This is a genomic window from Pantoea agglomerans NBRC 102470 (assembly GCF_001598475.1).
Taxonomy (GTDB): domain Bacteria; phylum Pseudomonadota; class Gammaproteobacteria; order Enterobacterales; family Enterobacteriaceae; genus Pantoea; species Pantoea agglomerans.
The window spans coordinates 344,451-401,728 of sequence record NZ_BCZA01000001.1 but is presented as its reverse complement, the minus strand read 5'-3'; the positions used below and the strand labels follow the sequence as shown (position 1 = coordinate 401,728).

General features: G+C 55.3%; 56 protein-coding genes (1 of these 56 only partly in view). 21 read left to right on the top strand and 35 right to left on the bottom strand.

Translation table 11 applies throughout. The annotated features are described in order from the left end of the window. The first annotated feature begins 234 nt into the window (after positions 1-234). Positions 235-729 (top strand): MarR family winged helix-turn-helix transcriptional regulator, encoded by a 495-nt coding sequence (locus tag PAG01S_RS01900; RefSeq protein WP_062757513.1) that lies wholly within the window; start codon positions 235-237, stop codon positions 727-729. A 102-nt stretch (positions 730-831) separates the two neighbouring features. Further along, entirely contained in the window at positions 832-1,032 is a 201-nt protein-coding gene (locus PAG01S_RS01895) for a hypothetical protein (RefSeq protein ID WP_194709459.1), read from the top strand. Positions 1,033-1,301: 269 nt separating this feature from the next. Here the strand turns inward: PAG01S_RS01895 and PAG01S_RS01890 are convergent, their stop codons facing one another. The 7 genes from PAG01S_RS01890 to PAG01S_RS01860 all read right to left on the bottom strand — a co-directional run bounded on the left by PAG01S_RS01890 (position 1,302) and on the right by PAG01S_RS01860 (position 9,001). Next, positions 1,302-2,735: a YchO/YchP family invasin gene (locus tag PAG01S_RS01890; protein WP_170933468.1), complete on the bottom strand. Its 1,434-nt coding sequence runs from the start codon at positions 2,733-2,735 to the stop codon at positions 1,302-1,304. 173 nt (positions 2,736-2,908) lie between these two features. Further along, positions 2,909-3,706, bottom strand: coding sequence for an SDR family oxidoreductase (locus tag PAG01S_RS01885; RefSeq protein ID WP_061901496.1), 798 nt, complete (start codon positions 3,704-3,706; stop codon positions 2,909-2,911). Positions 3,707-3,717: 11 nt separating this feature from the next. Continuing rightward, positions 3,718-4,785 carry an ABC transporter permease gene (locus tag PAG01S_RS01880; protein WP_010245772.1) on the bottom strand — a complete coding sequence of 356 codons (1,068 nt, stop codon included), beginning with the start codon at positions 4,783-4,785 and terminating at the stop codon, positions 3,718-3,720. Between the two features lie 227 nt (positions 4,786-5,012). Beyond that, entirely contained in the window at positions 5,013-6,545 is a 1,533-nt protein-coding gene (locus PAG01S_RS01875; protein WP_033757441.1) for a sugar ABC transporter ATP-binding protein, read from the bottom strand. A 10-nt stretch (positions 6,546-6,555) separates the two neighbouring features. Then, positions 6,556-7,167: a DUF2291 family protein gene (locus PAG01S_RS01870; RefSeq protein ID WP_010245779.1), complete on the bottom strand. Its 612-nt coding sequence runs from the start codon at positions 7,165-7,167 to the stop codon at positions 6,556-6,558. A gap of 45 nt (positions 7,168-7,212) precedes the next feature. Continuing rightward, complete coding sequence (locus PAG01S_RS01865) at positions 7,213-8,148, bottom strand: D-ribose ABC transporter substrate-binding protein (RefSeq protein ID WP_010670004.1); 936 nt, start codon at positions 8,146-8,148, stop codon at positions 7,213-7,215. A 55-nt stretch (positions 8,149-8,203) separates the two neighbouring features. Further along, positions 8,204-9,001, bottom strand: coding sequence for a GolD/DthD family dehydrogenase (locus PAG01S_RS01860; protein WP_062757511.1), 798 nt, complete (start codon positions 8,999-9,001; stop codon positions 8,204-8,206). Positions 9,002-9,353: 352 nt separating this feature from the next. Between PAG01S_RS01860 and PAG01S_RS01855 the strand changes: the two genes are divergently transcribed. From PAG01S_RS01855 to PAG01S_RS01800, 12 genes are all read left to right on the top strand, one after another. Beyond that, the gene (locus tag PAG01S_RS01855; RefSeq protein WP_010245789.1) at positions 9,354-10,166 is read left to right on the top strand and encodes a DeoR/GlpR family DNA-binding transcription regulator; all 813 of its coding nucleotides are present in this window, start codon (positions 9,354-9,356) and stop codon (positions 10,164-10,166) included. A gap of 156 nt (positions 10,167-10,322) precedes the next feature. After that, positions 10,323-10,571, top strand: a complete 249-nt coding sequence (mazE, locus tag PAG01S_RS01850; RefSeq protein ID WP_062757509.1) for a type II toxin-antitoxin system antitoxin MazE — start codon at positions 10,323-10,325, stop codon at positions 10,569-10,571. Next, positions 10,572-10,907 carry an endoribonuclease MazF gene (gene mazF, locus PAG01S_RS01845; RefSeq protein WP_062757507.1) on the top strand — a complete coding sequence of 112 codons (336 nt, stop codon included), beginning with the start codon at positions 10,572-10,574 and terminating at the stop codon, positions 10,905-10,907. It begins immediately after the preceding gene. Between the two features lie 334 nt (positions 10,908-11,241). Beyond that, positions 11,242-11,595 (top strand): DUF6404 family protein, encoded by a 354-nt coding sequence (locus PAG01S_RS01840; RefSeq protein ID WP_073970644.1) that lies wholly within the window; start codon positions 11,242-11,244, stop codon positions 11,593-11,595. A 1,114-nt stretch (positions 11,596-12,709) separates the two neighbouring features. Then, complete coding sequence (locus PAG01S_RS01835; protein WP_010245819.1) at positions 12,710-13,201, top strand: hypothetical protein; 492 nt, start codon at positions 12,710-12,712, stop codon at positions 13,199-13,201. 85 nt (positions 13,202-13,286) lie between these two features. Continuing rightward, the gene (gene icmH, locus PAG01S_RS01830; RefSeq protein ID WP_010669997.1) at positions 13,287-14,504 is read left to right on the top strand and encodes a type IVB secretion system protein IcmH/DotU; all 1,218 of its coding nucleotides are present in this window, start codon (positions 13,287-13,289) and stop codon (positions 14,502-14,504) included. Beyond that, positions 14,504-16,618, top strand: coding sequence for a type VI secretion system membrane subunit TssM (gene tssM, locus PAG01S_RS01825; RefSeq protein WP_062757504.1), 2,115 nt, complete (start codon positions 14,504-14,506; stop codon positions 16,616-16,618). The genes icmH and tssM overlap by 1 nt, the downstream gene beginning before the upstream one ends. Positions 16,619-16,631: 13 nt before the next feature. Then, positions 16,632-17,330 (top strand): type VI secretion system-associated protein TagF, encoded by a 699-nt coding sequence (gene tagF / locus PAG01S_RS01820; protein ID WP_010245828.1) that lies wholly within the window; start codon positions 16,632-16,634, stop codon positions 17,328-17,330. 36 nt (positions 17,331-17,366) lie between these two features. Further along, positions 17,367-18,503, top strand: a complete 1,137-nt coding sequence (gene tagH, locus PAG01S_RS01815; protein WP_010245831.1) for a type VI secretion system-associated FHA domain protein TagH — start codon at positions 17,367-17,369, stop codon at positions 18,501-18,503. Beyond that, a complete protein-coding gene (locus tag PAG01S_RS01810; RefSeq protein WP_010669994.1) occupies positions 18,500-19,276 on the top strand; it encodes a PP2C family protein-serine/threonine phosphatase in 777 nt (258 codons plus the stop codon). Before tagH ends, PAG01S_RS01810 begins: the two co-directional genes overlap by 4 nt. Positions 19,277-19,290: 14 nt before the next feature. Beyond that, positions 19,291-20,244 (top strand): hypothetical protein, encoded by a 954-nt coding sequence (locus PAG01S_RS01805; protein WP_010245838.1) that lies wholly within the window; start codon positions 19,291-19,293, stop codon positions 20,242-20,244. Positions 20,245-20,288: 44 nt separating this feature from the next. Continuing rightward, positions 20,289-21,716 carry a serine/threonine protein kinase gene (locus PAG01S_RS01800; RefSeq protein WP_062757503.1) on the top strand — a complete coding sequence of 476 codons (1,428 nt, stop codon included), beginning with the start codon at positions 20,289-20,291 and terminating at the stop codon, positions 21,714-21,716. A gap of 73 nt (positions 21,717-21,789) precedes the next feature. Here the strand turns inward: PAG01S_RS01800 and PAG01S_RS01795 are convergent, their stop codons facing one another. Beyond that, complete coding sequence (locus PAG01S_RS01795) at positions 21,790-22,464, bottom strand: gamma-glutamylcyclotransferase (RefSeq protein WP_164480396.1); 675 nt, start codon at positions 22,462-22,464, stop codon at positions 21,790-21,792. Between the two features lie 226 nt (positions 22,465-22,690). Next, positions 22,691-22,921, bottom strand: a complete 231-nt coding sequence (chaB, locus tag PAG01S_RS01790; protein WP_010245846.1) for a putative cation transport regulator ChaB — start codon at positions 22,919-22,921, stop codon at positions 22,691-22,693. A 373-nt stretch (positions 22,922-23,294) separates the two neighbouring features. Between chaB and chaA the strand changes: the two genes are divergently transcribed. Beyond that, positions 23,295-24,386, top strand: a complete 1,092-nt coding sequence (chaA, locus tag PAG01S_RS01785) for a sodium-potassium/proton antiporter ChaA (protein ID WP_062757502.1) — start codon at positions 23,295-23,297, stop codon at positions 24,384-24,386. A gap of 290 nt (positions 24,387-24,676) precedes the next feature. Here the strand turns inward: chaA and kdsA are convergent, their stop codons facing one another. From kdsA to hemA, 6 genes are read right to left on the bottom strand one after another with little or no spacing between them, the layout of a single operon-like run. Further along, positions 24,677-25,531 (bottom strand): 3-deoxy-8-phosphooctulonate synthase, encoded by an 855-nt coding sequence (gene kdsA / locus PAG01S_RS01780; RefSeq protein WP_010669989.1) that lies wholly within the window; start codon positions 25,529-25,531, stop codon positions 24,677-24,679. A gap of 25 nt (positions 25,532-25,556) precedes the next feature. Further along, on the bottom strand, positions 25,557-26,366 hold the full coding sequence (gene sirB1, locus PAG01S_RS01775) for an invasion regulator SirB1 (RefSeq protein ID WP_010669988.1): 810 nt from the start codon (positions 26,364-26,366) through the stop codon (positions 25,557-25,559). Position 26,367: 1 nt separating this feature from the next. Beyond that, positions 26,368-26,760, bottom strand: coding sequence for a SirB2 family protein (locus PAG01S_RS01770; RefSeq protein ID WP_022625782.1), 393 nt, complete (start codon positions 26,758-26,760; stop codon positions 26,368-26,370). A gap of 23 nt (positions 26,761-26,783) precedes the next feature. After that, positions 26,784-27,617, bottom strand: a complete 834-nt coding sequence (gene prmC, locus PAG01S_RS01765; protein WP_062757501.1) for a peptide chain release factor N(5)-glutamine methyltransferase — start codon at positions 27,615-27,617, stop codon at positions 26,784-26,786. Next, complete coding sequence (gene prfA / locus PAG01S_RS01760) at positions 27,617-28,699, bottom strand: peptide chain release factor 1 (protein ID WP_010245863.1); 1,083 nt, start codon at positions 28,697-28,699, stop codon at positions 27,617-27,619. The genes prmC and prfA overlap by 1 nt, the downstream gene beginning before the upstream one ends. Positions 28,700-28,741: 42 nt before the next feature. Beyond that, positions 28,742-29,998 carry a glutamyl-tRNA reductase gene (gene hemA / locus PAG01S_RS01755; RefSeq protein ID WP_010669985.1) on the bottom strand — a complete coding sequence of 419 codons (1,257 nt, stop codon included), beginning with the start codon at positions 29,996-29,998 and terminating at the stop codon, positions 28,742-28,744. 216 nt (positions 29,999-30,214) lie between these two features. Here hemA and lolB point away from each other — a divergent pair, with 216 nt between their 5' ends. The 4 genes from lolB to PAG01S_RS01735 all read left to right on the top strand — a co-directional run bounded on the left by lolB (position 30,215) and on the right by PAG01S_RS01735 (position 34,142). Continuing rightward, the gene (gene lolB, locus PAG01S_RS01750; RefSeq protein ID WP_010669984.1) at positions 30,215-30,838 is read left to right on the top strand and encodes a lipoprotein insertase outer membrane protein LolB; all 624 of its coding nucleotides are present in this window, start codon (positions 30,215-30,217) and stop codon (positions 30,836-30,838) included. After that, positions 30,835-31,692 carry a 4-(cytidine 5'-diphospho)-2-C-methyl-D-erythritol kinase gene (gene ispE / locus PAG01S_RS01745; RefSeq protein ID WP_045140432.1) on the top strand — a complete coding sequence of 286 codons (858 nt, stop codon included), beginning with the start codon at positions 30,835-30,837 and terminating at the stop codon, positions 31,690-31,692. The genes lolB and ispE overlap by 4 nt, the downstream gene beginning before the upstream one ends. Positions 31,693-31,828: 136 nt before the next feature. Continuing rightward, positions 31,829-32,776, top strand: a complete 948-nt coding sequence (gene prs, locus PAG01S_RS01740; RefSeq protein WP_010245874.1) for a ribose-phosphate diphosphokinase — start codon at positions 31,829-31,831, stop codon at positions 32,774-32,776. Positions 32,777-32,990: 214 nt separating this feature from the next. Continuing rightward, on the top strand, positions 32,991-34,142 hold the full coding sequence (locus tag PAG01S_RS01735; protein WP_062757499.1) for a GGDEF domain-containing protein: 1,152 nt from the start codon (positions 32,991-32,993) through the stop codon (positions 34,140-34,142). Here the strand turns inward: PAG01S_RS01735 and ychH are convergent. Next, positions 34,139-34,414 carry a stress-induced protein YchH gene (gene ychH, locus PAG01S_RS01730; RefSeq protein WP_010245880.1) on the bottom strand — a complete coding sequence of 92 codons (276 nt, stop codon included), beginning with the start codon at positions 34,412-34,414 and terminating at the stop codon, positions 34,139-34,141. The genes PAG01S_RS01735 and ychH overlap by 4 nt on opposite strands. Positions 34,415-34,669: 255 nt before the next feature. On the opposite strand from ychH, the gene pth reads away from it, so the two are divergent. Next, entirely contained in the window at positions 34,670-35,257 is a 588-nt protein-coding gene (gene pth, locus PAG01S_RS01725; protein ID WP_062757497.1) for an aminoacyl-tRNA hydrolase, read from the top strand. 108 nt (positions 35,258-35,365) lie between these two features. Beyond that, on the top strand, positions 35,366-36,457 hold the full coding sequence (gene ychF, locus PAG01S_RS01720) for a redox-regulated ATPase YchF (protein WP_010245885.1): 1,092 nt from the start codon (positions 35,366-35,368) through the stop codon (positions 36,455-36,457). Positions 36,458-36,716: 259 nt separating this feature from the next. Here ychF and PAG01S_RS01715 read toward each other — a convergent pair whose 3' ends face one another. The 19 genes from PAG01S_RS01715 to tssI form a co-directional block, all read right to left on the bottom strand. Further along, positions 36,717-37,625 carry a LysR family transcriptional regulator gene (locus PAG01S_RS01715; protein ID WP_022625787.1) on the bottom strand — a complete coding sequence of 303 codons (909 nt, stop codon included), beginning with the start codon at positions 37,623-37,625 and terminating at the stop codon, positions 36,717-36,719. Positions 37,626-38,025: 400 nt separating this feature from the next. Next, on the bottom strand, positions 38,026-38,847 hold the full coding sequence (locus PAG01S_RS01705; protein WP_062757493.1) for a M55 family metallopeptidase: 822 nt from the start codon (positions 38,845-38,847) through the stop codon (positions 38,026-38,028). Then, positions 38,844-39,887 (bottom strand): DmpA family aminopeptidase, encoded by a 1,044-nt coding sequence (locus tag PAG01S_RS01700; RefSeq protein WP_062757491.1) that lies wholly within the window; start codon positions 39,885-39,887, stop codon positions 38,844-38,846. Before PAG01S_RS01700 ends, PAG01S_RS01705 begins: the two co-directional genes overlap by 4 nt. A 2-nt stretch (positions 39,888-39,889) precedes the next feature. Then, positions 39,890-40,774, bottom strand: coding sequence for an ABC transporter permease subunit (locus tag PAG01S_RS01695; RefSeq protein ID WP_033786129.1), 885 nt, complete (start codon positions 40,772-40,774; stop codon positions 39,890-39,892). Next, positions 40,771-41,703 carry an ABC transporter permease gene (locus PAG01S_RS01690; RefSeq protein ID WP_010245963.1) on the bottom strand — a complete coding sequence of 311 codons (933 nt, stop codon included), beginning with the start codon at positions 41,701-41,703 and terminating at the stop codon, positions 40,771-40,773. The genes PAG01S_RS01695 and PAG01S_RS01690 overlap by 4 nt, the downstream gene beginning before the upstream one ends. Before the next feature lie 82 nt (positions 41,704-41,785). Next, a complete protein-coding gene (locus PAG01S_RS01685; protein WP_062757490.1) occupies positions 41,786-43,327 on the bottom strand; it encodes a glutathione ABC transporter substrate-binding protein in 1,542 nt (513 codons plus the stop codon). Positions 43,328-43,349: 22 nt separating this feature from the next. Further along, positions 43,350-45,215: an ABC transporter ATP-binding protein gene (locus PAG01S_RS01680; protein WP_062757488.1), complete on the bottom strand. Its 1,866-nt coding sequence runs from the start codon at positions 45,213-45,215 to the stop codon at positions 43,350-43,352. Between the two features lie 15 nt (positions 45,216-45,230). Further along, entirely contained in the window at positions 45,231-46,196 is a 966-nt protein-coding gene (dgcA, locus tag PAG01S_RS01675; protein ID WP_062757486.1) for an N-acetyl-D-Glu racemase DgcA, read from the bottom strand. Position 46,197: 1 nt separating this feature from the next. After that, the gene (gene dgcN, locus PAG01S_RS01670) at positions 46,198-47,205 is read right to left on the bottom strand and encodes an N-acetyltransferase DgcN (RefSeq protein ID WP_052271734.1); all 1,008 of its coding nucleotides are present in this window, start codon (positions 47,203-47,205) and stop codon (positions 46,198-46,200) included. A 269-nt stretch (positions 47,206-47,474) separates the two neighbouring features. Further along, positions 47,475-48,056: an immunity protein Sip4 gene (ssi4, locus tag PAG01S_RS01665; protein WP_062757484.1), complete on the bottom strand. Its 582-nt coding sequence runs from the start codon at positions 48,054-48,056 to the stop codon at positions 47,475-47,477. Then, positions 48,056-49,018 (bottom strand): Ssp4 family T6SS effector, encoded by a 963-nt coding sequence (gene ssp4 / locus PAG01S_RS01660; RefSeq protein WP_062757482.1) that lies wholly within the window; start codon positions 49,016-49,018, stop codon positions 48,056-48,058. Before ssp4 ends, ssi4 begins: the two co-directional genes overlap by 1 nt. Before the next feature lie 291 nt (positions 49,019-49,309). Beyond that, complete coding sequence (locus PAG01S_RS01655; protein WP_062757480.1) at positions 49,310-49,630, bottom strand: hypothetical protein; 321 nt, start codon at positions 49,628-49,630, stop codon at positions 49,310-49,312. Between the two features lie 141 nt (positions 49,631-49,771). Next, a complete protein-coding gene (locus PAG01S_RS01650) occupies positions 49,772-50,263 on the bottom strand; it encodes a hypothetical protein (protein ID WP_062757479.1) in 492 nt (163 codons plus the stop codon). Between the two features lies 1 nt (position 50,264). After that, a complete protein-coding gene (locus PAG01S_RS01645) occupies positions 50,265-54,683 on the bottom strand; it encodes an RHS repeat-associated core domain-containing protein (RefSeq protein WP_062757477.1) in 4,419 nt (1,472 codons plus the stop codon). A gap of 3 nt (positions 54,684-54,686) precedes the next feature. After that, positions 54,687-55,127 carry a DcrB-related protein gene (locus PAG01S_RS01640; protein ID WP_010246011.1) on the bottom strand — a complete coding sequence of 147 codons (441 nt, stop codon included), beginning with the start codon at positions 55,125-55,127 and terminating at the stop codon, positions 54,687-54,689. Positions 55,128-55,185: 58 nt separating this feature from the next. Further along, positions 55,186-55,548 carry a hypothetical protein gene (locus PAG01S_RS01635; protein ID WP_062757476.1) on the bottom strand — a complete coding sequence of 121 codons (363 nt, stop codon included), beginning with the start codon at positions 55,546-55,548 and terminating at the stop codon, positions 55,186-55,188. A 77-nt stretch (positions 55,549-55,625) separates the two neighbouring features. After that, the gene (locus PAG01S_RS01630) at positions 55,626-56,102 is read right to left on the bottom strand and encodes an Ivy family c-type lysozyme inhibitor (RefSeq protein WP_174532008.1); all 477 of its coding nucleotides are present in this window, start codon (positions 56,100-56,102) and stop codon (positions 55,626-55,628) included. 219 nt (positions 56,103-56,321) lie between these two features. Next, positions 56,322-56,882: a hypothetical protein gene (locus tag PAG01S_RS01625; protein WP_062757472.1), complete on the bottom strand. Its 561-nt coding sequence runs from the start codon at positions 56,880-56,882 to the stop codon at positions 56,322-56,324. 13 nt (positions 56,883-56,895) lie between these two features. Then, positions 56,896-57,278 carry the final stretch of a type VI secretion system tip protein TssI/VgrG gene (gene tssI, locus PAG01S_RS01620; protein WP_062757470.1) on the bottom strand. Its footprint extends 2,335 nt past the window's final position, so 383 of the gene's 2,718 nt are visible here — the last part of the coding sequence; its start codon lies beyond the right edge, outside the window; the stop codon is at positions 56,896-56,898.

Here is a 57,278-nt window from a genome sequence, read left to right as displayed (position 1 = left end):
GCAAGGGTTGCGACCGGTTATGTTGACTTCAATTTAATTTGACTCAATACTGTGCCGACTTTCAATCGGCGACGCAGCTAAAGGCTTTTTCTCCCGCTGCGATAGCGCTTAAAAGTCTGGTGTCTTACACCAGAAAGAGATGCTGCCGAAATCAACATCTCCCCGAGATACTATTCGCGAGACTTCACGGCTGACCAACAGCCTGGGGTCTGGCTGTCCCACCCCGGACTCAGAATGAGTAAAGATATGAATGACGAACCCGCGGGGATCTCCGATACGCCTCCCGCCAGTGCAGCGCCTGAAACTATCGACCAGTTTCTCTGCTTTGCGCTCTATTCCGCCTCACTTGCCATGACAAAGCTCTATCAGTCGCGGTTAAAACCGCTGGGACTCACCTATCCGCAATATCTGGTGCTGCTGGTGCTGTGGGAGAAAGATCGCCTGACCGTCTCTGATATTGGTGCACGCGTCCGGCTTGATTCCGGCACGCTCAGCCAGCTTCTGAAGCGGCTTGAAAGCGCGGGCATTATCTGCCGCCAGCGTGACACGGGAAATGATGAGCGCCGGGTACTGATCTCCCTGACAGAACAGGGCCACCAGCTTAAAGTCGCGGCGGCTGACGTCCCGGCTGATATGATCTCGGTGATGGATACCGCCTGTAGTGAACTTGGTGAGCTGACAACCCAGGTGGCAACGCTGCGTGAAAAGCTGCTTAAGGCCCTGCCATGATGCGGGCTTATAAAAAACCTGTGACCAGGCTGATAAAGCTGAATCGCCTGAGTGTTGCCTCTTCAGGTGCTATTCAACAGAACGGTTGCGCTGGAGTTTCTATTGAGTACCGATAAACCGGCAGATATGGCTGACGTCCATGCCGTTGTAGGGCAGGCCGTGTCGAGCCTGCTGAAGTCAGGCAAGACGGCAGGCTTACAGGACATAATTGCATTCCTGCAGCATCAGCAGGCACGGTCGGTAAACGGTCAGCGAGAGGTCTACGCCAGAGCGGTGCGTATTGTGATGAGCATGGTTAACTGATAACCGGGCCGCTGTGCTAAACGGCGGCGCTGCCCGCGCCTTCTTAATATCAATACCCTGCCCGCTGCGCAGCGTCGTTCCTGCTTTCACCCAGTGGTTCCCGCTCTCATTTCAGGATCAATAGTGATGTCACTCTGCCGCGCCTTCGTCATCCCGACAACTTATCTCTGCCAGTAACCGCTGTCGGGCCTGCAGACGTTAACAACAGCGTCTGCACATCACCGCCGCTATTAACTCTCCTATCCTTTCTGTGCAGCACAGCATTCCTGCTACAGTGTGGTGCCCCCAGGTGCCATCAAATCATAGCGATCGTTCTGCGGGGCCTCGTCTATGGTCATCGGTGGCTGAATTTTCAGGGTGATCCAGTTAGAGGTCACACGCTGCTGCTTGCTATCCTCCAGTGTTACCGACAGGCGATATTCGTTGCTGGCGTCTGGCGACGGATCCCACTGCGGTAAGATCACACTCCAGCCCTGCGGATCGGCGTTATTGGCCGGAGGTGTCAGGCTCAGCGCCTGCGTATCGCCCTGCCAGCTTACCGCCTTGATAGCATTGCTGGCGCGCACCTGCAGCTTCAGCGGCAGACTCTCGCCACTGCTTAACTGCCAGGGCGGGGTTGCCAGAAACACGGACAGCGTTTTGCGCTGACGGAAAGCGAGCACCGGCGTATCGCTGCGGGTGACGGTATCGTAACGGCTGCCGCGCAGGGAGTGCGCCTCAGCGACGTTTCCGGCATCGAGCTGACGTCGCAGCGCCACGCCAAAGCGATAGTTGAGTTTCAGCCCCAGCTGATCCTGACTCTCACCGGCACTGCTGGTTTTATGGGTAGCGGACAGCGTCACCAGCGGCACGGGAGTGTAAGAGAGGCCAAACGACATGGCGGAGGGATTGTGATAGCGGTTGCCGCTGTTAAACAGATCGACATTCTCACCCAGATATTGCTGATAGCTCACCGAAACGCCCAGCTGACGATAAAAGGGCAGATAGCTCTGGCTCGTAATATCGTAGCCGCGCGCCATGCGCTGCTGCTGCGAATCGCCCAGATTTTTCCAGCCGGAAAGCGGCTGATAGTAGTTGGCCGAGAAGCGCATTGAATCGCTCCACGCTTCCGTGCCCACAGAGGCGCGTTGCAGGCCGCTGCTGAACACGCGGTCAACAAAGCCGTTGTAACCCAGCAGCCAGTCACCGGCATCCCAGCGTTGTCCCAGTCCCGCGTTGCCAACCAGGCCATCGCCGGTATCGTGCAGCCCAAGCTGGCTGAAGGTGAGCCGGCTGTTTTCGTCGGCCAGGGCGCTGAAGAGATCGCCGCCGGTGCCGGTGAAGTTTCCGTTCATGTCGACTTTCAGATCCAGCTGCGCGGTGCCGTAAGGGGAAAGCAGTGACTGCCCTTCGCTCTCAACCCGATCGGCCACTTCATCGCGCAGATGATTGAACGCCCAGACGCCCGCCTGCTGACCAAACGTGACATTGCTGTCGCTGTTGTTACTCGCTTCACCGATACTCTTGGCCACCGCCGCCAGCTTTTTGCTCCACTCTTCATCCTGATCGCTGGCACCGCCGAGCGTCGGCAGCGACTGGCTGTAGCGCGCAGGATTGTCGAATGGCGTTTCTGACACCGCTGTTTCAGTCTGAAAGGCGCGGGCGCTCTGCGTGGCAGTCAGCGACAGCGCAATCAAAGAGAGAACCCCTGTTTTCCGTATCATGTCACCCGGCACATTGATTAGTTCGTAGCTGCAATTAAACAAAAATCATCAGCTATTACCTTAACATATTGTGACGGCGATGCAGGACAGCAGCGGCGAATTGTGCATATAACAGAAAAGTCCGGGTCAGAAAAAGGCCTGCGTTTACAGCAGGCCTGCGATCTCTCACCGCATCAGGAGAAGATCAACCCGCCATCCACATTGATGGTCTGCCCGGTGATGTAGCGCGCATCCTCTGATGCCAGAAACGCCACCAGTCCGGCGACATCTTCCGGCTGACCGGCACGCTTCAGCGGAATGTTTTTCACCCACTCCGCCATCAGCTCCCCTTTACCGTAGGTTTTCTCCTCGCTGCTGAGGATCTCGCCCCAGACGCGATCGTTGTAATCCCACATCTCACTCTCAATGATGCCAGGGCAAAAAGCGTTGACCGTAATGTTCCACGGCGCCAGCTCCAGCGCCAGACTCTGGGTAATGCCTATCACCCCCATTTTGCTGGCGGCGTAGTGCGGCGTGTAGATAAAGCCCTGTCGTCCCTGCCCCGATGAGGTGTTGATCAGGCTGCCGCTGCGCTGCTGCACCATATATTTCGCCGCTTCACGGCAGCAAAGCCAGACGCCGGTGGTGTTAACCGCCAGAATCCGCTCAAAGTCGCTTTTCGGCATGGTGTCGAAGCGGTCGATGGTGATCACGCCCGCATTCTGTATCGATACGTCGATCTGACCAAAGCGTTCAAAGGCCTGCTGATAGAGCTGCTGCACCGCAGCTTCATTCGTGATATCGACCTGCAGCGCCAGAATCTCACTGCCATACTGCTGCTGAAGCTGGTCGGCTGTAGCGAACACCCGGTCAGCATTCGACACCATCACCAGCCTGGCCCCGTCGCGGGCGAAACGCGCCGCGATCCCGGCCCCGATGCCACGACAGGCACCGGTTATCACCACTGTTTTTCCACGTTGTTCGCGGCTCATAATCGCTCCTGTTAACTGTGACGAACATCAGTAAGGGGGGCTGCCTGCTGCTTTTTTTCATGGCGACGCAGCAGCACCACTTTGCTTTGCAGACGTTGCTGGAACTGGTCGATGACTACCGCAGTCACAATCACCAGACCTTTGATCACCATCTGCCAGAAATCGCTGACGCCCATCATCACCATGCCATCCGCCAGGAAGACGATAACGAAAGCGCCAATAATCGAGCCGGAAACCCGGCCACGTCCACCCGCCAGCGCCGTGCCGCCCAGCACGGTGGCACCAATGGCATCCATCTCAAACATGTTGCCGGTCATCGGGTGCGCGGTCTGCAACTGAGAGGCCACCACCAGCCCGACGAGTCCCGCGCAGAGGCCGGAAAAGGCGTAGACAAAGACTTTCACCTTGATAATCGGCACACCCGCCAGTCGCGCGGCGGACTCATTGCCGCCAATGGCGTAGATATAACGACCCAGCGGGGTTTTGCGCGTCAGGTAGAGGCCGAGCAGTAAAAAGCCGAGCATCAGCCAGATTGGCAGATAAACGCCCAGTACGGTGCCGGAGCCGAGCAGCGAAAAGCCGGTGTTGCCCAGCGCGGGCACTCCCACCAGGTTGGCGTAGGTGCCGCCGTCGTTGAACAGCAACGCCGCACCGCGCGCCACATACATCATGCCCAGGGTGCAGATAAAGGGTGCGACGCCCAGTCGGGTGATCACCGTGCCGTTAATCAGCCCCACCAGCACGCCAAAGATGGCCACCACCAGAATCACTTCAGGCACGTTGAGAAACAGCGTATTGCCGCCCCACAACGGGATGCCATTGGTGAGCAGTGCGCCCGCCACCATGCCGCAGATCCCGGCGACCGCACCCACCGAGAGATCGATACCGCCGGTCAGGATCACCAGCGTCATACCAATGGCCAGCAGGCCGGTAATCGCCACGTGCTGCGTCATGATCAGCAGGTTAGAGGGGGTAAGAAAGTTCGGCACCATCACGCTGAAAAAGCCGACCACAATCAGCAACGCAATAAAGGTGCGGGCCTTGAGCAGGTACATATAGAGCAGATATTTTTGGTTCATGAAATTCTCCGGCCAGCTTAGAGCCTGGCCCGCCAGGCGTAATAGTTTCAGGCAGTCTGGACACGGACAGCGCGGAACAACCGGCACGTACACGCAGTACGTCAGGATTACTCGCTGTGCTCGCCCCTTCAGGGCCGCCCTGACGGGCGTTCAGGTTGCTAAAGCAGCCTGTGTGACCACTGCCCAGGTTCAGACGGACAAATAAAATAGCCTGATGGGTCAGGCTCTTAATCCTGCGGGGTTGATGCCGCAATCAGATGTTCTCGCGTCGCCGCTGCGCGCGGCAGATCGGCAGTAATCCGGCCATCGGCCATCACTAAAATGCGGTCCGCCAGCGCCATCACCTCATCCAGTTCAGACGAGGAGAACATCACTGCCAGCCCCTGCTGTGCCAGACTGCCAATCAGGTGATAGACGTCGGTTTTGGCACCCACGTCGATACCGCGCGTTGGCTCATCCAGCAGCACCACCTGCGGCCCGGTCATCAGCGCTTTACCCAGCACCACCTTCTGCTGATTACCGCCGCTCAGCGCCGTAACCGGCAGGTCGGGATCGCTGACTTTAATCGCCAGATGGCCGATCATCTCACTGACCCGCTGCTGCTCCCTGGCAGGATTCAACAGCCCCAGCGCGCGTCGAAAACCGCGCAGGCTGAAGTCAGAGAGCGTCATGTTGGCGGTGACCGACATCAGTTCAATCACCCCTTCGCCTTTGCGATCTTCGGGCACCAGCGCTATGCCACTTTTCAGCCGCTGCTGGAAGCTGCGTTTCGCCAGATCCCTGCCCGCTAAACGTACCCGGCCCGACTGACAGGGCATCAGGCCAATCAGCCCCTTAAACAGCTCGGTACGTCCGGCACCCAGCAGACCATAAATGCCGATCACCTCGCCTTTGCGCAGCGTAAAACTGACGTCATTCAGCTTGTAACCGCCGTTCTGATGCAGCGCAGTCAGGCCCTCTACCTCCAGCACCGTTTCCCCCTGTGGCGCAGGCTGATAGTCGAACTGCTTTTTCTTGTCACCCACCATCTGGGCGATAATCCACGGCACGCTGGCGTCCCGTACCTCGCGCTCACTGATAAAACGGCCATCGCGGAAAATGGTGATGTGATCGCCAATCTCCATCAGCTCTTCCAGCCGGTGAGAGATGTAGATAATGGTGACACCGCGTCGCTTAAGCTGATCGATGACGTTAAACAGCACTTTCACTTCAGACTGGCTCAGGGCGCTGGTCGGTTCATCCATGATAAGTACCCGGGTATCCTTCGACAGCGCCCGGGCAATCTCCACCAGCTGCTGATGACCAATACCCAACTCACCCAGCGGCGCGTAAGGATCGACATCCAGCTGCAGCCGCTCCAGCAGCGACTTTGCCAGCGCGTACTGATACTTTTCATTGATCACCCCGCGCTGGAAATACTCATTGGCGATAAAGATGTTGTCCATCACGTTCATGTTGGGAAACAGATTCAGCTCCTGAAAAATGATGCTGATCCCCTGCTTCTCCGCCTGATGCGTGGAGTTCAGAGACACCACCTTGCCATCCAGCAGAATCTCGCCCGACGACGGCGTCTCTACACCCGCCAGCATCTTCATCATGGTGGACTTACCGGCGCCGTTCTCACCGATTAGCACGTTAACTTTATTGCGGTAGACCCGATAACTGACCTGATCGAGCGCGGTCACGCCGGGATAAAGACGCGACACGTTGCGCGTTTCGATAATCACGTCGCCGGACTGTTGCGGTTGAGGATTTTGCATCTGCCGCTCCTTATTGCCGGGTGATCGCAGCCGGAGTGATATCCGGCAGCTGCTGCGGAATGTCCCAGCTGCTGAACACGCCGGAAACCCTCACTTTATCGCCCACCTTCGGCGCAAACTGCTGCATCAGAGTGGAGGCGTGCTGGTTAATCGCCTTGCCGTAATCACCAAACAGCACCTGGTCATTGAAGTCCTGATAGCTCACGCCTTTGTAGACATCCCGCAAAGCGGTGCCACGAATGATTGGCCCCACCTGAATTGTGACACTGTCACCTGATTCATCTTTCACGGTCATCTTTCCGCTGCGTGACGTGGTATTCACGGCGGTCACCTCGCCGCTAACCGAGACGCTGAAGACACAGGGATTCTCAGCCTGACTGCGATAACCGTAGCTCTGACAGGCACTGTCAAAGTCTTTGGCAGACTGCAATGACTTCATCAGCGTCGCCAGCGGTTTAGCCTCTGCCTGAACCTGTGGCACCAGTTTCTGCTGCCAGAGCTGGTCGATGTTCGCCATTTTCGGATTGGGGGGATTTTTCAGGGCAGCCAGCTCCTGCTGCGACACAATTTTGCAGCCGCTTAACAGCAAGACCACCAGCGTCAGCCAGACTCTTCGGGACATCATCTTCTCCCTGGCGCCCGCTTTCGCAGGCGCGACAGCGTTTAATTACGACTTGTAGTTAAAGTCCTGTACACCTTTAGCGTTTTCCGGGGTAATCAGAATGCCGCGGAACATCACCCGCTGTTTTTCCGGCTTCACGCCCTTCTGAATGAAGTTATCGAGATCGGTCACCCCTTCAGCGGCAATCGCCTGCGCCTGCAACATGACCGTGGCTTTCAGCGTGCCCGCTTTCACTGCATCGCGTTCGTCGTTGCTGCCATCAATCCCCACCACGATGACATCGTTGCGACCGGCCGCCTTCAGCGCGGCTATGGCGCCCAGCGCCACCGGGCCGTTACCGCAGATCACCCCTTTCACATCCGGATGCGCCTGAAGGATGCTGTCCATAATGCGCTTGCCGTCGATCAGCGTGCCTTTGGCATCCTGACGCGCCACGCTCTGCATATCAGGATACTGATCCAGCACCTGATGGAACGATTTCGAGCGTGTCACGCAGTTGTTATCCGCCAGGTTACAGGCGAGTTCGGCGTATTTGCCCTTTTCGCCCATCTTTTCAACAAAGACGTTGGCAACGTCTGAACCCGCCTGGAAGTTGTTGTGGGTGATCTGCGCCAGCGCCACGTCATCCACCGGGATTTCGCGGTTGATCAGCACCACCGGGATCCCGGCATCTTTGGCTTTTTTAATCGCCGCCACGCTGGCGGTGGAGTCGGCGTTATCCAGCACGATACCCTGCACTTTTTTACCGATAGCGGCGTCGATTAGTTCGCTCTGTTTCTTCACATCTTCGCCGTGCGACAGCACCGTCGTTTTGTAACCCAGCTCCTGTGCTTTGAGATTGGCGCCTTTGGCTTCGGAGGCGTAGTAGGGATTATCGAGTGAGTTAACCAGAATCATAATGGTGCCCTTTTCGGCGGCAAACGCCGCCTGCGAAACCAGACAGGCAGCCACGGCAGTGCACAGCAAAGTACGGTTTTTCATGATGTTCTCTCTTATCGTTATGGCAGGGTATGAATTCCCGGGTGCTGGATTGGCCTTACCAGATGGTAAAGCCCCCATCGATCATCAAATCGGCGCCGGTGATCATGTCGCTGCCGTTGCTGGCGAAAAACAGCACCGCAGCGGCGATCTCATCGGTATAGGCAAAGCGTCCGAGCGGAATCAGTTTCTTCATCTGCTCGCCCTTCTCGCCGCGCCAGGCCTTTTCGCCCATCGGCGTCAGCACCACGGTGGGCGACAGGGTGTTAACGTTGATGCGATGCGGGGCAAACTCTTTGGCCATCACTTTGGTCATGCCCAGCAGGCCCGCTTTGGCTGAGGTGTAGGCGACATGGTTGTCGATAGCGATGGATGCCGCCTGGGAGGCGATATTAATAATTTTGCCGCCCGCACCGGCACGGATCATCAGCCGTGCGGCGGCCTGTGAGCAGAGAAAAGGCCCGGTGAGATTCACCGCAATCTGCTTCTGCCACTCGGCAAAATCGGTCTCGATCACCGGCTGCAGCATCACGTAGCCTGCGCAGTTCACCAGGATATCGATCCGGCCATAGTGGGAAACCACATCGTCAAAAGCCTGTTCAACCGACGCGGGCTCGGTAACGTCACAGCAGACAAACTGCACCCGCTCGACGGGGAAATCTGCCCTCAGGCTGGCCACCTTCTCTGCTTCAAACGGCGGATAGAGTAGTGCCAGACTCGCGCCCTTCTCCAGCAACATGCCATTGGTCGCCATCGCGATACCGCCCAGCCCGCCGGTCACGACGGCCACTTTGCCAGCCAGATTCATTGTGGTATCCACGCCGTAGCGCAGGTTTACGTCATATTCACCACTCATCCCACTCTTCCCCTCAGATTTTTGCCGATGCCGTTGACTCACTCATTTTCGAACAAAAATATAAGCTATCGAAAAGAAATGTTGTGTGGAGCAGATCAAATTTCGACCATCTGACCTGCAAAGCGGCTTATCTGATTGAAAAGACGTGATCTGGCTTCCAGTCCCGGAATAAAGGCAGCTGGCTGCAATCCGGAAAGCGTGAGAGATTCAATAACCTGCACATTTTATATTTTCGTTCGAAAACCAAAGGCAGATCAGGCTATCTCGCATTCATAAAAATGGCGCGTTAAACTCAGCCACTAAGACCTTGTTCGCCCGACTTCTCAGGTTATTGGAAAAGGGAGCATTTCGATTGAAAAGCAAAAGTGAGCAGTTCGCTGACATGCAGCAACGCCGCGAGAAAATTCTGGAGATGATCCGTGAGGATGGCACGGTCACGGTTAAAGCTTTGACGGAGACCTTTGGACTGACCGAAGCCACCTTACGCAGCGACCTTCGCATGCTGCAAAAACAGGGCTTTGTGCAGCGCTACCATGGTGGCGCGACGCTGATGACGGGCAAACAGAATACCGGGGCGATGCTGCTGGAGCGGCAGACACATCTGGAAGAGAAAGAGGCGATTGGCCGACTGGCGGCGCAGCATATCGAAAATGGCGACACGGTGATTTTCGATTCCGGCACCACGACCACCGCGATCACCGATGCCATCAGCCACATCCGCCGCCTGTCGGTCGTGACAACCGCGGTGAATATCGCCCTGAAACTGGGCGGCGAGCCGGGGATCAACATCCTGCTGACCGGCGGTACCTTTAAATTTCCGACGCTCTCTACCTCCGGCGAAAAGGCGGCCAGCTTCTTCGAAAACGTGCTGGCCGGTAAACTCTTCCTGGCGACCGCCTGCATCTCACCGCGTCTGGGCCTGAGCTTCCCCAGTGAAACCGACATCAAGGTAAAGCTGGCGATGATCAAATCCGCCAGCACGGTTTACGTGGTCGCTGACTCCAGCAAAATCGACAAGGTTTCGATGTTCGCGCTGCCCTGTGACTGGAGCAATATCCACTACCTGATCACCGACAGCGGCATCAGCACTGCGCAGGTCAAAGCGTTTGAAGCGCTAGGCGTGAAAGTGCTGGTGGCCCCGCTGCCGCTGAAGCGGGCGATGTAACCTCATCGCTCCCGCTTTCTTTATATGCGGTTAACCTGGCCTGTGGGCTGCATCTGCCAAAAAAGGCTAATACGTACAGCTCTGGCTCACATCACTTGTGTATACAATGTATATTGCGCTAGCATGTATCTACATTGTGTATTGGAGACAAGTTAAATGATTCATGGAAAGGTTAAACGCTGGGGTAACTCTCCGGCGATACGTATCCCGGCGACATTGATGCAGGCACTAAATCTTAATATTGATGACGAAATTAAAATCGATTTAGTTGAAGGGAAACTCATTATCGAGCCTGTCAAACAGGAAGTGGGTTACTCTCTTGAAGAACTGCTTGAAGGCGTGACAGAGGAAAATCTGCACGATCCAGTCGAATGGGGTGAACCTGTCGGGAAGGAGATTTGGTAAATGGTAAGCCGTTTTGTCCCTGATGCGGGAGATATCATCTGGGTGGATTTTGATCCGACCAAAGGCAGTGAGCAGGCAGGTCACAGACCCGCTATTGTTCTTAGCCCGTTTGCTTACAATGACAAGACCGGCATGTGTCTCTGTGTCCCCTGCACCACCCTGTCAAAGGGGTATCCGTTTGAAGTCCCCATAAGTGCTGAAAAAGAAAGCGTCGCCTTATCCGATCAAGTGAAAAGCATCGCCTGGAAAGTCAGGGGAGCAACCAAAAAAGGCGTTGTTTCCGCAAACGAACTTCAGCAAATTCGCGCTAAGATAAAAGTTATCATTGGCTTATAGACTCTGCGGTCTCTTAATCATCAGACATAACGGGCCTGTCAGTCCGTGCAACATTCTGCAGGTGATGGTCCGTGTCACCCTTATCCGCCCTCTGCGCCCATTCTCACGCTAAAAAGACGCATAGCGCACCCCGTAAGCAACATCAGTTCTCCGCAGGCAAATGCCTCTAAATCAAGCGCCGTCCAGGTCCTCGTGTTCCCGCTGCCTCTGAAGCGGGCGATGTCATGCCTGTCGAAACAACATCGATTCAGCCACTTGCTGTCATCAGACAGCCACAGGATTAAGTTACGCTCCAGAGCGAATGCTAAGCAGGGATGTAACGGATGATAAAACGATGAAAAACGAGATTTTCGAGCGCAGGAAAGCGCGGGCTTTAGCCCTGATGGCAGCGAAGGAAATGTGGCCGAGTCACTCTGCTCCGCCATTACATCGTTTGTTATGGAAAATGAATATCCATCTTCCACCCCCGAGTTTCACTCCTTTCTGGCTCAATCTTGTGGTGTTTGCCAGCATGTACACGCTGATGATGCCACTGCTGCTCTTATTGCCTTCTCTTCCGGGCGTGTCTGACGACAACTATTCGCTGATACCCAATCTGATCGCAGGTCTGTTCTTCGGTACGACAATGGCACTGTTTCACGCACATCGAAAAAAAGTTCATAACCTGCCTGCGTGGGAGGAGCTTTAACCCCGCCAGACGCTTAATCATCATTGTCAGGATTAGTTGCCCCTTTCCTTAACAGAACGCACCGATGCCAGCCTTACCACCAAGACATACGCCCACTCAATCCAGACCTGATCCCGCAAAACCCCGCACCAATGCCAATAGTGCAGGTAAGGCCTGCCTGAAGAGCAAAGTGTGCGAGCCAGGGATGGCGAGCCCAGTCCGCAGGGATGCGGGATCCCTTTGCGGTCAGGCAGGCCTTTCCTGCACGCCGCACCGTCTTGCCAACCCCAGCCTGCCTTCCCACACTGCACTGCTCTTTTCGTCCTGCTCGGGCACTTCCATTCTCATCAACCGCACTCAATCCAGACCTGATCCCGAAAAACCCGCACCAATGCCAACAGTGCAGGTAAGGCCTGCATGAAGAGCAAAGTGTGCGAGCCAGGGATGGCGAGCCCAGTCCGCAGGGATGCGGGATCCCTTTGCGGTCAGGCAGGCCTTTCCTGCACGCCGCACCGTCTCAGCGTCTCAGCGTCTCACCGACTCACCGACTCACCGTCATCATCTCACCACACCCTCTTCCGACCCACACCAACGCCACGCTCTTCCCCGGCCAGATTTTGCTCCCCGGCCAGGCTTGCGCGTGACTTATTAAACCCCTCATTCCCTTTAAAACTTTTTGAAGCAAAAGGCGTGCCGCTTTCCGGAAAAAGTGCGCCAAAACGGACGCGTTAATTCTGATTTTGATTATATTCTTTCCCTGAACGTATAAAATTTATCAGCAACAAACCATTAGAAAAGCTTAATAGTTTCCAATCAAATCCATTGCATGTCAGAATGCGCGGCACTGTTCTCAACCAGTTTGTCTCTGCGATAATTCAGTTCGCTTTAACTATCCTATTACCTGGCGCTTTTCTTATACCGAAACCCGCCCGTAAAGCGCCTGCTATCACGCATCAGCAGCGGGTGCAATGGTTTGAATTCTCAAAAGTCTTAGGTAAACTGAATGCGTTACTATCCCGATGTAATCTGACCCTTTTTTTAAAAACAGAATTTCGGCACGATGCGGCGCGATAAAGATCGCCCCATGGCATCGGGCCTGGCAATATGCAGATACTTTGATGAGATCACGAGGAACATGGTGAAAAAGAGTCTTGCGTTAACGCTGCTGGCGGTTCTTACCCTGGCAGGCTGTAAGGCCCCGCCGCCGCCCGTCACTGACGATACGCTGGTCACCAGCGAAATTAACGGCGTCAAACTGGTCCATCGACACGCTGTCGCGGCACCGACTGAATTTGAGCCGGTCAATCAGACCTGGCGGGCGCTTTATGGCGCATCCGTCATGACCTCGCCTGATTACGGCGGCAAAGTGGTTCGCTATCTCGAAACGGGTAAACCGTTCGAAGTATTAGGTAATGTGGAACACAGCTGGCTGGCGATTGCTGACCAGGCTGACGGCCCACTGATCGGTTATGTGCCGTTAAAAGCGGGTGTAGAGAGCAGCCGTTACGATGCCACCGTGCAGAGCGATCGTCCCCGTCCCCGCAAAACGAAACAGGTCTGTGTGGCCGTCGGCGGCGCCAGCAAAGCCTGCCGGACTAACGATACCGCGACCTGGATCTTAGACTGAATATGAAATCCGGCGCATATTGCCCGCAGAACCGTCCCGGGCTGCGGGTACAGGGATTTGCCATTGGCTGGAAGATCACGAATTAATGACTGTGGAATCCCCTGCGCGTGAGGCGACCCCCTCAGGCAATGAGAATCTCTTACTTCAGGCTGCGGCGCCACTGCTGAACGCGGTGGTGCAAATTCGTCAGGCAGCCACCCATGATGACCCTGCGGGTCTGCGCCAGTCTCTGATCGATGAAATCCGCCAGTTTGAACAACGCTGTAAACAGGCAGGGCTGCCGTTTGAGATGATTATCGGCGCGCGTTACTGCATCTGCAGCGCGCTCGATGAAGCGGCAGCGCAAACCCCCTGGGGCACGCGCGGCGTCTGGTCTGGCAATGGCATGCTGGTGACCTTCCATAATGAAAGCTGGGGCGGCGAGAAATTCTTTCAACTGCTGTCGCGCATTTCACAAAGCCCGCAACAACACCTCTGGCTGCTGGAAGTGGTGCAATACTGTCTGCTGCTGGGCTATGAAGGCCGCTATCGCGGCAGTGAAAATGGTCGCGCCCAGTGCGATGGTATCCGTAAACGCCTGAAAACCCTGATTGACGAAACGCGTGCCCAGCGCCAGACAGCGCAACCGCCACTGGTTGAAGTGCATCCGCTGGTTAGCACCCTCGCCCGCCCGATGGTGCCGCTCTGGGCCTGTGCCATGCTGGTCGCGCTGATCGGCTGCCTGATCTACAGCGGCCTGAACTGGCGTCTCGGTAATGCCGCCGAACCGCTGCTGCGTACCATCTATCAGACGCCGCTGCCGCAGATTACCGCGGGCCGTCGTCCCTCTTCCCCGCAGGCGCTGCTCGATCTGCGTCAGCGCCTGAATGATGTGATTGCAGCCGGGCAGCTTGAGGTCAGCGATGGTGCCTTTGGCAGCAAAGTGATCATCCCCGCGGACAAACTGTTCGCCGAACAGGGCACGGTGATCAATCCGGTCGGGCGCGCCTTGCTGGCCCGCGTCTCAACCGCGATGAAAGATGTCAAAGGGACCATTCTGGTGTCGGTGTTTACCGATGATCATCCGGTGGATAACAGCCGCTTTGCCTCCAGCTATGAGTTCTCATTTGCCCGCGCCCGCGCCATCACCCAGTTGTTACAACTGCAACTGGCTGACGGGCATACGGTTCGCTCTGAAGGTCGCGGCGACAGCGATCCGCTGCTGCCCAACGACAGCAGCGAAAACCGGACCCGCAACCGCCGCGTTGAAATCACCCTGTTTGCCGCGCCTGAAACGCTCAGTAATCATCAAGGAGCACAATAATGCGCGCCTCCCTTCGCCTGCTGCTAACGCATCGCCTGCTGTGGAGCTTTATTGGCGTCACGGCGCTGAGCTGTCTGGTCTGGATGCTGGGGCCGTTCTGGTCATGGGGCGAATCGCGCCCACTGGAACCCGTGGTGCCTCGCCAGCTCACCGTGAGCGCCCTCTATTTTCTCTGGATCCTGTTCCAGCTGATCCCGTCGCTCTATCGTGCCTGGTTCAACAGCCGTTTACTGACCCAGCTTCAGCTGTCGGGCAACGACGACCCGGCGGAACGTCAGATGACCGAAGAGCGGCTCAACCAGCGCTTCAGCGAAGCTGCGATGCAGCTGAAACGCACTCAGTTTGGCCGTCGTCACAGCGGGAACCTGCTCTCACGCTTTAACGCTAATTATCTCTATCAGCTGCCCTGGTACCTGGTCATGGGTGCGCCCGGCGCCGGTAAAACCACCGCGCTGTTTAATGCCGGCCTCGATTTCCCGCTGACCGATACGCTGGGCAAAAATGCGGTCCGCGGCGTCGGGGGCACCCGCAACTGTGACTGGTGGTTTACTGACAGCGCGGTGCTGATTGATACCGCCGGTCGTTATGCGTTGCAGGAGAGCCAGCGCGTGCGAGATGCCGCGGAATGGCACAGCTTTATCAACCTGCTGAAACGCTATCGTACCCGCCAGCCGATTAACGGTGTGATCATGACCATCAGCGTCGCCGATCTGCTGAGTGACTCAGCCGAGGCGCGTTTCGCCCAGGCCAGCGCGCTGCGTGAGCGCATGGCAGAATTGCATCAGCAGACCGGTATTCACTTCCCGGTTTATGTGATGGTCACCAAAACCGATCTGCTGAAAGGCTTTATGAGCTACTTCGGCTCGATTGATAAAGCGCGGCGTGACGCTATCTGGGGCTTCACGTTCAACTGGGAGCTGGGCAAGCCGCACAAAGATGACTGGCATCGCCATTTTGGCCAGCAGTTTCAGCGGCTGGAACAGCAGCTCCAGCAACAACTGGCGGAGCAGATGACCCATGAGCGCGACCTGAACGAGCGCGCTGAGTGCTTCCTCTTCCCGCAGGAGTTCGCCTCGCTGCGTCCACTGCTGAACGAATATCTGGATATCGTTTTTTCTGACCATCAGGATGCGGTCGCCTGGAGCCCGCGCGGCCTCTTCTTCACCAGCGGCACCCAGGAAGGCCTGCCGTTTGATCGGGTGATGGGTGAACTGAGCCGCAAACTGCAGTTACGTCAGGCGGGCGATCACTCGATCGCGGCCTGGGACAGCGTTAATCGCAACAGTCCGATTCCCGGCAACAAAGGCCAGAGCTTCTTTATTCGTGACCTGCTCAGCGATCTGATATTCAAAGAGAGCGGCCTGGCCGGCAGTAATCGCCGCTGGGAGTACCGTAATCAGCTGTTCCACTGGATTGGCTACGGCGTGCTGGCAGGCGCCCTGCTGATCGCCTCCAGCCTGTGGGGCATCAGTTACTACCAGAATCAACAGTATCTGCAGCAGGTTGCCGCACGGGTACCACTTATCCGTGAGCAAAGTCAGCAGGTGATTCATCAGCCTGCTGATAATATTTTTGATCTGCTACCCTTTCTGAATAACCTGGTGAAGTTGCCGCTCTCGGCGCGCTTTTCCCTCGATAATCCGCCGCTTACTATGCGGGCGGGCTTATACCGGGGTAATCAGATTAGCGATGCCGCCTGGGTGCTTTATCAAAATGCGCTTAAGTCTTTGTTGCTGCCGCGTGTGGCGCAGCAGATCACGAATATCCTGCGCAACGACCCGGGTGATGATAACGCCTACAGCCGCAATGCGCTGCGCGCCTATCAGATGCTCTATCAACCGCGTAATTATGATGGCGAGTTTTTACGGGCCTGGCTGCTGCAAAATTTACAGCGCTCCCTGCCCAATACGGTAAGCGCCCGCGACCTGCAGCAGCTTGACTGGCACCTGAGCCAGCTGCTGGATCAGCAGATTCAGTCGTCGCCTTATGCACGTGATAATGCACTGATGATGCGCAAGCTTGCAGAGAATCTGAAAATTGCGGACCAGGCGGGCGGCATGCTGGCGGTAGCGCCGCGGCACCCGGCCCCGCAATCAAACTCGCATAGCGAGTAATGGTGAGGTGAACATGGCTGCTTATACGGCCCCCGGCTGGTATGGCAAGCTGCCGTCGACCGGTGACTTTCTGCACCATCGACTGAGCGAGCAACAGATTAGCCCGTGGAATCACTGGTTCCAGCAGGGATTAATGCACTGGCATCAGCAGGCGTATTCCTACAGCGCGGACTTTCTCCACGCGCCGGTGTGGAACTTTGTGCTGCCGGTTACCGCGACCCGGCCGCAGATACAGATGGGCTGTCTGCTGCCCTCCTGTGACCGCGTCGGACGCGCCTGGCCGCTGCTGGCCCTGCACAGCTTCACGCTGGCTCAGTGGCATCCTGCTCAGCTGACCATTTCCGGTGACTGGTTTCAGGATCTGGGCGCGACACTGTTACGGGCGGTTCAGACACCGCTGAACGGCGAGCAGTTAGAGCAGCAGATACAGGCTTTGCCACCGCTGCTGGTGCCGGCCAGGAAGCCATCTGAAATCATGGATGTGATCGGTTTTCAGGATCTGCCCTGCACGCTGAGCTGGCGTGAAGTGGCTGAACGTTTCGACCCTCAGCAGCATATGAGCTACTGGTGGAGTAACCGCAGTGATGGTTTTGCCCACGCGACCCACAAGCACAGCGGCAACCTCACCGCGCAACTGTTTTCGTTACTGTTTAACCCGGCGGCAGGTTCACAGCCGGGACGTAATGGCCTCTATCCTCCGATGTTCGAGTGAGGCCGGAAGCGTTTGCCGTTCAATCTGGGATAACTCATGCAATTTACCATTGTGCAATGCACTACGGATGTTCCGGTCAGAAGCGTCGCGTTTCAACCGCCTGGCGGTACCATTGGCCGCAGTCAGGACAACGATCTGGTGCTGCCAGATGAGACTCGGGCCATTTCGCGTCTGCAGGCGCTGGTTCACCTGTCGCATGACGGAGAGTGCCGTCTGACGAACCAGGGCAGCGTGACCCCGGTGGAGCATAACGGCATTACCCTGGGTCGCGGCATGCAGGTCGTGCTGAAGCATGGCGATGCGCTGCGCATCGGTGACTATGCGCTGGAAGTACGAGACCCCGCCTGCCACGACACGCAGAGCGATCCGCTGGCGCTGTTTGCTGGCGACAGCGCTCAGCCCGCGAATCCGCTGGGCATTCACGAACATCATGAGGTTGAGGACCGGCTGCTGGTCAGTGAGGTCACGCCCTCACGCCACGAGCGCCACAACGATGCGCGACTGGCTATCGACCCCCAGGCCAGCGAACCGCGTCGGGCGCTGACGGCGCAGCCGGTGGATCAGGATCGGCTGATCGCCGCACTGCTGGAGGGGATGGGGCTGAGCAACGGTCACGCCACGCCGGTGGATGAAGAGCAGATGCGCATTACTGGCCGGATGCTGAGCCTCTTTTCCCAGGGCACCGTCGCGCTGCTCTCTTCGCGATCCATTCTCAAGCGTGGTGTCAAAGCGGACATGACGATGATCCTGAATGAGGCCAACAACCCGTTCAAGATCCTGCCCTCCGGCAAAACCGTGCTGATGCAGATGTACCAGAGCCAGATGCCCGGGTTTATGCCGCCGGAACAGGCGGTACGCGATGCCCTGGTCGATTTGCAGGCCCACCAGCTGGGGATGATTGCCGGTATCCGCGCCATTATTGCGGCGATGCTGCAATCCTTTAATCCGCAGCGGCTGGAGGAGCAGGCGCGTGCCGACGGCGTGGTGTCAAAAATGCCCTTTTCCGCCATGAAGAAGGCGGCGCTGTGGGACTACTTCACCCGTAATTATCAGCGTACGGCCGGAGAGATCGAAGATGATTTCCATACGCTGTTTGGCGAGGCCTTTCTCCATGCCTATGACATGGAGGTGAATCAGTATAAGGACTCTCAGACGCGGGTAGATGAACCATGAAAATCGTTTTTGCCAGCCGCTGCCAGCAAGGGCTACGCGATGAGAATCAGGATCGCACCGGCGCAGAGCTGGATGAGCGTAAAGCCTGTTTTGTGGTCTGCGATGGCGTGGCCGGTCTGCCCGGCGGCGAGATGGCGGCGCAGCTGGTGCGTGACACCCTGCTGAGCCAGTTACAGGCGCACGCCGATCTGACGCCGGAGATAACCCATCAGGCGATTGAACAGTGCCGCTTAGCGCTGCATGAGGCACAGGGTAAAAATCCGAAATATTCCCGCATGAGCACCACGCTGGCGGCCCTGTTTATCGACCGCGAAAAACAGCGCGCATGGTGGGCGCATGCCGGTGACAGCCGGGTTTACCACTTCCGCCGCGGCGTGCTTCATGAGGTCACTCGCGATCACAGTCTCGCCCAGCAGCTGAAAGAAGCGGGCTATGAAAATACCGGCATTAACAGTAATTTACTCTATAATGCGCTCGGCGCTGAACCGCCTCGCTTAGTGAGCTTTTCGCAGGAGATTGCGCTGGAGGATGGCGACGCGTTTCTGGTCTGCACCGATGGCTTCTGGCTGAATCTGGCCAGTCATGAAATGGAACAGGCGCTGCGCATGGTGAATGCCTGCGAAGAGTGGCTGGCTCTGATGGAACAGGCGGTAAGTCGCAACGTTAAGAAAGATAATCTCAGCGCACTGGCGGTCTGGATTGGTGAGCCGGAGGAGGCAACGCTGCTCTATTCACTGGCTGATTCGGCGCGCTTTCTGCCGCCTCGTTTTTGATTCCAAGGATCCTTATGAAACTGTGGTTGCCCGGCATCATCACCCTGCTGATTGCCTTTCACGCCCAGGCTGAAAATTATCGGGTTGTCTACTCCCCCAGCCTGGCGCTGGAGGTCTATATCGATAATGTGGTGAGTAAAGCGCCTGACGACTGGTGCAAAGAGACGCTGCCACTGCGCATCGTCTCCGGCAAAAGTAAGGATTCGGCGGTGCTGACCACCTTTTTACCGCGCGTCGGCACCCTGCTCGCTAATCAGTGCGGATTACTGGACGAGCTGCCCTGGCAGATGACCAGTAAAGAGGGTGGCGTACTGGCCAGCGGCAGCGCCAGTAAGCTGCAGAACTGGCGTCCTATCGTGATGGCAGATGCCACCGCCAGCGCCAGTGAGAGTAATGCTGCACCGCTTGACCTGTCTCGGCCCGCCAACAGCACGCCGCTGCAACATTTTGATCTCCCCAGCGGCTGCCATTTTCGCACCGCCTGGGATGAAAATGCCCAGACCCTGTTTATCCCGGATGTCAGCAAGCAGCAGTGCTCACCGGATGGCTGGGCAGAAGGCAAAAGTGAGCTGATGCTGGCGACCCCTGACCACCCAACGCCGGTGGCAGTCACCTTTTATCAGGGCTATCCCATCGCCAATCTGACGATCCCGGACAGCAAGCTGGAGGTTATCGCCGCGAACAATCAGCGCATGATTGTGACACGCCCGGATGCGAATGATAGCTGGCTGGTGCTGCCCTTTGATGCCAAACAACATGTCTGGCGCTTCAATGGTGCCCTGTTGATAAAGATGGATAAGAATGCTGCGCAGCAGGATGCTGACGCTGTGAAATCGCGAGTTGATACGTTGCGCAGCCACTGGGCGCCCTATTTCATGCCACAGCAAAAAGTGAATGTGTTACTCATCGACACCCTGCACGCGGATCTGGTTGATCCTGCCATTGGTGCCTGGCGTAACATCAATTAATTACCGCGCAGCCTGGCGAGCAGGCCGTGTACAGAGAGTTCACTATGTCGGCAAATGATAATCCGAAAACCGTTCCGAATGCCCTGCCTGACGGATACCGTTTCAATGAGTTTGAGATCAAGGAAGTGATCGGAGGCGGCGGCTTCGGCATCGTCTATCGCGCGTGGGATCACCAGCTTGAACGCACTATTGCAATCAAAGAGTACATGCCGGTGTCGCTGGCAGTCCGTGCCGCCGATTTAACGCTGGAGCTGCGCGGTGAGCGTTTCCAGAAGCTGTTTAATGCCGGGCTCACCAGCTTTATTCAGGAAGCGCGTCTGCTGGCTCGCTTTAATCATCCGGGACTGCTGCACGTGCTGCGCTTCTGGGAGCAGAACGGCACAGCCTATATGGGCACGCTCTACTACAGCGGTATGACGCTGAAAGAGTGGCAGGTAACCAGCCCGGCGTCGATCACTGAAGCCTGGATCCGCCGCCTGCTGCCACCACTGCTGGGTGCCATCAGCACCATCCATCAGGCCGGCTATCTGCATCGCGATATCTCGCTCGACAATATTCAGATTCAGGAGAACCAGCTGCCGGTTCTGCTCGATTTTGGCTCGGCGCGTAAAGAGATTGGCAACCTCTCTGACGAAACGGAAATCATGCTTAAACCTGGCTTTGCGCCAATTGAGCAATACAGCGAAGAGGGTGAAGTTGAACAGGGGCCGTGGACCGATATCTACGCCCTGGGCGCGGTGCTGCATAACCTGATTACCGGTAATCCGCCGCCGGTCAGCGTGGTGCGCTGCATTGAAGATAATTATCAGCCGCTGGTGGAACGCCAGCCAGAAGGCTACTCACTGCCGCTGCTGCATGCCATTGACTGCGCGCTGGCAATGAAGCCAGGCGATCGCCCACAAACGATTGATGCCTTTGCCGCGTTGATTGATCTGCCGGTCAGTGATGTGGAAGCGGTGGTAAACAGCTTCCCGGTGCCGGGCGAGTCGCCTGGTCTGCCTGTCGAGGAGCCGGTTGAGGCTGCTGCGCCGGTGGTGATGGCAATGAATCATGCCGCCGCGTCCGCCGAGCCGGTGACGCCGCGCACGGTGCGTAAACTGTCGCCTGGATTGCTGGGTCTGGCTGCCGTGGCTATTCTGGCAGTGATTGTCGCCATCTGGCTGGCGAATCGCCACAGTGCCACACCGGAAGTGGTTAACAATAGCTCAGCCATGACGCAGGCGCCCGCATCGATTCCGTCAGCCGCTGCCGTTCCGGCCGCGCTGGCGACCGTCTATCTTAAGCTGGAGAGCGGTGAAAGCGTGGTGCTTAACGGACAGCCGGTTGAGGTAAAACCGGGCAGCAGCGGATTTGCCGCGCTGAATCTGGCGGCGGGACAGTACAAAATTGACGTTAAGAATGGCAGTGAGACGCACACACAATCCCTGACCATCGATAAGCCCGGCACCTGGCTGATTAATCCGGGTAACTAAGCCCGGTAATCCGCAGCCGGATCGTAAAAGGGCGCGACATTGTCGCGCCCTTTTACTCTGCTTATGCCCCGGTTCAGGCCTGCTTCAGACAGGCTTGCTGCAGTGTCCGCACCTGATGGGCCAGCCGGCTCAGACTCTCCTCCTCCATGCCGCGCCGGGTCAGCTCCTCTTCCAGAGCAAACAGATATTGCGCATTCGAGCCGAGCGGGCCACTGGCCGCGGCGATTAATGGCGCAATCGCCTCCGGGCAGGAGTCCGATTCATACAGCGGATGACGCGGATCCATAATAAAGGTCAGCGCAGTGACGCTGCGACCATCCTCCAGCTGTAATTCACACCAGGTTGGAAGATAGCAGCCGGTGATCATCTCACGCTTCCACAGCAGCGCCAGCTCTTCATGCAGCCGCTCTTCCGGCAGACGAAACGCCAGACCCGTGGTTCTGCCGCCCTGCTTCAGCGCCAGCATGCGGCCGGGATGCGTGGCGGTGCCACGTCCGGCAATCAGCCGCAGGCAGAAAGCACGATGCCAGCCCTCCAGCGAACCGGACGCCACTTCATCCGCCTCAAAAATCGGGTTCCACATCAGCGAGCCGTAACCAAAGATCCATACCGGGCTGTGATCGGGACGACAGGCCAGCGTGGCTGCCAGCGAGGCCGCGCGCTGCTCGCAACTCCAGAGCAACGCCTCTTCGATATCCCCGAACGACGTTTTACAATCCGCTTTTAATAGAAATTCCCGGGTAAGCAATGCGACCTCCTCAACGTCAACGGCGTCCTGCAGAATGGCTCCTGTAACATGATCTCCAAAACGGCGCTGCGTTTCGTTCATCAAATTGACATTAATCTATTTCCGCGCGGGGTTACAAGCGTGATTCCGGTCGCAGGTTAAAAAAAACCAGATAAACCCTATAGCGAAGATGAAAAAAAGGGCCAGATAATCCTGGCCCTTTGGCGTGAACAGGCTAGCGACGGCATTAACGTTTAGGATGCCACTTATCGTCATCACCTTTCTCATACTCTTTCTTCACGGCTGCCCAGGCGACTTTGTGCGCCACCTCTTCCCTCGAATCATCGCCCCGTCGATCCTTAGCCTCTTTATATTCTTCCCACGCGCTGTTAAATGCCTGCTGATAGATATCCTGCGCATGCGCGGGAAGCACGTGTTTTACGTTGTCAGGTAAGTCGGTTCGTTTAGAGTAAGGCATAACGGCTCCTCAGTTTATAGATTCCTGTTAAGCCTGGCGCAACAGGACAAAAATACAAACAGCCACTTATCTGCACTTCAAATTAAAAACCATAAACAGGCGACACAAGTTACAATGATAAGCAGATTTTCCGGCGTTTGACGGTCAGATAGGTGGGTAAAGCGAAATTGTTGTGGCCTGATTAATATTGCAATATTTGAGATAACTTCAGGTTAATACTGCTTCGACCATTTATTGCATTTAAGTAAAAAGCAGTAAATTTTTCCCGTTCGGACCGGTGAAAAGATAAACTGCGCCCTGCCCTAAAACTGATTATATTTCTAACAGCAGCACTCGCTGTGTCCGGATAATCATTAACCAGAGAGGATGGTGAATGCCTTCACATGAAAAAACACGTCACAAGGAATTCTCGCTGATACTTCCCCTTATCACGCTGGGTATACTCTATTTTTTTGGTGCAACCACATCATTTCCGATTGTAATCGGTATCAACTTAGTGGCGCTGGTTGCCATTCTGAGCAGCGCCTTTAGCGTTGTACGACATGCCGACGTGCTGGCGCACCGGCTGGGCGAGCCCTATGGCTCTCTGATCCTGAGTCTGTCCGTGGTGATTCTGGAGGTGAGCCTGATCTCGGCGCTGATGGCGACCGGCGATGCCGCACCCGGGCTGATGCGCGATACGCTCTATTCGATCGTGATGATTGTAACCGGTGGACTGGTTGGCTTTGCGCTGCTGCTGGGCGGTAATAAGTTTGCGACGCAATACGTGAATCTGGCGGGCGTGAAGCAATATCTGATCGCTATCTTTCCCCTGGCGATTCTGGTACTGGTGTTTCCCAACGCACTGCCGGGCGGTAATTTCTCTGTCACTCAGGCACTGCTGATCGCGGCGATTTCAGCGGCGATGTATGGCGTGTTCCTGCTGATTCAGACCAAAACCCACCAGAGCCTGTTTGTCTATGAGCATGAAGATGAGAGCGATGATGGCGACCCGCATCATGGCAAACCGTCTGCCCACAGCAGCTTCTGGCATACCAGCTGGCTGATCGTGCATCTGATTGCGGTCATTGCCGTGACCAAGATGAATGCTAATACGCTGGAAAGCCTGCTGACGGATCTGAATGCACCGGCACAGTTTACCGGTTTCCTGGTGGCCCTGCTGATCCTCTCACCGGAAGGCCTGGGGGCGATCAGGGCCGTGCTGATGAATCAGGTGCAGCGCGCCATGAACCTCTTCTTTGGTTCGGTGCTGGCGACCATCTCACTCACAGTACCGGCAGTAACCATTATCGCCACCCTGACCGGACAGGAGCTGATATTTGGTCTGGAGCCGCCGCAGATGGTGATTATGATGGCGTCGCTGATTCTCTGTCAGCTCTCCTTCTCGACCGGACGCACAAACGTACTGAATGGAGCCGCGCATCTGGCGTTGTTTATCGGTTATCTGATGACCATCATGCTGTAACGTCACTCGTCTTCAGGCGAAAAAAAAGAGCGATTAATCGCTCTTTTTTTGTCGTTGAAAACCCAGGTCAGAATACATCTGGCAGCAACAGATGAACTCGACGTGAAGGGAACAGGGGCAGAGGAGAAAAGCGTCCCGCGCCAGGGACGGCGCGGGCCGAGCGGCCATGGATGGCTTTAGCGTCTTTTCGATCTGCCCCTGTTCTCTGAACTGGCTCGATTTCACAGCGAATCCAGCAGCACTTTCCCACCATCATATTAAGCGACTCAGTGCTCTTTTTTACTGCAAATTTATTTGCTGGTATCGAGTTCCGGGAAGCTTTTCACCAGATCGTCAATCGCTTTCATCTGCACCAGGAATGGCTCCAGCTTATCCAGCGGCAACGCGGATGGGCCGTCACACAGGGCGTGTTCAGGATCCGGGTGCGCTTCGATAAACAGACCGGCAATGCCAACCGCCATACCGGCACGCGCCAGCTCAGCCACCTGAGCACGACGACCGCCTGATGCTGCGCCAAACGGATCGCGCGTCTGCAGCGCATGGGTGACATCGAAAATCACCGGGCTGTTTTTGGTGACTTTCTTCATCACGTTAAAGCCGAGCATGTCGACAACCAGATTGTCGTAGCCGAAATTGCTGCCGCGATCGCACAGGATGACCTGCTCGTTGCCACCTTCAGCGAACTTATCAACGATGTTGCCCATCTGACCCGGGCTGACGAACTGGGGCTTCTTGACGTTGATCACCGCGCCGGTTTTCGCCATCGCTTCCACCAGGTCAGTCTGACGCGCCAGGAACGCGGGCAGCTGGATCACATCAACCACTTCAGAGACCGGCTGCGCCTGGGACGCTTCATGCACATCCGTGATAATTTTGACGCCGAAAGCCTGTTTCAGCTCCTGGAAAATCTTCATCCCCTCTTCCAGGCCAGGGCCACGATAGGAGTGAATAGAGGAGCGGTTCGCTTTATCAAATGACGCTTTGAATACGTAAGGAATACCAAGCTTACTGGTGACGGTAACGTAGTGTTCGCAGATGCGCATCGCCAGGTCGCGCGACTCCAGAACGTTCATCCCGCCAAACAGTACAAATGGCAGATCGTTTGCAACTTTGATATCGCCAATACTCACGACTTTCTGTGTCATGCCCTTTCCTTTTCAGTGGGTCCGCTTAGTGCAGCGTGACCTGTTTTTGTTCGATTGCGTGAATCTGAACTTTGATCATTTCGCTGACCGGGTCTTCAGGACACTGCTCAACGAAGTACGTTAAATCATTCAGGGCGATATGTTCGCACTCCAGCTGCGCGTAGATCAAACCGCGATCGCGGATTTCGTAGGGATCGTCAGGATCGATACGCAACAGCACCTGACTGACGTTCAGCGCCAGCTCCATCTTCTTCTCTTCCATCAACGCCGCTTTCAGCGTGTCGAGCATCTTGCGCATCACGGTGACGGTTTTGGCTTCGTCGAGATCGTCGTCATACAGACGCGCTGTCGGGCTGATATTGCCTTTGAGCCACACTTCCAGCGTGTGCCGGTCAAGGGTTTCGCCATTAAACGGGTTGATCATCCACTTATCACCATCAATCCAGTCGGCGCGCAGAATCAGCTGCGTCGGGAAGATCACCGGCATCAGCGGCAGTTCCAGCTCGGCGGCGATGTGCAGCAGGATAACGCCCAGTGACACCGCCGTGCCCCGACGGGTCTTCAGCACATTGTCGATCCAGAGGGCATCAGAAAGATTGTAGACGCCACTGGCACCGCAAAATCCCCACTGGCGATAGAACAGTTCCAGCAGCTTTTCGAGCTGCATGTCAGCATCTTCGGTATGGCTGACATAGTCACGTGCTTCGGCGACTAACGCCGCAAGTTGTGCTTCCACCGACAACGCCGGGAAATCGGCGCGGATGGCAAGCGTGGCACCAATCACCGCTTCACACAGCGGTGTCTGGCTGAAATCTAATTGTTCGGTCGAGGTCATGCTATCCCCATAACGGCATTTTGGTCAGCGCCAGCTTAATGATGGCCACCAGGGCGATTAACGCTACCAGAAAAGCGATCCAGCGGGTGCGATCAGTGCGTGGACGGCGACTCAATGCCACAAATCCTAAGGCGATGTAGATGATAACCGCTAAAAGCTTCTCCGTCAGCCAGCTTCCTTGCGGTGTAAAGGGATAGAAGTGGGTAATCATCACCAGCGAGACGCCGGTCACCAGTAACAGGGTGTCGTTAGCGTGCGGCAGGATGCGCACCCAGCGTTTCGTCATCATTGCCGATCCACGGCGCAGCCAGTAAAACCGCAGCAGGAACAGCGTCACGGTAAGCACCACCGTTAAGATGTGCAGATTTTTAATCAGGGGATAAAAGGCGAACATCATGAATCCTTTTCAAAGCGCTTTTATGAAGGGAGCTGACCTAAGGTCACACGCGGATTGCCACCGTAATCATCGACGGTTTCCACGGCGTGATAGCCTTTTTGCCGCATCAGCGTGGCCACCGCCTCGCCCTGCTGCCAGCCATGTTCCAGCAGCAGCCAGCCACCCGGCAGCAGCCACGTGGGTGCCTGCTCGATCAGCGTACGCAGATCCGCCAGTCCCGCTTCATCCGCCACCAGCGCGCTGCGCGGTTCAAAGCGCACGTCACCCTGCTCCAGATGAACATCGCTGGCATCTATATAGGGTGGGTTGCTGACAATGAGGGTAAAGCGCTGTGGCGTCAGCGCCTGGAACCAGTGACTGAGCAGAAAGGTGGTGTTGGTGAGGCTGAGCTGCTGCGCATTACTGTTCGCCAGCTCAACGGCGGCTTCAATGCGATCCACGCCGGTCACCTGACAATCGGGACGCTCGCTGGCCAGCGCCAGCGCAATCGCTCCGGTGCCGGTGCCCATGTCCAGAATGGTTGCCGGTGTCGGGGGCAGATGCGCCAGCGCCTGTTCAACCAGCAGTTCGGTATCCGGGCGCGGGATCAGCGTGGCGTCATTGACGCGCAATGGCAGCGACCAGAACTCGCGTTCGCCCACCAGATGCGCCACCGGCTCACCGCGGGCGCGACGCGCCAGCAGGCTATCCAGCTGCGTCAGCTGCTCATCGCTGAGCACCGTTTCATCAAAGGCGATTAACCAGCTGCGTGATTTGCCGGTCACAAAACCTAACAGGATCTCTGCGTCACGCTTCGGACTGTCACCACCGCACAGCGTGGCGACCGCCTGTTTCAGCCAGTGACGAATATCCATTAATCCTGACCAGCCAGCGCCGCCAGCTGATCGGCCTGGTACTCCTGAACAATCGGCTCAATCAGGCTGTCGAGTTTCCCTTCCATCACTTCATCCAGACGGTAGATGGTCAGGTTGATACGGTGATCGGTCACGCGGCCCTGCGGGAAGTTGTAGGTGCGGTTACGGTCAGAACGATCGCCGCTGCCCAGCAGGTTGCGTCGGGTGCTGGCTTCGGCGGCGTGACGGCGGGCCATCTCTGCAGCATGAATACGCGAGCCCAGCACCGCCAGCGCTTTGGCTTTGTTTTTATGCTGTGAACGTTCGTCCTGACACTCCACCACGATACCGGTTGGCAGGTGGGTAATACGAATAGCGGAGTCGGTGGTGTTAACGTGCTGACCGCCTGCGCCGGATGAGCGGAAAGTATCGATCTTCAGATCGCCCGCATTGATTTCCGGCAGTTCCGCTTCCGGGATTTCCGGCATCACGGCAACGGTACAGGCTGAGGTGTGAATGCGGCCCTGGGATTCGGTCTCCGGCACGCGCTGCACGCGATGGCCGCCTGACTCAAACTTCAGGCGTCCATAGGCACCTTCGCCGGTGACGCGGGCAATCACTTCTTTGTAACCGCCATGCTCGCCTTCGTTGGCGCTGATGATCTCCACGCGCCAGCGACGCGCTTCGGCATAGCGGCTGTACATGCGGAAGAGATCGCCGGCGAAAATCGCCGCTTCATCGCCGCCGGTTCCGGCGCGCACTTCGATAAAACAGGCGCGCTCATCATCCGGATCTTTCGGCAGCAACAGAACCTGCAACTGCTGCTCCAGCACGTCACTCTTCTCACGCGCTTCCTGCAACTCTTCCTGAGCCATGTCACGCATTTCAGGATCGTCGAGCATCTGCTGCGCGGTTTCGATATCTTCCTGCACCTGCTGCCAGTCGCGGAAGCAACGGGTCACATCGGTCAGCTGAGCATATTCGCGTGACAGCGCACGGAAACGCTCCTGATCGGCGATCACGCCTGCATCGCCCAGCATCGCTTCCACTTCTTCGTGGCGCTCCTGCAGGGCTTCCAGTTTGGCAACTATAGAGGTTTTCATTTAAATGTGGGATTCCCGTAACAGGTGGCGACAGCGGTGTGCCTAATCGAGACCCAGGCTGTCGCGTAAAATCTGCAGGCGTTCATTATCGCCGTCGCGGGCGGCCTGCTGAAGTGATTTGGTTGGAGCGTGTATTAAACGGTTGGTCAGCTTGTGCGCCAGTTCCTGCATGACTTTCTGCGGATCGGCACCCTGCTGCAGCGCCTGCAGCGCACGGCCTTCCAGCTCAGCGCGGATCTCTTCCGCCTGAGAACGATATTCACGGATCGTATTCACCGCGCCCTGTGAGCGCAGCCATGCCATGAATTCGCTGCTTTCCTGAACCACGATGCTTTCGGCCTGAACCGCGGCCGCTTTGCGCTGCGCCAGGTTCTGCTCGATGATCGCCTGCAGGTCATCCACGCTGTAGAGATAGGCGTTAGGCAGGTCGCCCACTTCCGGCTCTACGTCGCGCGGAACCGCAATATCGACCAGCAGCATTGGCTTGTTACGTCGCGCTTTCAGCGCGCGCTCCATCATCCCCTTACCGATAATCGGTAGCGGACTGGAGGTTGACGAGATAATAATGTCGGCTTCTGCCAGACGGGCGTCGATCTCCGCCAGGGTGATCACCTCTGCACCCACTTCCGACGCCAGCGTTTCGGCACGTTCGCGGGTACGGTTGGCGATAATCAGATTTTTGACCTGATGTTCACGCAGATGACGCGCCACCAGCTCAATGGTCTCACCAGCGCCAACCAGCAAGACATTGACGGAAGAGAGCGATTCGAAGATCTGACGGGCCAGCGTACAGGCGGCAAACGCCACCGAAACCGCGTTGGCACCGATATCCGTTTCCGTACGCACGCGTTTGGCAACCGAGAAGGTTTTCTGGAACATGCGTTCCAGTTCACTGCTCAGCGCCTGACCGCGTGATGAGTCGGCAAAGGCTTTTTTCACCTGACCGAGGATCTGCGGTTCGCCCAGCACCAGTGAGTCGAGTCCGCTGGCAACGCGCATCAGATGGCTGACCGCCTCGTTATCCTGATGCCAGTAGAGGCTGTTTCGCACATCCTCTTCATCCAGCTGATGATAATTGCATAACCAGCTTACCAGACGCGCCTGTAAATCGGCCTGCTGCTCTACACTCAGGTAGAGTTCAGTCCGGTTACAGGTGGACAACACCACGCCGCTCTGCACCATTGGCTGTGATAACAGGCTGTTTAACGCCTGCTCAAGCGTCTCCGGCCCGAACGAGACGCGTTCGCGCAGAGCAATGGGGGCTGTCTTGTGATTGATTCCGAGAGCGAGCAGCGTCATAGCGGTTTTGGTTGGGATGTCCCAATAATGTCAGGGTTTTGTGAGGCGCATTCTACAAGATGCGGCAGATCAAGAAAAGCCATACAAAGGCTATGACTGTAATAAGATTAACCCGATCGTGCTCAATTTGCTGCATAACAGCATTGACGGTTAAAACCGGGACGGTTAGCGTTATCCGTTACGAATAATAAATGTGTCCGAGGAGATGACCACTTGATGCTTAATTCACCACGCAATCTGTTGCGCCTTTTGCCCCTTGCCAGCGTGCTGCTGGCAGCCTGTAGCGTCAACAAACCGCAAGGCCCGGGCCCCAGCGTTACCGCGCCACAGTGGCAACAGCATCAGCAGGCGGTCTCAAAGGTCACGCACTATCAGACCCGCGGCGCCTTTGCCTATCTTTCTGACAAGCAGAAAGTCTATGCCCGCTTTAACTGGCAGCAGACCGCGCCCGATCGCTATCGCCTGCTGCTGACCAATCCGCTGGGCAGCACCGAACTGCAGCTGGATGCGCAGGGCTCGGTGGTACAGATCGTCGATAACAAAGGCAAGCGTTACGTCAGCAACGATGCGCAGAAAATGATTTCGCAGCTGACCGGCATGAACATTCCGCTGGCGAATCTGCGCCAGTGGATGATGGGTCTGCCAGGCGATGCCACCGACTATCAGCTCAACGAGAGCTATCAGCTGAGCAGCCTGAACTACAGCCGCGACGGTCAGAACTGGCAGGTCTCTATTGCGGGCTACGACAGCAAAGTCACCCCGCCGCTTCCTTCGAGCCTGGAGCTGAAAGAGGGTGACCAGCGGATTAAACTGCGTATGGACGGCTGGACCGTTCAATGATCACCCACTGGCCTGCCCCGGCAAAACTGAATCTTTTTCTCTACATCACCGGCCGTCGTCCCGACGGCTATCACAACCTGCAGACGCTGTTTCAGTTTCTTGATTACGGTGACCAGCTGCAGATTACCGTCAATCAAAGCGGCTCGATTACACTGTTAACGCCCGTGGCAGGCGTTGCGGATGCGGATAACCTGATTGTCCGCGCCGCAAACATGCTGAAACAGGCGGCGCAGGATAACCACCGCCTGTCCGCTCACGCGGGCGCGCAGATTGCCGTTGAGAAAAACCTGCCCATGGGTGGCGGTCTCGGTGGCGGCTCCTCTGATGCGGCAACCGTGCTGGTGGCGCTGAATCATCTGTGGCAAACCGGCTTCACGCCGGATGAGCTGGCGGCGATGGGCGTGAAGCTGGGCGCGGATGTGCCGGTGTTTGTCCAGGGCTTCGCGGCCTTCGCCCAGGGTGTGGGTGAACAACTTCATCCCGCAGAGCCGGAAGAAAAGTGGTATCTTGTCGCCCATCCCGGCGTGAATATCAGCACCCCAGTAGTATTCAACGACCCCGAACTGACGCGAGATACTCCATCGCGCAGTTTATCGACGCTTTTAGCATCACCCTTCACCAATGATTGTGAAGCAGTGGTAAGAAAACGTTTTCGTGAGGTTGATGAGCTTGTTTCCTGGCTGCTAGAATACGCGCCGTCACGCCTGACTGGCACGGGCGCTTGTGTGTTTGCTGAGTTCGACACCGAGTCTGCTGCCCGCCAGGTGCTGGAGCTTGCCCCGAATGGGGTACGCGCATTTGTAGCCCGGGGCGTAAATGTTTCGCCGCTACAGCGTACCCTGCGAGGCGATTAGCGAATGCGTGACAGTGTCACCACGTTCCGGACACTGCACGTTTCGCATCAACACACCCGTGTGAACGCACATGATCGTACGCGCCGGTTACAGTCATGCCGTTCATTCTCTGGACGCAAAGCCTGAGGTTCTTCTCGTGCCTGATATGAAGCTATTTGCTGGTAACGCCACCCCGGAACTAGCACAACGTATTGCCAACCGCCTTTACACCAGCCTGGGAGACGCCGCTGTAGGACGTTTCAGTGATGGTGAAGTGAGCGTACAGATCAACGAAAATGTACGCGGTGGTGATATTTTCATCATCCAGTCCACCTGTGCCCCCACCAACGATAATCTGATGGAACTGGTTGTGATGGTCGACGCGCTGCGTCGTGCTTCTGCTGGTCGTATTACCGCAGTCATCCCCTACTTTGGTTATGCCCGTCAGGATCGCCGCGTGCGTTCCGCGCGTGTGCCTATCACCGCTAAAGTAGTGGCAGACTTCCTTTCCAGCGTCGGTGTTGACCGTGTTCTGACGGTTGACCTGCACGCCGAGCAGATCCAGGGCTTCTTCGACGTCCCGGTTGATAACGTATTTGGCAGTCCGATCCTGCTGGAAGATATGATGCAGATCGGTCTGGAAAACCCGATTGTTGTTTCTCCCGATATTGGTGGCGTAGTACGTGCCCGTGCTATCGCTAAACTGCTGAACGACACCGATATGGCCATCATCGATAAACGCCGCCCTCGCGCGAACGTTTCTCAGGTGATGCACATCATTGGTGACGTTGCTGGCCGCGACTGCGTGCTGGTCGACGACATGATCGACACCGGCGGCACGCTGTGCAAAGCGGCTGAAGCGCTGAAAGAGCGTGGTGCTAAACGCGTATTTGCTTACGCGACCCACCCGATCTTCTCCGGCAATGCGGTTGAAAACCTGCGTAAATCTGTGCTCGACCAGGTAATCGTCTGCGATACCATCCCACTCTCTCAGGAGATTAAGTCACTGCCGAATGTGCGCACGCTGACCTTATCTGGCATGCTGGCCGAAGCCATTCGCCGCATCAGTAACGAAGAGTCAATCTCGGCAATGTTCGAGCATTAATCTTCGCGGAACCGGGCCCTGTGCCCGGTTTTTTTATGCCTGCCGGGCGCCCGATTAACGCGCTTCTTTTTCTGATATTTTCGCGATAAATTTCCCCAAAATCGACTATTTTCAACGCCACCCACTCTTTTGATAAAACGCCGCGTTCCCCGCTTCTGCCCTGTGCCGTTAAGTGGTAATTTGCAGCGCACTTTTCATAAGAACCCTGACCGCCATGAGCCTGGATATCTATACGTTATTTGTCTGCGAGCTTTATGTGCTGGGGTTTCTGAGCATCATCATGTTTTTTGCCTGGATCGGATCGCAGTATGATCGCGTTCTCGGCTTCACCTGCCTGTCGCTGGTTTTCACCCTGATTGCGGTATTCTTAAGTAGCCTGCGCAGCAGTGGCCTGCATTTCCTGCCCGTTGCAGTGGGTAACGTTTTAGTGATGCTGGCTTACGGCGGATTGTTAAATGCGTTCCGGCGCTTCTGCGGCAAGCCCATCGGCACTCACTGGCTGCTGGGCGCCCTGCTCTGGGCACTCCTCTGCTGTTTCCCGGCATTCTATTACAGCTTACCCAAACGGGTGCTGGTGCTCTGCATCGCCTGCATTGCCTATACCGCCGCACTGATCCAGCTGGTCTGGCTGGCGCGTGCCACGCTAAAGGTGACCTTCTGGCCTGCACAGTTGCTGCTGTGGATCCATCTGCTGTTTCACCTGGCTCGCCTGTTTCTGGACAGCGCGATTCCCAGCACGCTGCCTGGCGCCATTGGCGGATCAAACTTCTCGATTTACGTCATCCTGGAATCGATTCTGTTTGTCATCGGTCTGACATTTACTATCCTGGCCATGGTGAATGAACAGATGCAGTCAGTCTTAAAACATGCCTCGATGCACGATCCTCTGACCAGCGTCTGGAATCGTCGGGCTTTATTTAATGAAGCAGAGAAGATTGTGGCGCGATGCCGCCGTCAGAACCGGCCGTTTAGCGCGATTCTGTTCGATCTGGATCATTTTAAGAGCATTAACGATCGGTATGGCCATCAACAGGGCGACCAGATATTGATTCACTTTTGCGACATTGTCAGAGGGCTGATACCGGCTGAGGGGCGTTTTGCGCGACTGGGCGGAGAGGAGTTTGCGGCGATAATTCCGGCGGCGGCAACAGAGGCAGAGGCATGGTGCGAGACTATCCGGCGGGAGGTCTGTGCGTCACAACCCAATTCAATTGCCTATTCGGTAAGCATTGGGTTTGCCACGGTCACACATCAGCAGCAGGGTTTTGACGATTTACTCGCACTGGCGGATAAAGCGCTCTATCACGCCAAGGCCAGCGGCCGGAACCGCATCGCGCAGCATCCGGTCACTGCTGGCATCAGTTAATGGTGTGAATTGTGTGACCGGCGACAACGTTTGTCATAGTGACGATGCCAGTAATAACGATCTTCAACCTTTTCACGACCACTCAGACCCGCCCCGACCAGCCACATCATTGCACCAACAAAGATGCCGAGGATTGCGCCCTGCGCCAGCGCATCTGGCAGATCAAGCGAGGGAAGCTGGTTCATAATTGAGAAACCCACGCCCAGCACCATTGTGACTAATCCCAGTACCATCAAGCTGTTACCCGCTACGCGGCAGTGTTGATGTTTCATGCTGCACCTCCATCCATATGAGTCAATAACCGCACACAATGTTAAGTGCCATAAGCTTAGGCAATGGGTGACGATAACGTTGCGGACTGGATCACACATCAGCCATAAATAATTAACTGGCCCTGATTGCAGCCTGTTGATTCAGATGGAAAATGATTAATCACCGTCATGAACCATTTCGCTGCTTGTACTTTGTCATCTCGGCCATGGCGAAGTAAACTAACGCCCTTTCGCGATAACAGCAGGATAATCATTGTGAGCAGCATTAAACTGATTGTGGGCCTTGCCAATCCAGGCGCTGAATATGCCGCCACGCGCCACAATGCGGGTGCCTGGTATCTGGATTTACTGGCTGAGCGCCACAATCAGTCACTGAAAGAGGAAGGCAAATTCTATGGCTATACCGCGCGCCTGGCGATAGCCGGAGAGGATGTGCGCCTGCTGGTGCCGACCACCTTTATGAACCTGAGCGGGAAAGCCGTGGCGGCGATGGCGACCTTTTATCGCATCGCGCCAGAAGAGATCCTGGTGGCGCATGATGAACTCGATCTGCCACCCGGCGTGGCGAAGTTCAAGCAGGGCGGCGGGCATGGCGGCCATAACGGGCTGAAAGATATCATCAGCAAAATGGGCAACAACAACAATTTCCATCGGCTGCGCATCGGTATCGGACATCCCGGCGATCGCAACAAGGTGACCGGATTTGTGCTGGGCAAGCCGCCCGCCAGTGAGCAGAAGCTGATTGATGATGCCATTGATGAGGCGGCGCGCTGCACCGAACTGTGGCTGAAAGAGGATCGTATCAAGGCGATGAACCGGCTGCACGCCTTCAAGCCTGCTTAAACGCCCGAATCGTCGTGATTCCGTGTATAATGCGCGAAATTTTTCAATTCGTCTCCGACAGTCCGCCTTCTGGCGCACTGTCCATCCAGTTATAAAGGGTATCAAACCATGGGATTCAAATGCGGTATCGTGGGCCTGCCGAACGTCGGTAAATCCACTCTGTTTAACGCGCTGACTAAAGCGGGCATCGAAGCGGCTAACTTCCCCTTCTGCACCATTGAGCCAAACACGGGCGTGGTGCCGATGCCTGACCTGCGTCTCGACCAGCTTTCTGAGATTGTTAAGCCGCAGCGCGTGGTGCCGACTACCATGGAATTCGTCGATATCGCCGGTCTGGTAAAAGGCGCGTCGAAAGGTGAAGGTCTGGGCAACCAGTTCCTGACCAACATCCGCGAAACCGAAGCGATCGGCCACGTGGTGCGCTGCTTTGAAAACGACAACATCATCCACGTGGCGGGTAAAGTGAACCCGGCTGAAGATATTGATGTGATCAACACCGAGCTGGCGCTGTCCGATCTTGAAACCTGTGAACGTGCGATTCAGCGCGTGCAGAAGAAAGCCAAAGGCGGCGACAAAGATGCTAAGGCTGAGCTGGCTGCGCTGGAGAAGTGTCTGCCGCATCTTTCTGAAGCGGGCATGCTGCGTTCACTGAATCTGGATGAGGACGACAAAGCGGCAATCCGCTATCTGAGCTTCCTGACCCTGAAACCTACTATGTACATTGCTAACGTCAATGAAGATGGTTTCGAGAACAACCCGTACCTGGATCAGGTGCGCGCTATCGCCGAAGCGGAAGGTTCAGTCGTGGTGCCAGTGTGCGCCGCCGTTGAGTCGGATATCGCTGAGCTGGAAGATGAAGACCGTGACGAGTTCATGGCAGAGCTGGGACTGGAAGAGCCAGGCCTGAACCGCGTTATCCGCGCCGGTTACTCCCTGCTGAACCTGCAGACCTACTTCACCGCTGGCGTGAAAGAAGTACGTGCCTGGACCATCCCGGTTGGCGCGACGGCTCCGCAGGCCGCCGGTAAAATCCATACCGACTTCGAGAAAGGCTTTATCCGCGCCCAGACCATCGCGTTTGAAGATTTCATCGCTTATAAAGGCGAGCAAGGTGCTAAAGAAGCCGGCAAGATGCGTTCAGAAGGTAAAGAGTACATCGTGAAAGATGGCGATGTTATGAACTTCCTGTTCAACGTCTGATTAAAAATTGTTGTCTCATGAGGTCTTACTGAATCTCATGAAGCTCAAAAATCATAAAATCCACGCCATTGCGTGGATTTTTCATTTCAACGCCGTCTCAATAGTCTCTGTCAGCACATTTCAACAATGCCGGAATCATTGCCTTAAAGAAGGTTCACTGTTCGGGCTCCGCGCTTTCTGGTGCAAAAGTCAGCGAACGAATCTGATGCTGCCTGGGCACACCCTCTTCCCCTGCTCTTCACCTGAAAGCGGCGCTTATTCAGCCACCCAAAAACTGCGTTTCGCACTGCCGGGCGATCTCCCACAGTCTGTTACGGATGACCTGCTTAAGCTGCAGAGTGGACTGCGACTGTGGCTGGTCACGGCGGCTGATCAGCATCACTTCAAACGGCAGGGGTTGCGCTATGGGTAGCAGCTTTAGCTGTTCGGCATAGCGACAGGCGGTGAAGAGATCCACGACGCCCGTGCCGCCGCCTGCCAGCACCATATCTGCAATGACCGAATAGGTTTTAATCGACAACGACACGGCGGGATTCAGTTTTTTATCGCGCAGCGCTCGGTGAAGTACGCGTCCAAGCGGATCCTGAGCCTGCATCATCAGTAGATTATTGTTGCATAACCACGCAAGCGTAACGGGTTCATTACGGGGGTGATTGAGCGGTAACAGCGCGACCATCGAAGACTGAAACAGAGGTTCAGCCAGAAGATCCGCATCGACCTGCTGACCAAAAACCAGCGCGAAATCGAGCTGATTATCCAGAATCATCTGGCATAAGGTACTAAAGTGCTCGGTGACCAGTTCGACACTGACCGAGGCCATCTGTTGCCGCCAGGTGACTAATGCGGGTGCCAAAACCATCTGACCAAAAGCGTGAGCCGCGCCGACGCGAACTAACTGCCCTTCGCCACGCCGCAGCTGTTCCGTGAGCTGGGTGATAGATTGCAGGCGCTGGCAGAGATCGTCTATTTCAGGCAGGAGACGTCGCCCTTCTGCCGTCACACTCATTCCCTGTATACGTCGCTCAAACAGCGCAAATCCCAATTGCTGTTCAGCATGATTCAGCACACGGCTGATATTGGGCTGCGAGACATTGAGCAAGCGCGCCGCCGCGCTGATGCTGCCGGTCTGTACGATGGCCTGAAAGACCTCTATATGGCGGAGCCGCATGACTATTTACCCTGGATGGAATACCGAAAACGAAGGCCTCTCCGACAGGCTGCACGATCAGGTCCGGGCGGAGGGTGAGAGAGCAATCATTATCCTGTTGCAAAAACTGTACCGCAAAACCGGTGCAGGCTCAGCTGCCTGTTTCGCCCCCATCCGCACCCGGCAGTCCCGTTTGAAGCCTCTGCAGAGAGCGGGTCTCGCGCTGACGTGGTGCAGTTAAAGGAGCGCTGGTCAGCAGCACGGGTTGCGTGGATTTAAGCCAGCAACGATTCTGACTCGTCAGAGGGAAGATGCGCATGCACAGCCCGCACTACAGGCGTGTGCCTGGCAGCGCGGTTTCAGCTGAACCGGAACGGCGGGCTTAACGGGCTGACGTTGCATGCAGCCCGGGATAATTTCGCTATGACTGTGTGCTCGCCAGATAGGAGAATGCACTGAGTAAGCTGATTAACGTCTCCATATTCTCCGCCTGATACGCCACGGTAACGGCATCCAGGCGCGTGACGCCGGGGATCAGGCTGAACAGATCGGCCAGCACCGGTTTAGTGGCCTGAAGGCGCATAGCGTAAGGTGCCGTCAGGCGGCTCGTGCTCACCTGAGGGGGATGTTGCAGTGCGGCGCTTGCTGCGGCAGCGATCGCACGCTGTGCCGCTTGTGGGCTGATTGATTCCGCGCAGGTATGCGAAATGGCGCGTTTTACACAGACGTATTCAACCGCTGAGTAGTGTTCCGCAATCCAGCTCTGTAACTGATCGTCGCCGGTGACCAGCAGCAATGGCGTGCCGTGCTCAGCGGCGGCGGCGGCATAAATATCGGTTTCTCCCATCACCAGACCATTGATATGGATACGCCAGAATGCCCGGCCGTTGATGGTATGCGCCAGTACGCCCGGTTCACCTGCTGCGCTGTGAAATCCCACCAGAAACAGCCCGTCGAACGTCTGCTGCTCTATCCCTTCCACCATCGACAGGACACGGGGTTTTCCCTGCACCAGCCGGGCGCGGGGATCAATATTTTCCGCACGCAAATTGGTCATCTGCGCATGGCTGTCTGCCACCACCACTTCCGTTGCCCCGCCTGCAAAAGCCCCCTCAATCGCGGCATTCACTTCCTGCTCCATCAGACCACGGGCCAGCTGATGCTCCGGGTGACCGGGTGTGCATTGCTCCGGGCGCATGACACCCGCGATGCCTTCAATGTCGGCCGAGATAAAAATTTTCATGTCGTTAATCTATCCAGAATCTGCGTCAGTGAGGGGCGATGATGACCGCGAAAGCCGGTAACAGCCTCAGCGTTCAGCAAAGCATCCAGTACAGCCTGTTCAGTTGCATCTGCCGCTGCAGCAAGCAGCGGCTCCAGCGTGTCGTCCTGTGGCGGTTGCGGCAGAGGTTGCGTTGAAAACGCCACCGCAATGTCGCCCGAGCCGTGGCCCCAGTAACTGCCCAGCCGTCCCAGGCCGGCACCGGCTCGCTTCGCGATGCGCTTTAACTGACGTGCGTCCAGCGGTGCATCCGTCGCCATGATGATGATGACAGAACCGGCATCCAGCTGCGGCGTCTCCCCGGCCAGCAGCGGCGCGATCATCTCGCCAGCCCGAACGCCATCAAGCGTTAATGCTTCCAGTGCGCCGAAATTGGCCAGCACCAGCACGCCAAGCGTGGCGTTGAGCGAGGGAATCACCCGCGAGGCGGTTCCGATTCCCCCTTTCAGGCTGAAACAGCTCATACCGCGCCCCGCGCCGACGCTGCCGCGCGCGAAGTCCGCTGAGGCCGTCTGCAATGCCTCCTGCGCCATCGCTTCAGTGATGGCCAGCGCCTGGATATCATTCAGCCAGCCATCGTTGCACTCCAGCACCAGCGGATTGACCGTGGGCAGTGTTCGTCCCAGTTCCGGGTTACGACGGATGGCATCCCGCACCAGCGTGGTAAACAGCGTGCCGACCGCCAGCGTGTTACCGAGCAGAATCGGCGTCTGAAGCACGCCAAGCTCCTCTATCTGAATCAGTCCGATGGGTTTCGCAAAGCCGTTCAGGACCTCCACCCCACACGGCAGCGGCGTGAGAAACAGATTGCCGCCCGGCGGTACGATAGCGGTTACGCCAGTCTGCTTTTCGCCTTCATTCAGCGTGCAATGTCCGACACGCACGCCCGCAACATCGCTGATTCGATTGGTGGGTCCGCAGGCGCTTCGCGGCTGCCCAAGCTGACGCAGGTCACGCCAGTGTTTCAGCAGCAGTTCACGCTGCAATTGTTGGAAATCCATAGTCAGCCCTTGAGTTTTGGATCGAGCGTGTCGCGCAGCGCATCCCCAAGCAGATTGAAAGCCAGCACGGTAATAAAGATCGCCAGCCCCGGAAATACGCTCATGTGCCACGATCCGGCCATCATCATGCTTCGGCTCATCGCCAGAATATTGCCCCATTCAGGCACGTCAGGCTCCGGACCCAGTCCAATAAAACTCAGGCCCGCGGCTGTCAGAATACTGGTGCCAATGCGCATAGTGAAATAGACAATCACGCTGGAAAGCGTGCCGGGCAGAATATGCCGCAGAATAATGACGCTGTCTGGTGCACCGGCACAGCGCACGGCTTCAACATAGGCAGCCTGCTTCAGAGAAAGCGTCGACGCCCGCACGATGCGGGCAAATACCGGCACGCTGAATACCGCGACGGCGATAATGACATTGTTCAGACCCGTCCCCAGCAGCGCCACCACCGCAATGGCGAGCAGCATACCGGGAAACGCGAATAATACGTCGGCACCGCGCATGATCAGCATATCGACCCAACCGCCGTAATAGCCCGCCAGTAAGCCCAGCATGACCCCGACCAGCATGCCGATCGTCACCGACAGCACGCCGATATAGAGCGAGATCCGCGCGCCATAGATAATGCGACTGAGCAGGTCGCGCCCCAGTTCGTCGGTCCCCATCCAGTGTGCCGCCGTTGGTGGCGACGATAACGCCATCCAGTCCGGAGCCATGGGATCCCAGGGCGCCAGCCAGGGCGCAAAAATCGCCACCACAATTAACAGCAGCACAAACCCGCCTGAGACCAGCGCCAGAGGGTTGCGCACAAGGGCATGAAGGAAATCGCGCCACGGCGAACGAATAATCTGAGGCGGGTTTTCAGTCAGCGATTGAATACTCATTTTGGCTCCTGTCGCAGACGAATGGCCGGATTGACCACCGCGTAAAGCAGATCGACCAGCAGATTAATCACAATAAATTCAAACACGAACAGCATCACCAGCGCCTGAATCACCGGCTGATCCTGCGCTTTGATCGACTCAATCAATAACCAGCCTAACCCTGGCCAGTTGAAAACGCTCTCCACCACGATGGATCCGCCCAGCAGAAAACCGAACTGCAAGCCCAGCATGGTAATCACCGGGATGAGCGCATTGCGCATCACATGTTTCCACGTCACCAGGCGGTTACGCAGCCCTTTGGCTTTGGCGGTACGCACGTAATCTTCCTGCGCCACCTCAAGAAAGGCCGAACGGGTAAAGCGCGCCATTACCGCCGCAACCGACGAACCCAGCGTAATGGCGGGCAGGACAATATCGCTGGCCCTGTTAAAGCCGCTGACCGAGAACAGCCCAAAAGGCATCGCAACGAACTGGATGAGCAACAGCCCCAGCCAGAAGGCTGGCATCGAAATGCCGCCGACCGCCACGCTCATCAGCGTCCAGTCCTGCCATCTTCCACGTTTCAGTGCCGCCATCACGCCGAATAACAAGCCGAGAATGACGGACCAGGTAAAACCCGCTAAGGCGAGCCACAGCGTCGGCATAAAGCCCTCTTTGATCACCTCCAGCACCGGTTGCTGTGTACGATAAGTGGTGCCCAGGTCGCCCTGCAACAGGCTGCCGATCCAGTGAAAATACTGCTGCGGCAGCGGATCGTTAAGCCCGAGGTGCTGACGCGCCGCTTCGATCGCCTCAACTGGCGCATCCGGTCCGGCATAAATACGCGCCGGGTCGCCCGGCATGAGCTTGATAAAACCGAAAACCAGCAACGAGACCACCAGCAAAACCGGGATCATCTCCAGCAATCGGCGAATGATGTATGCAAACATGCCATTCCCTGAAATGAGGTGCGACTGGCCTCCTCACGTCCCTCATCCGTTCCGGACAGGGGACGAGGAAGAAGAGACCGTCTTATTTAAAGGACGCCTGAGTGAACAGTAAATTGCCATCAGGCAGCATCGAAACGCCGCTCAGCGTGTTGCGTTTGCCGACCAGATTGTCTGGCGTGCCAAGGAACGCCACCGGTGCTTCTTTCCACAACACCTTTTGCGCTTGTGCATAGGCGATGCCACGCTTTGCCGGATCGGCCGTCGCCAGCCCGGCAGCAATCGCTTTGTCTGCATCAGCGTTACTGAAGTAGGAGACGTTATACGAGGTCGGAACCCAGGACTCGGTGGCAAACAGCGGACGCAGCGCCCAGTCGGCATCCCCTGTAGAGGTCGACCAGCCGCCATAATAGAGGTCAAACTCCGCCTTTTTCGGGTCCTGAACGCCCCACAACTTAGCGTTGCGCGTGCCGGAATCCATCGGTGTTACCGTGGCACGAATGCCTGCCGTGGCCAGTTGCGCTTTCAGCACCTGAGCGGCACGGACGCTGGCCGTGGCGTTGGTCACCCAGAGCTTAAGATCCAGTCCCTGCGGATAACCCGCCGCTTTCAGCAAGGCTTTGGCCTTATCCGGCGCATAGCCGTAATCAGGATCGTTTTGTTTCTGATAGAACTGTACGCCTTCCGGGATCGCGGATGTGGCAGGTTTACCCAGACCGGCAAAGGCCACTTTCAGCCACAGATTACGGTCAATCGCATAGTTGATTGCCTGACGCACCCGAACATCGGCCAGCGGCTTGTGCTGCGTGTTGATCGCCATGTAATAAAGATAAATGCTCGGATCGCGCTGAATGGAGAGGTGGCTGTCCTGCTGAACGGCCGCGATGAGGTCTGAAGGCAATGGCCAGATGGCATCCACCTGCCCCGATTTCAACGCTGCCACCCGTGTCGCATCTTCGGGACTCGGAGAGAAGATGACATGGTCGACTTTAGGCCATCCCTGCTGCCAGTAACCTGCATATCTGGCCAGCGTAACGGCTTTGCCTGGTTTCCAGTCGACAAAGGTAAACGGACCGGTTCCCACCGGATGCAGTCGTAACTGCGCTTCGTCCGGATATTGCTTAAGAATTGACGGGCTCCACATCACCGCGGAAGGATGCGCCAGGGTATTGATAAAGGCACCGAACGACTGATTCAGATCGATTTTTACCTGGTCGGGTGCCAGCACCGTCACCTTATCAATCATTTTGTAGAGGCTGTTACGCTTCAGCCCTTTTTTCTGATCTGCCAGACGATCAAGGTTCGCTTTGACGGCTTCTGCATCAAAAGGGGTACCGTCCTGGAAGGTAACGCCTTTGCGCAGCGTCAGCGTAAATTCGGTGGCACTGTCATTAGAGGTATAACCGGTCGCCAGCCAGGGTTGCAGCTTCATCCGGGAATCAAACTGGAACAGGCGCTCAAAGATGCCGCTCTGAACCGAGTAGCTGACATTATCCGAGGTGTCGTGCGGATCCAGCCCCGTGATATCGGCATACATTGAAATGCGCAGATCCTGTGCCTGCGCAGTCATGACCAGCGTCGTCGTCAATGCGAGGGCGAGCGAAGTACGGCGAAACAGCGTTTTCATAAATTCTCCTGGTCGTTAAGGATTATTGCAATGCAATGCCGTCAGCTACCCAGTGCTGGGGGGCAACCTGCCGATATCGGGTTTTAGTGACCGTTTCACCCACCTTACGCAACGGCGAGGGTATTTCGCGGTCATCGAAAATACGGGGCTGACGGTTTTCGGGATCCGCTACCGGCACGGAGGCCAGCAGTCGTTGGGTATAGGGATGTTGCGGCTGATTAAATACGGACTGGCGCGGTCCAAGCTCCACAATCTGGCCGAGGTACATCACCGCGACGCGATTAGCAATACGCTCGACTACCGCCATATCGTGAGAGATGAAAATCCATGCCACACCCGTTTGCTGCTGCAGGTCCATCATCAGATTGACCACCTGCGCCTGAATCGAGACATCAAGGGCCGATACCGCTTCATCCGCAATAATCACTTTCGGTTTCAGCGCCATGGCGCGGGCAATGGCAATACGCTGACGCTGACCGCCAGAAAATTCGTGCGGATAACGACGCGCGTGTTCTGGCAGGAGACCGACGCTCTTGAGCAGCGCATCTATCTGTGTGGAGGCCTGTTCAAGTGAAGAGACCATGCCATGTAACAGCAACGGCTCGGCAATGGTGAAACCCACTGTCAGGCGGGGATTCAGTGACGCATAGGGATCCTGAAACACCATCTGAATTTCACGGCGGAGCGGCTGGAATTCTGCCTCTTTCAGGTCAGAAATTTCCTTTCCTTCAAAGTGAATACTTTCAGCTTCACTGTTGATGAGGCGCATCAGCGCCCGTCCGGTTGTCGATTTGCCGCAGCCGCTTTCACCGACGATGGCCAGGGTTTCACCTGGCCACAGACTAAAATCAATCTGCTCAACCGCATGCACGTGATGCGTCAGGCTCGATAAGATGCCGCTGCGAATCGGGTAATAGACTTTTAATCCGCGCACATCCAGCAGCGGCGCCACGTCATAGCGCGCGGTATGCTGTTCGCCTTGCACAGCCTCGCGGGCACCGGGCAGAGGAAAGCGTTGCGGCCACCTGTGTTCCCGCATATCGCCGAGTTTTGGTACTGCCGCCAGTAACGCTTTGGTATACGCATGCTGCGGGGCGGCAAAAATCTCAGACACGGTTCCCTGATCTACCACTTCGCCACGCAGCATGACCACCACGCGATCGGCGATTTCCGCTACCACGCCCATATCATGAGTAATAAACAGCACCGCCATTTGTTTCTCACGCTGCAGCTCACGCAGAATATGGAGAATGCGCGCCTGCACGGTGACATCCAGCGCTGTGGTAGGCTCGTCGGCAATCAGGAGTTGCGGATCGCAGGCAAGGGCCTGGGCAATCATCACACGCTGCCGCATGCCGCCTGACAGCGAGTGCGGATAGCTTTTCATGACACGATCCACATCGGCGATACGCACCTGTCGCAGCAATTCACGCACCCGCGCATGGGCCTGCTTTCTGTCGCACTGTTGATGATCGCGTAATGCCTCAGTAAGTTGATCATCAATGCGCAGCACCGGATTCAGCGAGGTCATGGGCTCCTGAAAGATCATCGCCATTTCACGGCCACGCAACGTGCGGCGCTGAGCGTCATCCAGCTTTTCTAACGCATGCATTTTTCCGCTACGGTCGCGGAACTGCATGCTGCCGCCATCGACACGTCCGTTGTTTGCCAGCAAGCCCATCACAGCCAGCGACGTGACAGATTTACCTGAGCCGCTTTCACCCACGACGGCGACGATTTCACCTGGATGAATGGCAAAACTGATGCCTTTGAGTGCCTGATTCTCACCGCTGCGTCCATGAAACGAGACGCTGAGATCCTGAATCGCCAGCACGGGAGAGGCAGAGGCAGCGCGGGTTGCAGGGGAAGTACGTTGTGTGTCCGTCATCGTCGCCTCACAGAGTTATAGCCAGATATGGCCTTGGGAGTAGCTCAGGAAAGGAGAACTGTCGGCGGCAAGCCAGATGGGGCCATCCAGATCGACGAACTCAGCGTTAACCGCGACGGGCAATGCGGCCTCCATGGCCAGTGACGAGCCCAGCATGCAACCGACCATAATGCGCATATTGAGCGTCCGCGCTTCATCCACCATCGCCAGCGCTTCAGTCAGGCCACCGCACTTATCCAGCTTGATATTGATCATCTCGTAGCGATCGCGTAGTCCGGCAATATCCGCCCGCGTATGGCAACTCTCATCGGCACAGACCGGTATGGGATGTTTGAAACGTTTCAGGTCATGGTCCTGTCCGGCGGGAAGGGGTTGCTCCACCATCGCGATGTTGAAGGCCTTAAGCGCCACCAGCAGGCTTTCCAGTTCCAGACCCGACCAGGCTTCATTGGCATCGATAATGAGCGTGGCATGCGGTGCCGCCGCGCGAATCGCCGCCACTTTTTCCAGGATCGCATTACGGTCGAGCTTAATTTTGAGCAGGAGGGCGCCACGTGACACAGCATCCGCCGCCGCCAGAGCCATACATTCCTGCGTATCCAGGCTAAGGGTTTCTGCCGTAATGACCGACTCTGGCTGAGAGCAGGTGCTCTTTTGCCAAAGCGTTTGATTAGCCCGTGTGGCATCAAGTCGCCATAGCGCACAGTCCAGCACGTTGCGCGCTGAACCGGCGGGTAAGCGGTGTTGCAGATCATGATGGCTGAGGCCCGACTCCACGTCAGTGCGTACCGCTTCGAGCATGGCCTTAACGCTATCCGGCGTCTCATCGTAGCGAGCCGTTGGTGTACATTCGCCCTGCCCGATGAATCCCTCCTGCTCAAGCGTGACACGGATGACCGTCACGGCGGTACGGGTACCGCGTGCGATAGCAAAGGGTCGCGCCAGCGGCAGCTCCACCACATCAATCTGCAACTTTCTCATTTCAGCCACGCTCCTGAAGCAGTGCGGCGATCTCATCAATACCAAAACGCACCGGATCCGTTGCCGGTAAACCAAACTCAGCGCTGATTTCGGCGCAATAAGCGAGCGCCTCTTCTTCGCTGTAATTGGAGGTATTGATAGCAAAGCCAGCCAGCTGAACGGACTCACTGGTCACCTGCGCGGCACGCAGATTGGCTTCAACGCACGCCTGCAGGCTGACCATGGGCTGGTGTGGCAAATGACGCATGTGGGGTCGTCCCATTTCATGGCACATAACCAGCCAGTGTGGTTGCGCACCGTGCATCAGCCCCATACTCACGCCCGCATAAGAGGGATGGAACAGTGAGCCCTGGCCTTCAACGATGTCCCAGTGGTCCTCGTCATTCGCCGGTGAAAGCGCTTCTGCTGCACCGGCAATAAAATCAGCGATGACCGCATCCACAGCAATGCCCTCCCCTGCGACCAGAATGCCGGTCTGCCCCGTGGCACGAAAATCAGCTTTCAGGCCGCGCGCACGCATCGCCGCTTCCAGCGCCAGTGAGGTGTACATCTTCCCCACTGAGCAGTCTGTACCCACGGTCAGTATCCGCTTACCTGAACGCTTCTTACCGCTGCCCACATTGAGCGCTGGACGCATATGACGCAGGTCAAAAAGCTCAACGCCAGAAGCCTGTGCAAGCGTCACCAGTTCCGGTTCATCCACCAGTCGGTGGTGCAGCCCACTGGCCACATTCATGCCTGCTTTAATGGCACTTTTGATCGTTTCAAGCCAGTGCGCTGGCAGATAGCCCCCGGCATTGGCAGTGCCAAGCACCAGCGTTTTTGCGCCGCGCGCTTTGGCGCCGGGAATATCCAGTTCATCCAGACCCAGACTGACCGTGCAGCCCGGCAGTTTAATTTCGCCAACGCACTGCTCCGGCCGCCAGATATGAATACCGCGCGCCGTTTTTGCCGCAAGGGGATCGGTAACATCGCCAAGAAAGAGTAAATAGGGTTGTGGGATTAGCATGTTGTCTCTCGTTTCAGCCAAAAGATCAGGTTCTGAAACCACTATTTCATGCGTTCTGAAAGGTGACGAATGCTTGTTTAGCAGGAGGGTATAACGGCAGGTTATAGCCAGAGGTAATAGTGATGATGGATGGGTTTTTCAGGGGGATTGGGACAGGGGATGGAGTAAAAGAAGGAGTGGGTCATAGGAAAAAGATCGTGTTGAGAGAAAAATAGAAGAGAGTCGCGGAATGGGTATTCCGCGATAACAGTACTACAGATCAGTATGGGTTATTTCATGCGACGCTGCCGGGCGACGCTGGCGAGACGTTGTGTCCGGCAGTAAATGGCAAACAGGATGAAAGCCTGCCCATTAAGTATCCAGCGCGCACCCACCAAAGCCGCGAGTGCCAGAATCAGCCACAGACCCGAGTGGCTACCCATAACTACGCTGTAGCTCAAGAGTAAAACGGTCGATATAAGCAACATCGCACAGACGTAAGCCAGCCCCGCCACACCGGCTGTATGGCCTCGCGCAAGCAGGTAACTGGCCGTGAGTATCACGCCTATAACGACGATTGAGGGAACAAAAAAACTCAACGCATGTATCTGTGGACTGAGCGGAGGTAGAGCGTGCAGAAACGTCAGCAAATTAAATGCAAATGCAGCCAGCAACAGCATCAGCACGATTGCAACGGGGAAGCCATTTTGCCGGGGCAGCGCCTCAGAAGGCTGTTTAAAATAGCGCTCGAGCTCTGAAGTGGAACGGGCAAGTATCGAATCATCCTGCCGTGCGATTGCCTGATCTATTTCGCGACCATGTTGCAGGAGTTCAGTGATATTACGTCCAATAAGCCATGATAAAAATTGCATTAAATTACCGCCAGTGACTGGATTGTTCCCACAATATAGCGCCCGGAGCGCGGCACATTACCTGGAGCAGCAATGATACCACTGACAGCACTGCCTGCCACAGCCGCTGCGCTCGTGACGACCTGCGCGAGTTGCTTAACAAGTTCTTTTTGCACCGACTCTACAGGGAAACGCTTTGGATAAAGTCCTGCACGGATGGCGGCTTTAAGCTCTTTATTACTTATACCAGGGTTTTGTGCCTTAATGATTAATTCAGTAAGACGAGCCCGGTCCTGCCTTGGATAGTTCCTGAGCCACTCCGTTGCTTTTAAAGAAGAGACTGATTTCATCGCTCGCCATGTTGCCAGGGCTTCTTTTAACGCACCGCCCACACTGGCTAGTGAAATAAGGTCAAGGGACGTTGAAGTGGCAACGTACCAATCCTGAGAGTCCAGCCACGCTACGTTTTCACCACCGTTTTCGACGAGATCATAAACCCGGTAAATACCATTGACACATTGCACGCCTGTTGCGGCAGCGCCAGCATAACCAATAGCAACAAGCACGCCGCTACTGCCAGCGGTTATAGGCGTTGCTGAAGCGCCGATAACCGCCACGCCAGCAGTAATAATCATTGCACCACAGGAAAGCACGGTCGAGGCAATCTCCGTTCCCATTGAGGTTACGCTTACTGCTTCACTAAGTGACTTGCCCGTATTAGACGCTGTGGCTTGCTTAGGCGTTTTGGTCACAATCAGATGTGTAACGATACCACTTTGACCATTAGGATGACGCTGGCCAGGCCGAACAAGATAACGCTGTGCGCCATCCGCATAGATGATGCCAGCCTGATAAAACTCCCGAGTACAATCCATTGCTGCACCCAGCGCTTTGAAATCAAAATCAGGTGCCCCATAACCGGTCATCCTGGCGATGTCGTAACCCGGTAAGTTATTCTCGGGATTCATTCCTGGCAGGTTCATTTTATCTCCTTATAGGCTTAAAATAATAAAAAGAGAGTTATTAAGACATTAAACTCTAAATGGAAACCTCATCCTTACCGCATCAGAATTACATATCATTAAATAGGCGACACACGAAGAAGCTTACCATTTCTTGATTGAACAAAAAACACCAGTCATTATATTCATGAACTCTAAAATTAAGACACACAATAACAGACTTATATTAAATCAGAAAAACAACCTTATAAAAATCTATTGCCATTTTAATAAAGCAATAAACATTTAACACAACTTTGTAGAAAATAACATTTACCTTTCTGTTATCACATAATCCCCTGGTCCGCGCCAGAAAATTTCCTTATAAGGCATATCGATCTTACCCTTTTCCTTTAAATACTCCATAACCTGAGATGGTGCCCATCCATGACCATATGAAAACAAAGCGCCAATTTCGACAAGTTTTTTTATCGCTATGATTTTTTCACTTTCGCTTTCAAAATAAACACAACATGAACTCCCCTTCTCGAGAAATCCACGCGTTGAAAAACATGATATGTTCTGGCTGCAACCCACCGATTTAAATGCCACCTTTTCATCATCTAATATAGTTACAATAATGGCGCTTAGCATTTAAGTCCTTTAGTGTTTTTTGAAAAATATTGTTTTTATCTATATTTTTCAAGCTTGCGAAATTTCTTTTTAAACTGTGTTATAAGATCTATGCATTCAACATAGCCGAAGGACACACATCGTATTTTTGTTATTATTAATTTAAATTTTAAATTTATTCCATTTGATGTAATCTTTCCATGCTTTTTCATCTTTAAAGCCTGAACGATAATTACAAACGATAGTACCAGTTCTGTTATGAGGATCATATGCGGCATCAATATGCCCCCATGCACCATACGCAGGAAGGTCAATACTTGTTTGCTCTTTAAACCAATCCCTTAACTTCCGGGTGACTTTACCATCAGGTTTGTTTTGCTCGCCCATTAATAATTTATCAGGAGCAAAACTCCAACTTTTTACTGTATCATTCATATCACTCGGACAAGAAAAGAAAACCACTAAGTAAATATCACCCTGTCTATTTTTACTTATATTAAAAACAGCTCGGTAGGCAACAGTATTCACACCATTATCAGGCCACGGCTCCCAAAAAATATCATCAATACTAAACAACTCCTGTCTAGTCGAAGTAGAAGAAAGAACTAATCCATTTCCAAAACTCAACCTTCCATCGTCTTTATTTACATCCATTTTATTTCCCCATACTGAATGGATTTCCAACAGGTTCCAGCACTGTTCTAAAGTTAGAAAGGAAAAATTGCGTTCCACCACCAGCACCAAATTTTATCGGATCCTGTGACAGTGCTTCGCCGGTTCCAGCAACTGTTTCACGTTTTACCCTGTAAGCCTGTATCTGCCCACGATAGCCAAATTTCGGATGTGGTAACACTTGTAAACTTTTCCAAAGTGACTCTCTGCTTCCTGCAGCAGCATCTAAGGTTGCTTTGTCAAAATAAAAACCAGACTGTCCAGGAACACCACCATAAACAATATCATTTTCTTTCAATATAGTATTCTGCCAGGTGTCACGGCCTTTATAGACACCTCTCCCCTGCCACTGTCTTGCAAAGGCGCCTTGGTTGTGATCATTATTTTTTGTCGGGTTATTAGGTTTACATGAACGCCTCAGCCCCCACGGATCCACCCAACCCAGCGCGTTCGGCGCATACTGGTAAAGGTTGATCCCGCCCGCCAGCCCTATCGGGTCCTGCTGGGTAAACCGTCCGCTGTCCGGGTCATAATAACGAAACAGATTGTAGTGCAGTCCGGTTTCCCGGTCCAGGTACTGGCCCTGCATACGCAGGTTCTGCTGAACGACCGGCATCCGCTGGCTGGATTCACGCAGCAGCTTGCCCCACGGGCTGTTGATACCTTCCCAGGCTTTTTGCCCTTCACCGTCAGTCAGCAGCTCCGGCATTCCATTGGCCGCATTATGGAACCAGTAAATTTCCGGGCTTTCCACACCATCAATACGCGCAAGTGGTTCATAGCTCTGGCTGTCGCTGTAAACGTAGGTCAGCGGGATCCCGTCGTGGATTTCCTGCAGCAGGCGGTAGCCTTCCCACACAAAGCGCGTCGTGACGGCGTTCCCCGACGGTCTTCCCTGCAACAGTTGCTGGCTGGTTTTACTGATGCGGCGCCCAAGCGGATCGTAGCGGAAACTCACCTTAGTGCGCGGCTTATTGCGGTCCCGCGGCTCGCTGATCACATCCGTCAGGCGATGCTCCCCATCATAGCGATAACGCCAGCGGGTATGCCCGTCATCTTTCTCAGTGGTACGGCCATGAATATCGTACTGCCAGCGGATACCGTTCAGTTCTGTGACACGGTTATGCATCACCTGTGCGGCACTATGGCGATCCAGCGGGTTGCCTGCGCCATCCCAGCGCCACTGTTCATTACCCGGCTGCGCACCGTCCTGAGACAACAGCCGGCCGGCGTTATCGTAGTTCCATAATGTCTGGCTGAACGGATTATCGTCGCGCTCTTCACGGATCAGGTTGTTGCCGTAATCGAAGTCGCGCCGGCGGGACCAGACGCGCGGTGCAGGACGCTGTGAGTCACCCTTAAACACGTCACGGCGGCGCAGTCTGCCTAAGCGATCATATTCACTGCGCATGGTCAGGCCGCCCTGCGTCCGGCTGAGTTCCCGATGCAGCGTGTCACGGGTAAATTCCGTGACCGGCAGGTTGTCTAATGCGATGCTCAGTAAATGGCCGCTACCGTAATAAAGTTGCTTCAGGTTGCGGCCATCCGGCAGGGTTAAGGCAGTGCAGTTGCCCAGCGCGTCATACTCCCACGCCAGTTCGCCCTGCTCCCCCTGCTCAGCAACGATGCGGCCCAGCGCATCATACTTAAAGGTAATCTCCTGCTCGGCCTGCTGGCTCCACTCGGTGTCAGAAAGCGGCAGATGCTGCGACACTTTGCCCAGGTGCCCCCCACCGCTGTAGTGATAGCGCGTCTGGCCTTCCGGCGTGGTTCGCGCCAACAGTTGCCCCGCACGGCTCCAGTGATAGCGATGAGTAATGGACTGAGGATGTCCGGCGGCAAAGGTGCGTGATACCGTGCGGCCCGCCGCATCATAGTCATATCGCGTGGCAACGCCATCCAGCCCGACCTGCGCCAGCAACAGAGAATCTGCGCCCCACTCGAACTGATACTGCTCGCCGTTCTCGTTTTGCAGCGCCGTCAACCGGCCACGGCTGTCCCAGCTTCGCTGAACCGTCTCACCCTGCGCATTACGGTTGGCGATCAATCGCCCGACATTGTCGTAACGGAATTCACTGCGCTTGCCATCAGCCGATTCATAGGCCAGCGGCAGTCCGTTTTCACTCCAGTGCAACCGCTCTTCCCATTCTTCTGCGCGTTCCAGCTGAAGAGGACGGCCTGCTGCATCATAGTGATAACGGGTTTCTTCACCATCCGGCGCGATGACACAGCTGAGCCAGCCCAGGGGATGATAACGGTAGCGCGTGGTCAGCCCTGAACAGTCGGTTTCACGGATAACCTGGCCGGCATCATTAAACTCACGGCGGTAGCTATTACCTGCTGCGTCAGTCTCTTCGACAACCAGTCCGAACTCATCCCGCTGATAGAGCGTGCTTTGCCCGAGCGCATCAACAACGCGTTCAAGGCCGTGATGGGGATCGTAATAGTATTTCGTTGTGGAACCGTCTGCTCCGGCAACAACCGTGGGCAGCGAACGGTGTGACAGCCATTGCACCGCCTGCACACCACCGTCAGCATCCTTCTCTTCAACACGGTTGCCCAGATCGTCATAGGTGAAGCTCACCGCGTTGCCCAGCGGATCGATGCGACGCGTCAGGAGTTCGTTTTCATCCCACTCATAACGCCACTTCTCGCCGCGCTCATCGATAAAACAGGTGATGAGGCCTGCGGCATTCCAGTGGTGTTCGCGCTGCTGACCGTCATAGGTCGACACGCGCGTGATGCCCGCCTCAAGATCGTAATGCATGTGGCAGCCATCACCGCTGTTGGTGCGGTTTTCTACAACGCGCCAGTGATCCAGCTTCTGCCAGCGATATTCACTCTCCAGCCCGCCCGGCAGTTGGTGCCAGACCATCAATCCATCGTCGTTGTAACGGAAGCGTCGTGAGACAACGCCTGCGGCATCAGTAACGCTGGCAAGCTGGCCCCGATCATTGTAGGTCCAGCGCGTGAGAGGCCAGTTCTGATCGCCATCAAAATGGCTGGCTGATGTCGGACGCCGCGCGTGCTGTTTGTCGTCGTAGTGCAGCGTGACGTCAATCGCCAGCGGCGCGTCATGGATACGTACCAGGCGGGCCTGTTCATCCCAGCCCATCTCCAGCGCATTACCGTACTCGTCGCTCAGTGAAGCCAGCCGCAGCACCTGCGGATCAGCGGCCGTGCGCCTGTAAAGACGCCATACCGCACCGTCGTCATCGGCAATGGCGATATCGCCAGACGCGTTGCGCCGTACCATCAGCCCTTCGCTGATGCTGTAGAGCACCTCTTTTTCACCGGGAACGTCAAAGCTCAGTTCGCGCCCGTTGTCATCAAACCAGGTCGCCCGATTCCCTTCCAGCGTCAGGTAGCTGTCAAACACCGTGGCCCAACCCTGACCAAACAAGCCAGCGCGCTGAGTCAGACTGTTATAGCTGCGCTGAAAACTGAGCGGGAAACGTCCGGGAAGGGAAAAATCGCGCTCGGCATCATCATTAAGGACTTTGACGCCGGTCGCCGCATGAACCGGAAACAGCGACGAGAAGGCCGCGTTAATAGCCATGTCCGCCGCCATACCGCCCACGGCACCGGCCAGCGCGCAGGGCATGTTTTTCAGGATCTGACTGGGGCGACCACGGATGAGAGAAAGGCCAATCATCATCACGGCCAGGCCTGGCACCTTGCCACTTTTGATCTCTCTGACCGTAACGGTTTCACCACCAATGATGACATTTGGGGAAACATCGTCGCTCACGGTGGCGTCACAGGTGGTTTTATCCTTTGCGCGCACCGCAGGCTGGCCATTGATAAAGACGCTTTTCGACCCCTGAGCCAGATATTGCGGTGCACTGTGTTTTTCACAGGCCACTTTGTCCTGCTCCAGCGGAGAGGTGCCCGCATCGGCGGAGGCTACCGTGGGCTGCCAAATTGCACTGCCAAACTGGCCGACCGCAGAGAGCAACATGCCGCCATAGTCGGCGAAGCTCTGCGGCGATTGTGGTTCCGGTGGCGGTGTCTCGCCGGGCGTGAGCATCCCGGCCGCGCGTGCGGCTAAAAGACCATTAACGTAGACATTCACTGATCCACTGGCGATTACTCCGGCAGGTGACGGCGGGAATATCATGTTTCCCAGCCCATCGGCCGCTTTGCTGATCTCTTGTGACAGACCAACGGCATTGGCCAGTACACCACCCAGAATACCGCTGAGCAGGCAACTGTTACCCACGGCTGCCACACTCGCCGCTGCCGCCCCTGTGCCTAGCAGGGGCGCTGCCGAGACGATAGCAGCACCCACTGCGGCACCAATGACGGCATAGGCCGCACCTTCCGCAACAATGCTCGTGATATCAGCGAAAATGCTGGAGTGAATGATCTCGTCGCCCACGCGGGCAGCAGGGTTATCCATAGGTTATGCTTTCCGTGGATTGTTCAGACTCAGGCTTTGTTTAAATGCACTCCAGCGCTGTCCATCCTCTTCATTGAATGGACGCATGGCTGATAGCGTAAAAATCATTAAGATGTTCGAATCAGGCACCTGTGTAGCCAGCTGTTTCTGCCACACTGCCTGCCCGTTACGGTCAAATACGGTTTCAACTTCTACCGCGTGTAATGTGTTATCTACACCTGCCATCAAACGTACAAATTCAGTCTGCTGGATATGGCCCATCTGACTCCGCAATGTGTCCCACTGACGCTGGAACTCTTTTTCCGCATCACTGCCCTCAGAAATAACGCCACGGCTCACAACCCATGCCAGCCCACTGGCTTCATCGCGGAGAATATTCATGGTGGTGTCCTGCCAGGCAGCAGGAAAAAGCGCAAAGGCGCCCTCATTGAATTGGTAATGCATAATAGATATCCATATGGGGAAAGTAAAAATGGAATGTTATTAACAGCAGAGGGAGTAACTATTTATTTGCATCATAATCGGGTGCGATACCCGTATGTGATTCAATCAATCTTTCTTTTTCTACCCAGCCATTAGCCTGATTTCCGTCATTAGCCACATACATTACGCTGTAATATTTTCCATATTCGACGTAAGCATATAATTCATTGCCAGGCACCACAAAAACGTCTTTCTCTACACAACGGCCATCAGGTGCAGAATAAAATTGCAGCCGTCCTGACCCGCCAACCCTGTAGACATTATCTGTATTGTCGAAACGCACGCCTTTTGCGTTAGCGTTACTAGCCATCCGTTGACAAAAATCATTTGCAGAAGTCATCAGCGGATATGCAACCAGTAAAATGCATAAAATTTTAATCATTTCAACCTGTAATAAAATTTGGCTAAGATATAATTATCACGCGATCATCGATTAAATTATCCATCCTGGATGGCAGACTATTCATTATCAAAACGCTTAGCCCAGCGTGCAATATCCTCCTGAACTTTATTATCTTCTGGCGCGTTAGTGACATAATGTATTTTGTTGTTTTCAGGCATCATCCAGGCAGCATACACTTTGCCATCTGCCTGTATCACGAATGCGGATGCTTGCACAAGATAGAGATCTTTTAACCAGCCCTCAACGAATATACCGCCGCCATCTGTTTTATGGGGTTCTCCAAAAACATCAAAGTTCTGTCTGAAATCATTATACTCATTACCTAAAACAGCTTTTAAAGTGGAGACAACATCCTGGTCACTAAAGATCTTTGAAACATTATCTAAGCTATTGTACTGAGAAAAAGACATTTGTGCTCCTGAAGCTGTTGCAATGCCTATCGGGCAAACTATAAATATCATCAAGAGCATCAATTTAACAAATAACTTCATAGCTTTACCTGAGGAGTGGATTAAATAGCGCTGTTTTACCATATTGATTATTCTCTTTTTAAATAATCATTCAACTCGCCAGATGGCATGCTGTTGTATACAGTTAACCGGGTCTTGAGTGAATGTGGTATTTATTTTATTGATTCACATACTTCAAGAGCAGGAAATTAAAACCCATTAGCGGATTTAAAATTATTTAATCGAAAAAATAAGATTAATAAGTTAATTTAACCCTGCGCGACGCATCACGCAGGGTTGTTATTATTCATCCGTATTAATCGTCATCATAATATGACTTATTTTTTTATGCTCTAACTGAAATGACATGCGTTTGTTATCAGCATCATAATATAACCAATGCTGATTATCACTGTCATCCACTGTGCCCTGACCATATTTACTGACCAGCACATCCTGGCTATCGCCTGGTCCTACGCCTCTCACTGTTTTGATCGCAGGAGTGTTGATGCTGATCTGTGCAATAAGGTAGCTGTCGATATCACGCTGCTCTTTTTGCCAGAACAGATTGGCAGTGTAGATTTCAAAACCATCATATTTGTGCTGGTAGTACTTAAAACTGGTGTCACCGGCAGGCACATCGCCAACAAAGTTTTCACTTATCTGCGTGCCCGCCTGCTTCTGAGTCTCATCGCTCCATTTATCACCTAAGGTAAAAGGATGATTATTGATTTTCACACTAAAGTCAGCGGCTGTTAAGGCAGCAGGGGACGTAATGCTTGCCGCCGCAGTAGCCAGATTTACCTGAACGGCAGGGAACAGCAGCGCAAACAACAATACTGCCTTTCTCATAGGAAAAATCATTTTTATCAGTCCCTTATTTAAACTCAGGTATGTCATAAGAAAGATTCGCATTCGGAAAACTGTCGAACATTTTCTTCATGCTAGTTGTCTGAGCCGTAGCCCAGTTAACATCTGTCGCATACTGATGTGTTCCCGGCGAAGCCGGATTCCAGCGCATTTTATACAAAGTATTCTGACCAGAGCCAACAAACTTATCAGATATCCATTTAGCACCACCATCGATGGCCTTAGCGGGTGTTGTCCAGCCCTGTTTATAAGCATAGTTAGCGCCGGTTTGCACCGCATTGCCATCCAGCGCACCTATGCCGTACATATTATAAACTTTGGTTCCATTAACCATGACGCCTTTGGCTAACTCACTGGTGCCATTTCCCGTCTCCAGCGCGGAATGGGCAG

Excerpts from the sequence above, each read along its gene's own strand:
- PAG01S_RS01900 (WP_062757513.1), top strand. The coding sequence starts at position 235 with ATGAGTAAAGATATGAATGACGAACCCGCGGGGATCTCCGATACGCCT.
- PAG01S_RS01890 (WP_170933468.1), bottom strand. The coding sequence starts at position 2,735 with ATGATACGGAAAACAGGGGTTCTCTCTTTGATTGCGCTGTCGCTGACT.
- PAG01S_RS01885 (WP_061901496.1), bottom strand. The coding sequence starts at position 3,706 with ATGAGCCGCGAACAACGTGGAAAAACAGTGGTGATAACCGGTGCCTGT.
- PAG01S_RS01880 (WP_010245772.1), bottom strand. The coding sequence starts at position 4,785 with ATGAACCAAAAATATCTGCTCTATATGTACCTGCTCAAGGCCCGCACC.
- PAG01S_RS01875 (WP_033757441.1), bottom strand. The coding sequence starts at position 6,545 with ATGCAAAATCCTCAACCGCAACAGTCCGGCGACGTGATTATCGAAACG.
- PAG01S_RS01870 (WP_010245779.1), bottom strand. The coding sequence starts at position 7,167 with ATGTCCCGAAGAGTCTGGCTGACGCTGGTGGTCTTGCTGTTAAGCGGC.
- PAG01S_RS01865 (WP_010670004.1), bottom strand. The coding sequence starts at position 8,148 with ATGAAAAACCGTACTTTGCTGTGCACTGCCGTGGCTGCCTGTCTGGTT.
- PAG01S_RS01860 (WP_062757511.1), bottom strand. The coding sequence starts at position 9,001 with ATGAGTGGTGAATATGACGTAAACCTGCGCTACGGCGTGGATACCACA.
- mazE (WP_062757509.1), top strand. The coding sequence starts at position 10,323 with ATGATTCATGGAAAGGTTAAACGCTGGGGTAACTCTCCGGCGATACGT.
- mazF (WP_062757507.1), top strand. The coding sequence starts at position 10,572 with ATGGTAAGCCGTTTTGTCCCTGATGCGGGAGATATCATCTGGGTGGAT.
- PAG01S_RS01840 (WP_073970644.1), top strand. The coding sequence starts at position 11,242 with ATGAAAAACGAGATTTTCGAGCGCAGGAAAGCGCGGGCTTTAGCCCTG.
- PAG01S_RS01835 (WP_010245819.1), top strand. The coding sequence starts at position 12,710 with ATGGTGAAAAAGAGTCTTGCGTTAACGCTGCTGGCGGTTCTTACCCTG.
- icmH (WP_010669997.1), top strand. The coding sequence starts at position 13,287 with ATGACTGTGGAATCCCCTGCGCGTGAGGCGACCCCCTCAGGCAATGAG.
- tssM (WP_062757504.1), top strand. The coding sequence starts at position 14,504 with ATGCGCGCCTCCCTTCGCCTGCTGCTAACGCATCGCCTGCTGTGGAGC.
- tagF (WP_010245828.1), top strand. The coding sequence starts at position 16,632 with ATGGCTGCTTATACGGCCCCCGGCTGGTATGGCAAGCTGCCGTCGACC.
- tagH (WP_010245831.1), top strand. The coding sequence starts at position 17,367 with ATGCAATTTACCATTGTGCAATGCACTACGGATGTTCCGGTCAGAAGC.
- PAG01S_RS01810 (WP_010669994.1), top strand. The coding sequence starts at position 18,500 with ATGAAAATCGTTTTTGCCAGCCGCTGCCAGCAAGGGCTACGCGATGAG.
- PAG01S_RS01805 (WP_010245838.1), top strand. The coding sequence starts at position 19,291 with ATGAAACTGTGGTTGCCCGGCATCATCACCCTGCTGATTGCCTTTCAC.
- PAG01S_RS01800 (WP_062757503.1), top strand. The coding sequence starts at position 20,289 with ATGTCGGCAAATGATAATCCGAAAACCGTTCCGAATGCCCTGCCTGAC.
- chaB (WP_010245846.1), bottom strand. The coding sequence starts at position 22,921 with ATGCCTTACTCTAAACGAACCGACTTACCTGACAACGTAAAACACGTG.
- chaA (WP_062757502.1), top strand. The coding sequence starts at position 23,295 with ATGCCTTCACATGAAAAAACACGTCACAAGGAATTCTCGCTGATACTT.
- kdsA (WP_010669989.1), bottom strand. The coding sequence starts at position 25,531 with ATGACACAGAAAGTCGTGAGTATTGGCGATATCAAAGTTGCAAACGAT.
- sirB1 (WP_010669988.1), bottom strand. The coding sequence starts at position 26,366 with ATGACCTCGACCGAACAATTAGATTTCAGCCAGACACCGCTGTGTGAA.
- PAG01S_RS01770 (WP_022625782.1), bottom strand. The coding sequence starts at position 26,760 with ATGTTCGCCTTTTATCCCCTGATTAAAAATCTGCACATCTTAACGGTG.
- prmC (WP_062757501.1), bottom strand. The coding sequence starts at position 27,617 with ATGGATATTCGTCACTGGCTGAAACAGGCGGTCGCCACGCTGTGCGGT.
- prfA (WP_010245863.1), bottom strand. The coding sequence starts at position 28,699 with ATGAAAACCTCTATAGTTGCCAAACTGGAAGCCCTGCAGGAGCGCCAC.
- hemA (WP_010669985.1), bottom strand. The coding sequence starts at position 29,998 with ATGACGCTGCTCGCTCTCGGAATCAATCACAAGACAGCCCCCATTGCT.
- lolB (WP_010669984.1), top strand. The coding sequence starts at position 30,215 with ATGCTTAATTCACCACGCAATCTGTTGCGCCTTTTGCCCCTTGCCAGC.
- ispE (WP_045140432.1), top strand. The coding sequence starts at position 30,835 with ATGATCACCCACTGGCCTGCCCCGGCAAAACTGAATCTTTTTCTCTAC.
- PAG01S_RS01735 (WP_062757499.1), top strand. The coding sequence starts at position 32,991 with ATGAGCCTGGATATCTATACGTTATTTGTCTGCGAGCTTTATGTGCTG.
- ychH (WP_010245880.1), bottom strand. The coding sequence starts at position 34,414 with ATGAAACATCAACACTGCCGCGTAGCGGGTAACAGCTTGATGGTACTG.
- ychF (WP_010245885.1), top strand. The coding sequence starts at position 35,366 with ATGGGATTCAAATGCGGTATCGTGGGCCTGCCGAACGTCGGTAAATCC.
- PAG01S_RS01715 (WP_022625787.1), bottom strand. The coding sequence starts at position 37,625 with ATGCGGCTCCGCCATATAGAGGTCTTTCAGGCCATCGTACAGACCGGC.
- PAG01S_RS01705 (WP_062757493.1), bottom strand. The coding sequence starts at position 38,847 with ATGAAAATTTTTATCTCGGCCGACATTGAAGGCATCGCGGGTGTCATG.
- PAG01S_RS01700 (WP_062757491.1), bottom strand. The coding sequence starts at position 39,887 with ATGGATTTCCAACAATTGCAGCGTGAACTGCTGCTGAAACACTGGCGT.
- PAG01S_RS01695 (WP_033786129.1), bottom strand. The coding sequence starts at position 40,774 with ATGAGTATTCAATCGCTGACTGAAAACCCGCCTCAGATTATTCGTTCG.
- PAG01S_RS01690 (WP_010245963.1), bottom strand. The coding sequence starts at position 41,703 with ATGTTTGCATACATCATTCGCCGATTGCTGGAGATGATCCCGGTTTTG.
- PAG01S_RS01685 (WP_062757490.1), bottom strand. The coding sequence starts at position 43,327 with ATGAAAACGCTGTTTCGCCGTACTTCGCTCGCCCTCGCATTGACGACG.
- PAG01S_RS01680 (WP_062757488.1), bottom strand. The coding sequence starts at position 45,215 with ATGACGGACACACAACGTACTTCCCCTGCAACCCGCGCTGCCTCTGCC.
- dgcA (WP_062757486.1), bottom strand. The coding sequence starts at position 46,196 with ATGAGAAAGTTGCAGATTGATGTGGTGGAGCTGCCGCTGGCGCGACCC.
- dgcN (WP_052271734.1), bottom strand. The coding sequence starts at position 47,205 with ATGCTAATCCCACAACCCTATTTACTCTTTCTTGGCGATGTTACCGAT.
- ssi4 (WP_062757484.1), bottom strand. The coding sequence starts at position 48,056 with ATGCAATTTTTATCATGGCTTATTGGACGTAATATCACTGAACTCCTG.
- ssp4 (WP_062757482.1), bottom strand. The coding sequence starts at position 49,018 with ATGAACCTGCCAGGAATGAATCCCGAGAATAACTTACCGGGTTACGAC.
- PAG01S_RS01655 (WP_062757480.1), bottom strand. The coding sequence starts at position 49,630 with ATGCTAAGCGCCATTATTGTAACTATATTAGATGATGAAAAGGTGGCA.
- PAG01S_RS01650 (WP_062757479.1), bottom strand. The coding sequence starts at position 50,263 with ATGGATGTAAATAAAGACGATGGAAGGTTGAGTTTTGGAAATGGATTA.
- PAG01S_RS01645 (WP_062757477.1), bottom strand. The coding sequence starts at position 54,683 with ATGGATAACCCTGCTGCCCGCGTGGGCGACGAGATCATTCACTCCAGC.
- PAG01S_RS01640 (WP_010246011.1), bottom strand. The coding sequence starts at position 55,127 with ATGCATTACCAATTCAATGAGGGCGCCTTTGCGCTTTTTCCTGCTGCC.
- PAG01S_RS01635 (WP_062757476.1), bottom strand. The coding sequence starts at position 55,548 with ATGATTAAAATTTTATGCATTTTACTGGTTGCATATCCGCTGATGACT.
- PAG01S_RS01630 (WP_174532008.1), bottom strand. The coding sequence starts at position 56,102 with ATGGTAAAACAGCGCTATTTAATCCACTCCTCAGGTAAAGCTATGAAG.
- PAG01S_RS01625 (WP_062757472.1), bottom strand. The coding sequence starts at position 56,882 with ATGATTTTTCCTATGAGAAAGGCAGTATTGTTGTTTGCGCTGCTGTTC.